49 protein-coding genes (2 of these 49 only partly in view) are annotated in these 57,671 nt (G+C 60.1%); 25 read left to right on the top strand and 24 right to left on the bottom strand.

Features of this window, described 5'->3' with window-relative positions; all coding sequences use genetic code 11:
• Positions 1 to 840: the 3' portion of a sigma-54-dependent transcriptional regulator gene (locus tag AC0JZ8_RS23535; RefSeq protein WP_471893723.1), read on the top strand. It extends 528 nt beyond the left edge of the window; the window shows 840 of its 1,368 coding nt (coding positions 529-1,368); the start codon falls outside the window, past its left edge; the stop codon is at positions 838 to 840.
• 36 nt (positions 841 to 876) lie between these two features.
• On the opposite strand, the gene AC0JZ8_RS23530 is transcribed toward AC0JZ8_RS23535, so the two are convergent.
• Both AC0JZ8_RS23530 and alr read right to left on the bottom strand, forming a co-directional pair.
• Positions 877 to 2,133, bottom strand: coding sequence for a D-amino acid dehydrogenase (locus tag AC0JZ8_RS23530; protein ID WP_062576517.1), 1,257 nt, complete (start codon positions 2,131 to 2,133; stop codon positions 877 to 879).
• 9 nt (positions 2,134 to 2,142) lie between these two features.
• Positions 2,143 to 3,297, bottom strand: a complete 1,155-nt coding sequence (alr, locus tag AC0JZ8_RS23525) for an alanine racemase (RefSeq protein ID WP_471893722.1) — start codon at positions 3,295 to 3,297, stop codon at positions 2,143 to 2,145.
• A 124-nt stretch (positions 3,298 to 3,421) separates the two neighbouring features.
• On the opposite strand from alr, the gene AC0JZ8_RS23520 reads away from it, so the two are divergent.
• The 8 genes from AC0JZ8_RS23520 (at position 3,422) to AC0JZ8_RS23485 (ending at position 16,461) form a co-directional block, all read left to right on the top strand.
• Positions 3,422 to 3,886, top strand: a complete 465-nt coding sequence (locus AC0JZ8_RS23520) for an Lrp/AsnC family transcriptional regulator (protein WP_471893721.1) — start codon at positions 3,422 to 3,424, stop codon at positions 3,884 to 3,886.
• A 179-nt stretch (positions 3,887 to 4,065) separates the two neighbouring features.
• Entirely contained in the window at positions 4,066 to 5,502 is a 1,437-nt protein-coding gene (locus AC0JZ8_RS23515) for an NADH:flavin oxidoreductase (protein ID WP_471893720.1), read from the top strand.
• Complete coding sequence (locus AC0JZ8_RS23510; protein WP_471893719.1) at positions 5,499 to 7,022, top strand: c-type cytochrome; 1,524 nt, start codon at positions 5,499 to 5,501, stop codon at positions 7,020 to 7,022. Before AC0JZ8_RS23515 ends, AC0JZ8_RS23510 begins: the two co-directional genes overlap by 4 nt.
• Positions 7,019 to 7,450: a hypothetical protein gene (locus tag AC0JZ8_RS23505; RefSeq protein ID WP_174197484.1), complete on the top strand. Its 432-nt coding sequence runs from the start codon at positions 7,019 to 7,021 to the stop codon at positions 7,448 to 7,450. Before AC0JZ8_RS23510 ends, AC0JZ8_RS23505 begins: the two co-directional genes overlap by 4 nt.
• Complete coding sequence (locus tag AC0JZ8_RS23500) at positions 7,447 to 8,928, top strand: c-type cytochrome (protein WP_471893718.1); 1,482 nt, start codon at positions 7,447 to 7,449, stop codon at positions 8,926 to 8,928. Before AC0JZ8_RS23505 ends, AC0JZ8_RS23500 begins: the two co-directional genes overlap by 4 nt.
• An 18-nt stretch (positions 8,929 to 8,946) precedes the next feature.
• On the top strand, positions 8,947 to 11,754 hold the full coding sequence (locus AC0JZ8_RS23495) for a c-type cytochrome (protein WP_471893717.1): 2,808 nt from the start codon (positions 8,947 to 8,949) through the stop codon (positions 11,752 to 11,754).
• A gap of 1 nt (position 11,755) precedes the next feature.
• On the top strand, positions 11,756 to 13,588 hold the full coding sequence (locus AC0JZ8_RS23490) for a GMC family oxidoreductase (protein ID WP_092664265.1): 1,833 nt from the start codon (positions 11,756 to 11,758) through the stop codon (positions 13,586 to 13,588).
• Positions 13,588 to 16,461, top strand: a complete 2,874-nt coding sequence (locus AC0JZ8_RS23485) for a hypothetical protein (RefSeq protein WP_471893716.1) — start codon at positions 13,588 to 13,590, stop codon at positions 16,459 to 16,461. Before AC0JZ8_RS23490 ends, AC0JZ8_RS23485 begins: the two co-directional genes overlap by 1 nt.
• Positions 16,462 to 16,476: 15 nt before the next feature.
• Here AC0JZ8_RS23485 and AC0JZ8_RS23480 read toward each other — a convergent pair whose 3' ends face one another.
• The gene (locus AC0JZ8_RS23480) at positions 16,477 to 16,944 is read right to left on the bottom strand and encodes an Lrp/AsnC family transcriptional regulator (protein ID WP_062458856.1); all 468 of its coding nucleotides are present in this window, start codon (positions 16,942 to 16,944) and stop codon (positions 16,477 to 16,479) included.
• Positions 16,945 to 17,144: 200 nt separating this feature from the next.
• Here AC0JZ8_RS23480 and putA point away from each other — a divergent pair, with 200 nt between their 5' ends.
• On the top strand, positions 17,145 to 20,801 hold the full coding sequence (putA, locus tag AC0JZ8_RS23475; RefSeq protein WP_471893715.1) for a trifunctional transcriptional regulator/proline dehydrogenase/L-glutamate gamma-semialdehyde dehydrogenase: 3,657 nt from the start codon (positions 17,145 to 17,147) through the stop codon (positions 20,799 to 20,801).
• A gap of 7 nt (positions 20,802 to 20,808) precedes the next feature.
• Complete coding sequence (locus AC0JZ8_RS23470; protein WP_471893714.1) at positions 20,809 to 21,882, top strand: lactonase family protein; 1,074 nt, start codon at positions 20,809 to 20,811, stop codon at positions 21,880 to 21,882.
• A gap of 3 nt (positions 21,883 to 21,885) precedes the next feature.
• On the opposite strand, the gene copD is transcribed toward AC0JZ8_RS23470, so the two are convergent.
• The 8 genes from copD to AC0JZ8_RS23430 all read right to left on the bottom strand — a co-directional run bounded on the left by copD (position 21,886) and on the right by AC0JZ8_RS23430 (position 29,274).
• Positions 21,886 to 22,770, bottom strand: a complete 885-nt coding sequence (gene copD / locus AC0JZ8_RS23465; protein WP_471893713.1) for a copper homeostasis membrane protein CopD — start codon at positions 22,768 to 22,770, stop codon at positions 21,886 to 21,888.
• A complete protein-coding gene (gene copC / locus AC0JZ8_RS23460) occupies positions 22,767 to 23,129 on the bottom strand; it encodes a copper homeostasis periplasmic binding protein CopC (protein WP_113110071.1) in 363 nt (120 codons plus the stop codon). Before copC ends, copD begins: the two co-directional genes overlap by 4 nt.
• A gap of 10 nt (positions 23,130 to 23,139) precedes the next feature.
• On the bottom strand, positions 23,140 to 24,504 hold the full coding sequence (locus AC0JZ8_RS23455) for a PepSY-associated TM helix domain-containing protein (protein WP_471893712.1): 1,365 nt from the start codon (positions 24,502 to 24,504) through the stop codon (positions 23,140 to 23,142).
• 91 nt (positions 24,505 to 24,595) lie between these two features.
• Positions 24,596 to 25,003 carry a hypothetical protein gene (locus AC0JZ8_RS23450; protein ID WP_430244592.1) on the bottom strand — a complete coding sequence of 136 codons (408 nt, stop codon included), beginning with the start codon at positions 25,001 to 25,003 and terminating at the stop codon, positions 24,596 to 24,598.
• A 94-nt stretch (positions 25,004 to 25,097) separates the two neighbouring features.
• Positions 25,098 to 26,999 carry a potassium transporter Kup gene (locus AC0JZ8_RS23445; protein WP_062458874.1) on the bottom strand — a complete coding sequence of 634 codons (1,902 nt, stop codon included), beginning with the start codon at positions 26,997 to 26,999 and terminating at the stop codon, positions 25,098 to 25,100.
• A 235-nt stretch (positions 27,000 to 27,234) separates the two neighbouring features.
• The gene (locus AC0JZ8_RS23440) at positions 27,235 to 27,951 is read right to left on the bottom strand and encodes a Bax inhibitor-1/YccA family protein (protein WP_062458877.1); all 717 of its coding nucleotides are present in this window, start codon (positions 27,949 to 27,951) and stop codon (positions 27,235 to 27,237) included.
• 17 nt (positions 27,952 to 27,968) lie between these two features.
• Positions 27,969 to 28,739 carry an anti-sigma factor family protein gene (locus AC0JZ8_RS23435; RefSeq protein ID WP_062458880.1) on the bottom strand — a complete coding sequence of 257 codons (771 nt, stop codon included), beginning with the start codon at positions 28,737 to 28,739 and terminating at the stop codon, positions 27,969 to 27,971.
• Positions 28,732 to 29,274, bottom strand: coding sequence for a sigma-70 family RNA polymerase sigma factor (locus AC0JZ8_RS23430; protein ID WP_430244585.1), 543 nt, complete (start codon positions 29,272 to 29,274; stop codon positions 28,732 to 28,734). The genes AC0JZ8_RS23435 and AC0JZ8_RS23430 overlap by 8 nt, the downstream gene beginning before the upstream one ends.
• Positions 29,275 to 29,723: 449 nt before the next feature.
• On the opposite strand from AC0JZ8_RS23430, the gene AC0JZ8_RS23425 reads away from it, so the two are divergent.
• The 8 genes from AC0JZ8_RS23425 to AC0JZ8_RS23390 all read left to right on the top strand — a co-directional run bounded on the left by AC0JZ8_RS23425 (position 29,724) and on the right by AC0JZ8_RS23390 (position 38,157).
• The gene (locus AC0JZ8_RS23425; protein ID WP_062458885.1) at positions 29,724 to 30,521 is read left to right on the top strand and encodes a DeoR/GlpR family DNA-binding transcription regulator; all 798 of its coding nucleotides are present in this window, start codon (positions 29,724 to 29,726) and stop codon (positions 30,519 to 30,521) included.
• A 100-nt stretch (positions 30,522 to 30,621) separates the two neighbouring features.
• Positions 30,622 to 32,148 (top strand): glycerol-3-phosphate dehydrogenase, encoded by a 1,527-nt coding sequence (gene glpD, locus AC0JZ8_RS23420; protein WP_471893711.1) that lies wholly within the window; start codon positions 30,622 to 30,624, stop codon positions 32,146 to 32,148.
• A gap of 40 nt (positions 32,149 to 32,188) precedes the next feature.
• Positions 32,189 to 33,262 (top strand): ABC transporter ATP-binding protein, encoded by a 1,074-nt coding sequence (locus AC0JZ8_RS23415; RefSeq protein ID WP_471893710.1) that lies wholly within the window; start codon positions 32,189 to 32,191, stop codon positions 33,260 to 33,262.
• A gap of 11 nt (positions 33,263 to 33,273) precedes the next feature.
• A complete protein-coding gene (locus AC0JZ8_RS23410) occupies positions 33,274 to 34,344 on the top strand; it encodes an ABC transporter ATP-binding protein (protein ID WP_471893709.1) in 1,071 nt (356 codons plus the stop codon).
• Positions 34,345 to 34,349: 5 nt separating this feature from the next.
• Positions 34,350 to 35,216: a carbohydrate ABC transporter permease gene (locus AC0JZ8_RS23405; protein ID WP_471893708.1), complete on the top strand. Its 867-nt coding sequence runs from the start codon at positions 34,350 to 34,352 to the stop codon at positions 35,214 to 35,216.
• A 14-nt stretch (positions 35,217 to 35,230) separates the two neighbouring features.
• Positions 35,231 to 36,058: a carbohydrate ABC transporter permease gene (locus tag AC0JZ8_RS23400; RefSeq protein WP_062576484.1), complete on the top strand. Its 828-nt coding sequence runs from the start codon at positions 35,231 to 35,233 to the stop codon at positions 36,056 to 36,058.
• A gap of 13 nt (positions 36,059 to 36,071) precedes the next feature.
• Positions 36,072 to 36,353 (top strand): DUF2160 domain-containing protein, encoded by a 282-nt coding sequence (locus tag AC0JZ8_RS23395; RefSeq protein WP_062458904.1) that lies wholly within the window; start codon positions 36,072 to 36,074, stop codon positions 36,351 to 36,353.
• Between the two features lie 73 nt (positions 36,354 to 36,426).
• Positions 36,427 to 38,157: an ABC transporter substrate-binding protein gene (locus AC0JZ8_RS23390; protein WP_471893707.1), complete on the top strand. Its 1,731-nt coding sequence runs from the start codon at positions 36,427 to 36,429 to the stop codon at positions 38,155 to 38,157.
• A 134-nt stretch (positions 38,158 to 38,291) separates the two neighbouring features.
• On the opposite strand, the gene AC0JZ8_RS23385 is transcribed toward AC0JZ8_RS23390, so the two are convergent.
• A complete protein-coding gene (locus tag AC0JZ8_RS23385; RefSeq protein ID WP_062576480.1) occupies positions 38,292 to 38,681 on the bottom strand; it encodes a DoxX family protein in 390 nt (129 codons plus the stop codon).
• Positions 38,682 to 39,047: 366 nt separating this feature from the next.
• Complete coding sequence (locus AC0JZ8_RS23380) at positions 39,048 to 39,221, bottom strand: hypothetical protein (protein WP_165699857.1); 174 nt, start codon at positions 39,219 to 39,221, stop codon at positions 39,048 to 39,050.
• 203 nt (positions 39,222 to 39,424) lie between these two features.
• Between AC0JZ8_RS23380 and gnd the strand changes: the two genes are divergently transcribed.
• Positions 39,425 to 40,411 (top strand): phosphogluconate dehydrogenase (NAD(+)-dependent, decarboxylating), encoded by a 987-nt coding sequence (gene gnd / locus AC0JZ8_RS23375; RefSeq protein WP_471893706.1) that lies wholly within the window; start codon positions 39,425 to 39,427, stop codon positions 40,409 to 40,411.
• Positions 40,412 to 40,490: 79 nt separating this feature from the next.
• Here the strand turns inward: gnd and AC0JZ8_RS23370 are convergent, their stop codons facing one another.
• The 11 genes from AC0JZ8_RS23370 to AC0JZ8_RS23320 all read right to left on the bottom strand — a co-directional run bounded on the left by AC0JZ8_RS23370 (position 40,491) and on the right by AC0JZ8_RS23320 (position 52,249).
• Positions 40,491 to 42,002 carry a S10 family peptidase gene (locus tag AC0JZ8_RS23370; RefSeq protein ID WP_471893705.1) on the bottom strand — a complete coding sequence of 504 codons (1,512 nt, stop codon included), beginning with the start codon at positions 42,000 to 42,002 and terminating at the stop codon, positions 40,491 to 40,493.
• A 50-nt stretch (positions 42,003 to 42,052) separates the two neighbouring features.
• Complete coding sequence (locus AC0JZ8_RS23365; RefSeq protein WP_471893704.1) at positions 42,053 to 43,168, bottom strand: anhydro-N-acetylmuramic acid kinase; 1,116 nt, start codon at positions 43,166 to 43,168, stop codon at positions 42,053 to 42,055.
• Positions 43,169 to 43,231: 63 nt separating this feature from the next.
• Positions 43,232 to 44,509, bottom strand: coding sequence for an L-fuconate dehydratase (locus AC0JZ8_RS23360; RefSeq protein WP_471893703.1), 1,278 nt, complete (start codon positions 44,507 to 44,509; stop codon positions 43,232 to 43,234).
• 76 nt (positions 44,510 to 44,585) lie between these two features.
• Positions 44,586 to 45,317: an SDR family oxidoreductase gene (locus tag AC0JZ8_RS23355; protein ID WP_092664239.1), complete on the bottom strand. Its 732-nt coding sequence runs from the start codon at positions 45,315 to 45,317 to the stop codon at positions 44,586 to 44,588.
• A gap of 25 nt (positions 45,318 to 45,342) precedes the next feature.
• Positions 45,343 to 45,672: an L-rhamnose mutarotase gene (locus AC0JZ8_RS23350; protein ID WP_113110060.1), complete on the bottom strand. Its 330-nt coding sequence runs from the start codon at positions 45,670 to 45,672 to the stop codon at positions 45,343 to 45,345.
• A gap of 10 nt (positions 45,673 to 45,682) precedes the next feature.
• Positions 45,683 to 46,693, bottom strand: coding sequence for a zinc-binding alcohol dehydrogenase family protein (locus tag AC0JZ8_RS23345; RefSeq protein ID WP_471893702.1), 1,011 nt, complete (start codon positions 46,691 to 46,693; stop codon positions 45,683 to 45,685).
• 1 nt (position 46,694) lies between these two features.
• Positions 46,695 to 47,516 (bottom strand): amidohydrolase family protein, encoded by an 822-nt coding sequence (locus tag AC0JZ8_RS23340; RefSeq protein WP_471893701.1) that lies wholly within the window; start codon positions 47,514 to 47,516, stop codon positions 46,695 to 46,697.
• 3 nt (positions 47,517 to 47,519) lie between these two features.
• A complete protein-coding gene (locus AC0JZ8_RS23335) occupies positions 47,520 to 48,533 on the bottom strand; it encodes an aldo/keto reductase (RefSeq protein ID WP_471893700.1) in 1,014 nt (337 codons plus the stop codon).
• A gap of 74 nt (positions 48,534 to 48,607) precedes the next feature.
• Complete coding sequence (locus AC0JZ8_RS23330) at positions 48,608 to 49,549, bottom strand: ABC transporter substrate-binding protein (RefSeq protein WP_062458933.1); 942 nt, start codon at positions 49,547 to 49,549, stop codon at positions 48,608 to 48,610.
• 86 nt (positions 49,550 to 49,635) lie between these two features.
• The gene (locus AC0JZ8_RS23325) at positions 49,636 to 50,664 is read right to left on the bottom strand and encodes an ABC transporter permease (protein WP_062458936.1); all 1,029 of its coding nucleotides are present in this window, start codon (positions 50,662 to 50,664) and stop codon (positions 49,636 to 49,638) included.
• The gene (locus AC0JZ8_RS23320) at positions 50,657 to 52,249 is read right to left on the bottom strand and encodes a sugar ABC transporter ATP-binding protein (RefSeq protein WP_471893699.1); all 1,593 of its coding nucleotides are present in this window, start codon (positions 52,247 to 52,249) and stop codon (positions 50,657 to 50,659) included. The genes AC0JZ8_RS23325 and AC0JZ8_RS23320 overlap by 8 nt, the downstream gene beginning before the upstream one ends.
• Before the next feature lie 220 nt (positions 52,250 to 52,469).
• On the opposite strand from AC0JZ8_RS23320, the gene AC0JZ8_RS23315 reads away from it, so the two are divergent.
• The 5 genes from AC0JZ8_RS23315 to rutB all read left to right on the top strand — a co-directional run.
• Positions 52,470 to 53,156: a FadR/GntR family transcriptional regulator gene (locus AC0JZ8_RS23315; RefSeq protein ID WP_471893698.1), complete on the top strand. Its 687-nt coding sequence runs from the start codon at positions 52,470 to 52,472 to the stop codon at positions 53,154 to 53,156.
• Between the two features lie 55 nt (positions 53,157 to 53,211).
• Positions 53,212 to 54,744, top strand: coding sequence for a UxaA family hydrolase (locus AC0JZ8_RS23310; RefSeq protein WP_062458946.1), 1,533 nt, complete (start codon positions 53,212 to 53,214; stop codon positions 54,742 to 54,744).
• 76 nt (positions 54,745 to 54,820) lie between these two features.
• Positions 54,821 to 55,639 (top strand): bifunctional allantoicase/(S)-ureidoglycine aminohydrolase, encoded by an 819-nt coding sequence (locus AC0JZ8_RS23305; RefSeq protein ID WP_471893697.1) that lies wholly within the window; start codon positions 54,821 to 54,823, stop codon positions 55,637 to 55,639.
• 211 nt (positions 55,640 to 55,850) lie between these two features.
• A complete protein-coding gene (rutA, locus tag AC0JZ8_RS23300) occupies positions 55,851 to 56,942 on the top strand; it encodes a pyrimidine utilization protein A (RefSeq protein WP_062458952.1) in 1,092 nt (363 codons plus the stop codon).
• Positions 56,939 to 57,671: the 5' portion of a pyrimidine utilization protein B gene (rutB, locus tag AC0JZ8_RS23295; protein WP_184655227.1), read on the top strand. It continues 2 nt past the right edge of the window; 733 of the gene's 735 nt are visible here — the first part of the coding sequence; its start codon is at positions 56,939 to 56,941; only part of the stop codon is in view: it crosses the right edge, with 1 base visible at position 57,671. The genes rutA and rutB overlap by 4 nt, the downstream gene beginning before the upstream one ends.

Genomic DNA, 57,671 nt, shown 5'->3' with positions numbered 1-57,671 from the left:
GGCGAGACCGGAAGCGGCAAGGAAATCGTTGCTGGTCTTCTGCATGGATGGAGCCGCCGTGCGGCCGGGAACTTCGTGGCGCTGAATTGCGGAGCCTTGCCGCAACAGGTGATCGAAAGCGAGCTGTTCGGTCACGAACCGGGCGCCTTCACCGGCGCGCAGAAAAAGCGCATCGGTCGCATCGAGCACTCGAGCGGCGGCACGCTTTTTCTCGATGAGATCGAGAGCATGCCGATGTCTGCGCAGGTGCAGATGCTGCGCGTGCTGGAGATGCGCGAGGTGATGCCGCTCGGGACGAATGAAGTGCGGCCCGTGGATCTGCGGATCATCGCCGCGTCCAAGGTGGATCTGGGCGATCAGGCTCAGCGCGAGACGTTTCGGGAAGACCTCTATTTCCGGTTGAACGTCGTCACGATCGCCATTCCGCCTCTGCGGGAGCGGCGGGACGATATTCCCCTGTTGTTCAGCTATTTCGCAGATCGTGCCGCAACCCGCTTCGATCGGGAAGCACCCTCGATCACGCCAACAATCGGCCAGTACCTGCGCGACCATCACTGGCCCGGCAACGTCCGTGAGTTGTCGCATTTTGCCGAGCGTGCGGTTCTGGGGCTTGATCCGACAAGCTCTCCCGCTCGGCAATCAGCCCATCCGGAAACGGGTTCGCTGCCCCAGCGGCTGGAGCGATACGAAGCCGAGATCATTCGTGAAACGCTGAAGGCGTGTGATGGCGATGTGCAGCAGACGATTGCAGCGCTCGGCATTCCCCGCAAGACCTTCTACGACAAGCTGCAGCGCCACGGCATCGTCAGAAGCGAATTCGCGGACAAGCGCCTTTCCTGAACTTGTTCGCGGCTCAGCGTTTGCGGGCGACGCCGATCAGCGGCGCGCGTATCGCGCATAGGCAAGGTCGGTTGCATCGATGTCGGGCGTTTTGCCGCTGACGAGATCGCTGATCACCCGCGCCGAGCCGCAGCTCATCGTCCAGCCCAGCGTTCCGTGCCCGGTATTGAGGTAGAGACCACTGATCTTGGTTGCTCCGATCACCGGCGTTCCATCGGGTGTCATCGGACGAAGGCCCGACCAGAACGACGCCTTGGTGATATCTCCGCCGGGGAAAAGGTCGGTCACGGAATGTTCGAGCGTGCGCCTGCGCGGCGCACCGAGATCGTTCGTATAGCCGGAAATTTCGGCCATGCCGCCCACCCGGATGCGGTCGCCCAGCCGCGTGATGGCGATCTTGTAGGTCTCATCCATGATCGTTGATTCCGGCGCGCGGCTGGCATCCTTGATCGGGATGGTCAGCGAATATCCCTTGACCGGATAGACCGGCAGATCGATGCCGTGGTCTTTCACGACCAGCGGCGAATAGCTGCCGAGCGCGACCACGACCGCATCGCTTCGAAGCGTTTCGCGGTCCGTCACGACACCCCTGACTTTGCCACCTTCGACATCCAGCCGTTTAATGGTCGTACCATAAGCAAACCGGACGCCGAGCGCTTCGGCCTTGGCGGCGAGAAGATTGGTGAACTTGAAGCAGTCGCCGGTCTCGTCCTTGGGTGTCAGAAGTCCGCCGACGATCTTTTCGCGCACATGGGCGAGCGCCGGTTCTACCCGGATACAGCCTTCGGGATCGAGCACTTCATAGGGAATGCCATCGGCCGCGAGCGCCTTGACGTCCTTTGCGGAGGCGTCGAGCTGCTGCTGCGTGCGAAACAGCTGCAGCGTTCCCTGCATGCGCGCGTCGTAATCGATCCCGGTTTCATCCCGGACATCTGCAAGGCAGATCCGGCTGTAATCGGAAAGTCGCAGCATTCGGCTTTTGTTGATCGCGTAGCGCTCCGAGGTGCAGTTCGACAACATCTTGAACATCCACGACAGCATGGCGCGATCAAGCTTCGGGCGCAGGATCAGCGGCGCGTGCTCCATGAAGATCCATTTGAGCGCCTTCCGGGGAATGCCCGGCGCTGCCCAGGGAGAGCAGTAACCGAACGAGACTTCGCCGGCATTGGCGAAACTTGTTTCGAGCGCAGGGCCTGTCTGGCGATCGACAACGACGACCTCGTGGCCGGCCTTGGCCAGTTGATAGGCGGTGGTCGTGCCGATGACGCCGGCGCCGAGTACGATGACTTTCATGGCATTCCCCTAGACGTCTTGCAGCTGAACTTGGCGGTATAGTCTTTGGTAACGGTGCCCTAGGCCCGTGAGTATCTCATAGGATATCGTTCCGGCGGCCTCGGCAATCGCTTCCAGCGTCTGGTGTTCCCCGACCACCTCGACGAGACTGCCGAGTGTCAAAGTATCCTTTGGCAGCGCGCTGACATCGATGATGATGCTGTCCATGGAAACCCGCCCGACGATCGGCAGTCGTACGCCAGCGTGATACACCGCACCCGTGCCGCTGAGGGCACGGGGCAGGCCGTCCGCATATCCAGCGGCGATCGTTGCCAGATGCGTCTCTCGGTCAGCAATATGCGATCCGCCATAGCCGATCCGGGTTCCGGTCGGCACGGTACGTGTTTGGACCACGGCGACATCGAGTTTGACGACCGGCTCCATCGGGTTTGGAGAGCCGGGGGTCGGGTTGCCGCCGTAAAGCGCAATGCCGGGCCGCGCCAGCGTATGGTGGAAATCGCCACCTAGGAAGATGCCACCGGAATTGGCGAGGCAAACCGGAATTCCCGGAAACAGACCAAAAAGTCTTTCAAATTCCGCCAGCTGCTCGCCGTTCATAAGGTCTGCGCCTTCGTCGGCGCATGCGAGATGGCTCATGACGAACTGGAATTCCAAGCCGGCATGCTCGTTCATTTCCCGGGACAGGATGCTGCATTCTTCCGGCGACAAACCGAGACGGGACATGCCGCTGTCGACCTGCAGAACTGCGGGGAGCGATCGGCCAACCTGACGGGCGAGCTGAGACCAGCGGCGCAACTGAGGCAAGGAGTTGAGGACAGGGATGATGCCGTCGGCAGCGCAGCGCTCTTCGTTTCCGGGCTGCAGTCCGTTCAGGACATAGAGACGTGCATCGGCAGGGAGAGTATCCTTGATACTGATGGCCTCGACGAACTGGGCCACGAAAAAGTCCCGGCATCCGGCATCGCCGAGCGTTCTTGATACGACCGTTGCCCCAAGTCCATAGGCATCAGCCTTCACGACCGCTGCGCAGCGTGCCGGTCGAAGCATGTCGACGAGCGTTTCGAAATTGCGCCGGAGGGCACCCAGATCGATTGTCAGGTATCCCGATGCACCCTCGGCAAAGAACTGTACTTCGGCGTCACCAAACGAGGACGAAATATCCATGATGCTGCCCTCCCTATGAGAGCAGATTATTTGAATATTCGGTGAGTTTGGTGCTATTTGATGACAGGATGTGCGACAAATATCGATATTCTGGTGAATTCTGTCGTGTTTTGAAAGAATATGCATGGAAACGATAGATGCGATCGACCGCAACCTTCTCCGGCTCCTTCGTCTGAACGGGCGGATCAGCAACGCGGCACTGGCCGCGGAAGTCGGGTTGTCTGCCTCCGCGTGTCTCAGGCGCGTCAAGCTCCTGGAAGAAGCCGGCGTCATCCGCGGGTATACGGCGCTGATCGACAATGGCCAGATCGAGAGCGCCATCGCCGTGATTATTAACATCACGCTGGAGCGGCAGACCGAGGATTACCTCAACCGGTTCGAAGCTGCTGTGAGGAAACATCCGGAAATTCAGGAATGCTTCCTGATGACCGGCGGCTCGGATTATATCTTGAGGGTGGAAGTTGCGAACGCCGGCGCGTTCGAGCGCATCCACAAGGAAATCCTGTCGGCACTTCCCGGGGTTTTGCGGATCCATTCCAGCTTTTCCATCCGAAACGTGCTTGCCTCACGTTCGAAAAACCGTCGTTAGAAGATCGCTCCCGACAGTTCACCTTCGCGAATTGAGGCCGGTTTCGAGGTTGCATATTACCGTTGCAAGCTCGATAAAATTGCAATAACGTGATCGTCAGTCACAAGCATTTTACGCATAGCATCCAAAAATTCTGACCTTTGAATTTGGCGTCCTCTTAACTCAGCGGGCGAACGATGATGCATGACGATCAGCAGTACACTCACGAAGACAATTCCAGACAGATCTTCCAGGAGCTGAAATTCCGCTCTTTGACGGTGAAAAACCGTCTTTTCCGATCGAATGTCTCGGGGCAGTTCGACGATTACAACGGTCACGGCGGATCTGCGCGTCTGAATTGGGAGGAGAAATTCGCCCGCGGCGGGGTCGGCTGTATCATCTCGTCTTTCACGCCGGTTTCCGTGCGTGGGAGAATCCTCGTGCGCTACGCGATGATCGATGATGATGACAAGATCCCGTTCTGGAGGGCGATCGGCGACCGGGTGCACGCCCACGACTGTCGGTTCTTGATGCAGCTCAGTCATTCGGGCCGCCAGCAGGACATGGGCGGTGCTGAAAACCTCTACAAAAGGGGACTGAGCTCAACGAACAAAAGCGATTACTTTCACGGCCTGCTCGCCGAAGCGATGAGCAGGGAGGATATTCGCACTGTCGTCGAGCAGTTTGCCCAGGGCGCGCGCCGGGCCAAAGAGGCCGGTCTCGACGGTGTCGAGCTGCATGGCGCCAACGGCTATCTCATCACGCAGTTTCTCAGCAGCGGCATCAATGACCGCACCGACGAATACGGCGGCGACTGGGAGGGGCGGGCGCGGTTCGTGCTGGAGATCGTTCGCGCCATTCGCCGCGAGGTCGGTCAGGACTTTCACCTGCAGATGAAGATCAACGGGGTCGATCACAACGACTGGCTCTATCCCTGGATCAAGAAGGGCAATACGCTCGACGAGACGGTCAAGATCTGTACCCTCCTGCTGGATGGCGGCAAGGGTGTCGATGCCTTCCATATTTCCAGCGGGTCGACCTTTCCGCACCCCCGCAACCCGCCGGGTGATCTGCCCCTGAACGACCTGCGGCGCTGGTATGACGGCATGCTTTCGCAAGGCACAAGGGCGCGTTTCAACTATTCGATCTTTTCGAATCCGGTCCTGGGACCTGCATTTGTGGCCTGGTGGCGTTTCCGGCGGGGGAAAGTCATCGAAGGCATCAACCTCGATTATGCCCGCGCTGTCACGGAAGCGGTCCGGGGCATCGATCAAAGCGTCAAGGTTCTCTGTACGGGCGGTTTTCAGCATGCCGATGTGATCGGCGAGGCGATCCGCAGCGGCGCCTGCGATGGCGTCAGCATGGCAAGACCGTTGATTGCCAACAATGATTTGCCGAAGATCCTCAAGACCCAGAATGGCCCGAACAAAGGCCGCGAGTGCACCTATTGCAACAAGTGTCTTCTCAATGATCTGGAGAACCCTCTCGGCTGCTACGAGGTAAAACGGTATCCCGGGTCAACGTTTGAGGCCCGGCATCAGAACATGATCGACGAGGTGATGTCGGTGTTTACGCCGCCGGCCTTTCCGGGAAGCGTTGTGGCGACACCACCTCAGGCGGTGGAGGCGGAGCCATGAGTGATCTCAACGATCCGCTGACCCCGGTCGAGATCGTCCTCGGGCGCAAGCGGAAAATCGTCGTGGTGATCGCAGTGCTTGTGCTCGCAGCGATCGTCTACTGGCTCGTTTTCGTCAACCAGTATGTCGTCGCGTTCCGAAACCAGGAAGATCATTTCCTCTACGGCTCGATTGGCAGCGAGGCATCGACCGGGCCACCCTATTGGGTCTTCAAGGCGCTGCCGGTGATGTATGCTGACAAGCTTGGGCCGGCCGGATGGGGTCATTTCGGCATGCTTTACGAGGAGCCGGGCGACGACCTGCCGATCGGCGTCTCCAGGCGTATCGTGTCCGGAGTCGATCGCGTCTGGCTGAACTGCTCGGTTTGTCATGTCGGAACCTACACGCTTCCGAACCAGACGGAGCGGCATCTGGTCTACGGTGCACCTTCAAACAATTTGCGGCTTCAGGAATTCATTCTCTTCTTCATCGACCTCGGGTCGGATCCCGGGTTTACCGCCGACCGGCTGATCGCCGCGATCAACAGTCCAGAAGTCGGCGGTCATCTCAATGCGTTCGAGCGGGTGGTGTATCGCTATGTCATCTTTCCGCGCCTCCAGGCGGCATTCGCAGATCTCGGCAAACGGCTGACATTTGTTGCGCGGCAGGAGAAATGGGGGCCCGGGCGGGTCGATACATTCAACCCCTACAAAAGCCTGCAGTTCAACTTTCCGATGGACGCTGCATCGATCAGTGATGCAGCGCTGAACGGAAGCTCCGATTATCCGTCGATCTGGCAGCAACGGCCGCGGGAGGGAATGAACCTTCACTGGGACGGCAATAACAATTCGGTTGCCGAGCGCAACCTGAGCGCAGCACTCGGCGCAGGTGTGACACCGGTAACGGTGGATCGATCGTCGATCCGCCGCATCGAACAATGGATGTGGGATCTTCCCGCGCCACAGTTTCCGGCAAAGGTAGATGTCGACGCTGCCGAGCGCGGCAGGGAGGTGTTCTCGGATACCTGCGCCGGTTGCCATGGCATGAAGACAGGCGGAACCTATTCCTACAATACCGATCATTTCAAGCGGCTCGGACGGACGGTCGCGCTGGCCGATATCGGGACGGATCGCGGCCGCTGGGCCTCCTACACACCGGATTTTGCGGCCGCACAGAACCAGCTCTATGCGGGCTATCCGTGGCGTTTCAAGCGGTTCCACAAGACCAACGGCTATGCGAACCATCCCCTCGACGGGATCTGGGCCCGCTCACCCTATCTGCACAATGGGTCAATACCGACGCTGCGCGATCTGCTCGAACCCTCGTCGCAGCGGCCGGCGCGGTGGTATCGCGGCAGTGAGGTGCTCGACCTGGCACGGGTCGGATATCAATCCGACGATGCGGCACCGGGCGATCAGCTGTTTCTCTATGACACCTCAAAAACCGGTAATTCCAACCGCGGACACGAGGGCAAAGCTTACGGCACGGAGCTTTCCGGAGCCGATAAGGATGCCCTCGTCGAATACATGAAGACGCTATGATCAGGACCCGCTCGCTCAGCACCTGGAAGGCCCGTCACGCCATCGTCGTATGGATCGGCGTGATCCTGAACCTGTGTTTCGTGCTGCCGCTGATCTTCTGCCCGGAATGGCTGCTTTCCCTGTTCGGCATCGTCGTCAACCAGGTGATCTGGGCGCAGTTCGCGGGCCTCCTGCTAGGTATTCTCTCCGTTTTCTATATTCCCGCGTCGATCGATATCGACCGCTACCGGCTATTTGCCTGGCTGCAGGTCTTTCCATCGCGCACAGCCGGCGTCGTGTTCTTCCTGCTTGCCGTGACGGTGTTCGACCAGCCGATCGGCTATATCACCGGTGTCCTTCTCGATGGTTCGGTGGCGATCCCGACGCTGATCTGCCTCCTCAACATCAGCCGCCTTGAACAGGAACTCGCCGACGGGGGCCGCCCATGAGCGCGCGCAAAACCCGGCTGTTCTGGAAAGGGCTTCTGGCGCTGCTGGTCGTCGTCGTGGCGGGTGCGCTTTCCGTTTATCTTCTTCTTTTCCGCCCGGTTGCCGCCCCTCGTACGGAGGATCTCGCCCGGCTTTTCAATCACGGCTCGATCGGCAATGAAGAGGTTCAGGGCCTGCCCTACTGGATCTGGCGCGTGCTGCCGCAGCTCTTTCCGGAGCATGTGCCGAACGGCAAGGATGGCTATGGTGCCTTCGGCATGTACTGGCGTGCCGGAGACAAGGTGCCAATCGGCTTTTCGGTGACGACACTGGGTGTCATCGATCGCGTCTCGCCCAACTGTGCCTTCTGCCACCAGGGCAGCTACCGGCTTAAACCCGATGAGCCTCGCGTGCTGGTCTCGGCCGGTGCCGGAACGCGCGTTGATCCGCAGGCCTATATCCGCTTCCTGATCAAGGTCGGTGCCGATGCCCGCTTCACCGCGGACCGGGTGATGCGGGAAATCACCACGATCTACGACATGCCGCTTTATGAGAGGTTGCTCTACCGTTTCGTTCTGATCCCGGCAACGCGCAAGGCATTTCAGGATCAGGCGCGGCGGTTCGCTTGGCAGGACACTCGACCCGACTGGGGCCCGGGCCGCATCGATCCTTTCAACCCCGTCAAATTCCAGAACCTCGAGCTCCCGGACGACGGCACGATCGGCAATTCCGACATGATGCCGCTGTGGAACCTGGACGAGCTTGCCCCGACGAACATTCGCACCTTCTCGCTTCATTGGGACGGGTTGCAGACGGATGTGCGCGAAACCGCGGTATCGGGCGCCATCGGCGATGGCATGAGTTCCAAAACCTTTCTGCGGACCCAGGAAAACCTCGACCGGATGATCGCCTTCACCTCGGTGCAGCGGCCGCCGCCTTCGCCGTTCAAGAGTAGTCGTGAGACGGACGATCCCCTCCGGGTTGACGCCTCCGCCGTCGATGCGGGGCAGGGGATCTACCAGGCGCAGTGTGCCGTTTGCCATGACACGAACGGTGCGCGCTACCGATCTCCGATCCCGATTGTCGAACTCGGAACGGATCGGCATCGCATCGACATGTGGAGCCCCGCGGCGAAGTCCCGATATGCCGATTACGAGACTGGCTACCGGTGGGGGTTCACGCATTTTCAGAAGGCGGAAGGCTACGTGGCCGTCGATATGGCGGGCCTGTGGTTGCGCGGGCCATATCTCCACAATGGCAGCGTTCCGACGCTTGCCGATCTCCTCAAATCTCCGGAACAGAGGCCGAAGCAGTTTTATCGCGGCTCCGATCTCGTGGACACGGTGAACGGGGGTTTCGTCAGCGCCGAGCAACCGGAAACGGGCGGGTTTCTCTATGACACGAGCCTGCCGGGCAACGGCAATGGCGGCCATCTCTGGGGCACGGACCTGCCGCAGGCCGAAAAGGACAATTTGCTCGCCTATCTGAAGACACTTTGAAACCGGGGAGGGGGACGCATGCACGGTTGGACCAAGAAAGCGAAGCGTTTCCTCTTCTGGCTGGTCACGACCGCTGCCGCTTTGGTGGTGATCGTTCTGTTCGTGGCCGGCTTCGTCGTCTGGTCGCTCATCCAGCCGCCATCCGATCAGTTCGGCAAGGTCGAGGACGAGGCCAAGTTTGCGCGGCGCGACGTTTCCAGTCTGCCAGCCGCAACCGAGCCCTATTTCGCCGAGATGGACAAGGGTCTCCTCAAGGGGATTGAGGGAGGGGAGTACCCGCAGGAAATCCGCCAGATTGCAGGCGCGACGGGGCTTGACCCCGAGGCGATCCGACAGGCGGCAATCCGCGGTCAGAATGCCTGGATTGTCTGGACCGGCGGCAATGATCGCTTCTGGGATTTTGCCGCGCGCAACACGATCGGAGCATTTGATCTTCTGAAGACGGTTTCCTCGCATCCGAGCCAGGCCTATGGCCGCGACAATCGCTTTCGGTATCTCGGGCTCGTCAATGAGCCGGGCTTCGATGAGGCGACGGGACCGGACCCGAAACACTTCGGATTGTGGCTCGACCAGCGCCGGACTGACACGCCTCCCGATCCGTTCGGCGGCAATCCGGACGCGGACAGGCGATACCCAGGCGTGGAAGTGGGTGCGCGGGGTAAACCGGTTGAGTTTGAAGCCCGGGAGGTGACCCTGCCGGTCGGCTCCTATTACGGGGAACCGACCGGCGTCATGGGGCTGCGCCTGTTTCCCAACCCGGATTTCGACTTGAAGGCCTCGAAAAAGTGGGACCCCGACCGCTACTATAACGACCCTTCCTACTACAACGACAACGATCTGGTGCGTCCGTACCGCGTCGGCATGTCCTGCGCGTTCTGCCATGTCGGACCGAACCCGATCACGCCGCCGGCGGATGTGGAAAGGCCGCAGTTTTCGCAGATCACCTCGAACCCGGGAGCGCAGTACTTCTGGGTGGACCGGATCTTCTTCTGGAACACGCAACCGCGCGGCGAGGACGATAAGCCGACCTCCAACGAAGGCAATTTCCTTTTCCAGCTGTTCCACACCAATCCGCCGGGGTCGCTGGATACCTCGCTCGTTTCGAGCGATTACATCAACAACCCTCGCACGATGAATGCGGTCTATGAGACAGTAGCGCGCCTTGGAGTTGCATCCGGTACGGGCTGGGAAAATTTGACCGGCGACGAGCTGGCGAACAAGCAGTTTCAGGATTACTCGCAGACCGCGGCACTGCATGCCTTCTTCAACAAGCGGGACGGCAAGTCTGCTTCGATGCGGGTGCTGAAGGATGGGTCTGACTCCGTCGGCACGCTTGGGGCGCTCAACCGTGTTTACTTGAACATCGGGCTGTTCAGCGAAGAGTGGCTTCTGCACTTCCGCCCCTTCCTGGGTGGCCAGAAGATATCGCCAATCCGCGTTCCGGATGCGCAGAAGAACTCCGTCTATTGGCAGGCGACCGAGACGATGACGGCCGACATGGCGATCTTTTTTCTCGTCACCGGTCGCTCCGATCTCCTCAAGGACGCGCCGGGCGGAAAGGAGCTGCTGGCCGCGCTGGATCAGCAGCAGGTAGCCCGTGGTCGTGATGTCTTCGCTGAAAACTGCGCGGCGTGCCATTCGAGCAAACAACCCAAGGCTCCGGCCGAATTCGGCGTTGGCGAGGGGATCTGCGAGGGCGGCGGCGCGGGGCCGCAGTACCGTGAATGCTGGGACCGCTACTGGGCATGGGCACAATCGGCGCAGTTCAAACAATTGATGCGTGCGCAGGCCGAGAAACCGGACTTTCTCGTCGACAACTATCTGTCAAATGAACGAAGGGTGCCGATCGATCTGGTGCGCACCAATGCGTGCAGTGCCATCGCCACCAATGGCCTGGCCGGCGATATCTGGGATAACTTCACCTCGTCGACGTACAAAACCCTGCCTGCACCGAAGGAAGTGACGGTGCACCATCCGGTTTCGGGTGCAGCAACGCCGATGCAATCACCTGGTAACGGACGCGGCTATTTGCGACCGCCTTCGCTGATCAGCCTCTGGTCGACGGCGCCCTATCTCCTCAACAATTCCGTCGGGCACGAGATCCCCTATTCCTATCCGCGTTATGGCAAGGATACGGAAAGCGGGCCTGTTGGGACGTCTGGTACGCAGGCAAACTCCGGCAACGGAAACTACCCACGATCTCCCAGCGCCTGCCCGGCTGCGGATCCCAAAGACCCCTACATGCCCTGTATCGAAAACCGGCTTTCGGCCTTCGACACGTCGATCCGGCAGATGCTTTCACCGGAAACGCGGCGGATGGACAAAGCGACCGAAGAGGCCGTGCCAGGCTATATCTATCGTACCAGCGCCCCTTCCTGCCTGATCATCCCAAAAGGCTTCGTGCCGGATCAGATCCGCCCCTTTAGCGGCTTGCTCAGCCGCATTGCGCCCTGGGCGTTCAAGGATGACGGATCGATTGCACTCGGGCCCTTCCCGTCGGGATTTCCGGTCAATGCGCTGGTCAATACCAAGCTTTTGCCGGATCATGACGAAGATGCCTGGCCCGTTTACAAGCGGCTGATCACCAATGGTCCCGGCCTGGTTTCGGCCTTCGCAGAGCTGGGCGGGCAATGCTCCGCGCAGGAACTCGCCGACCCGGCGGTGCGGAGCCATTCCGAGACGGTCGTGCGCGAGACCGGCCTGATCGATCGGCTCGTGACCCTCAGCAAGTGCCCCGATTACGTCGTCAATGCGGGACATGCCTTCGGCTCGGATCTGTCGCAGGCGGACAAGGACGCATTGATTTCATTTCTGAAGCAGCTTTGACATGGCAGGGAGCGAAGCGACCCACGACTACATCGTGATTGGCGCCGGTGCGGGTGGGGCGGTCGTGGCTGCGCGGCTTGTGGAGGCGGGGTGCACCGTTCTGGTGATCGAAGCTGGTGGTGATCCGCTCGCCGAACGGCCTTACAGCGATGCGGTTGCAGATGACGACCCCGATATGCCTCTGGCCGATGCTTATAAAGTGCCGGCGTTCCATGCTTTCGCGTCCGAACACGAGGGTTTGGCGCGTGATTACTATGTCAGGCATTATGAGGATACGGCCGTGCAGAAACGCGACTGGCGGTACTGCGATGAAAAGGGCGGAATTCTCTATCCCCGTGCACAGGGGCTGGGTGGCTGCAGTGCCCATCATGCGATGATCATCGTCAAACCGAATGCCTGCGACTGGAACCATATCCGCGACCTCACAGGCGACGAGAGCTGGCGGGCTGCGCATATGCAGACCTATTTCGAACGGATCGAACGCTGCCGCTACCGCATCTTTTTCTGGCGCTGGCTTTCCTTCCTCACTGGTCTCAATCCGACCGGACACGGCTGGTGGGGCTGGATGCAAACGGAACTGGTTTTTCCGCTGAGACCAATCCGCGACCGCCTGCTGTTGAGCTCGCTTCTGCGCTGTGTGCGCGCGGCAGCTGATGCCTTCGGTCATTCCGGGACGCAATGGGAGACGGCGGAAACCGATCCGAATGCGCACCGGGTCTGGAACCCCTTCGCAAGCGGCATCCGCATCGCGCCCCTTTCCACCCGCAGGCATGTGCGGCATGGGCCGCGCGAACGGTTGCTCGACGTCAAGGCGAGGTATCCCGACAGGCTCGATATCCGGCTGAGAACAGCGGTGGCGCGTATTGCGATTGAGGATAGGCGCGCCGTGGGCGTCCACGCGATCGATGCGAACGGCAACGAACTCTTCGTTGAGGCGCGGCGAGAGGTCATCCTCGCAGCCGGCGCTTTCGCATCGCCGAAGATCCTGATGCTGTCGGGAATTGGCGATGCCGCTCATCTCGCTCGTTACGAGATCGCCGTCGTCGAAGATCTGCCGGGCGTTGGCCGCAATCTGCAGGACCGATATGAGATCGGCGTCGTCAGCCGCATGAACAAGCCCTGGGCGACGCTTAAAAACGCAGCCTATTCGATCCGTGACGCGGAATACCGCAAGTGGCGGCGCTTTCGTCTTGGCAACTACACAAGCAACGGCCTGTTGTTTTCCATGGCGCTCAAATCGCGCGACAGCCTGAACGAGCCTGATCTCCACTGCTTTTCGCTGCTGGGTGATTTCCGCGGCTACTACAAAGGCTATTCGCAGCGGATCAGAAAGAAAGACTATCTGAGCTGGGTCGTGCTGAAGGCCTATACGGAAAACCGAGCCGGTACGGTGAGGCTGCGATCTTCGGACTGGAGGACAGACCCGGACATCCAGTTCCATTCGTTTGCCGAAGGCAGCGGCGATTACCGTCGCGATCTCGATGCGATGGTAAAGGGCGTCCGTTTCGTGCGCAAAGTGGCCGAAGGGATGGACGACCTCGTTGCCGAAGAGGAAGAGCCCGGCCGCTGGCGCGACAGCGACGAAGCACTGCGCAACTACGTGGCCGAAAACGCATGGGGTCACCACGCCTGCGGGACCTGCGCCATCGGGCCGCGTGACAGCGGCGGCGTGACGGACAGCCGGTTCAAGGTGCATGGCGTCGATGGGTTGCGGATCGTGGATGCGTCGGTCTTTCCCCGCATTCCCGGCTATTTCCTCGCCTGCGCGGTCTACATGATCGCCGAGAAGGCGGCCGACGTTTTGCTTTCGCCACCACAGGGGGAGATGGCGTGATGACGCAGGTTCAAGCACGCGGCCGGTCTCTCGTTCGGCAAGCCTATCCTTGGCTGAACGACAGGGTTGCGGATTTCGTTCGCGGCTGGCGACGTCTGGATGCGTGGGCCAACCGGCCGCTTCCGACGAGGCGACGCGCCTACTGGAAACTGCTCGCCCCGGACCGTTATCCCTGGTACGCGCCGGCGCTGTTTCTGGTGCTGACCGTGATGCTGGCACTTGGCCCCACCATGGAAACCGATTGGCCGAACCTCATTCTGCTGGTGATCGGACTTGTGCTTTTTCTAGGTCTCAACGCTCTTGCCGAGCGTCGCCAAGTCGCCAACAACTATCTGCTGACCGGGCAACTGACATGTCTGGTTGCGATGCTGGCATTGCTGTTGTGGAGTTCTCTGCCCGAGGTCTACGGGGAGATGGTCGCCGCACCCCGACTGCACGTGGGCGTGGCCGTCGTTCTTGCGATGACCGTCGCGCTTGCTGCTGCATTCGGTTTTGCCGCAGCGCTATTCAGGTCGACAGCCGATGGAGGATTGGCCGATGCCCTGCCAGAGGTGGAGCTGTTTCTTCCCAAGGATCGCTACAGTTTCGTGGGGGGCGGGGCGAAAGCTGCCTTCTTTTCCGCCTTGGCAATCGCTCCGGTTCGCTATCCGGTAGAACTCCTTCTGCCCGGGTCGCTGCTGACCCTGTTCGTACCCGACCATCTTCTTGCCCCAACTTTCCTTTTCGTCGGCGGGATCATGTGGATCTTGCTTTTCCTCGGCATTCTCTTCGAGCGGCTGATGGAAATCCTGAAGACGCTGGGCCGGATGTTTTTCATCGGTCCGCAGCGCGTGATTTCCATTCTCGTCATTGCCGTCGCCGGGGCACGGCTCGCGGAAATACATTTCATCACGTACCTCTTCAATGGCGGCAGCACGGGTTATGGCAACCCGGTCCTGATGCTTTACATCCTGCTTTCTTATGCGTGCGCTTGGTATTACGGTTTCTGGACCGACCAGTTTGTGGCCCGCAGGCTCATGCGCATGCTCACACTCAAGCCCGACTGGCGCACCGCCATATCGGTCGGTTATCCCTACCACGGTGATCCGACACTCAGCCGCGTCGAAAGCGAAGGTCGCACAATCAGTTTGCATGGCGCCGGCCGCTTGAAGCTGCGGGGTCACTACGAAGACGGGTATGCCGGCGGCGGCACGGCTCTTCAGTTCATGACGCCCGCGGAGCTGATCGGTCAATTCCGGCGCCAGATAGAGCTTCGCTCACGCGACATGATAAAGGCAGACGATCTGCTGGCGAGCCTGCGCAATTTCGAGCGGGCGGCGGTGATCTATCCGGTCATCGTCGGAACGTTGGCCTTTGGCCTGATTGTCGGGCCGATTGTCCTGACGTTCTATTACGCGGTGCAACCGCCGGAGCTCACAGTCCATGCCGAGGGTGGGGGCGGTCGCGATGCTCTCGCGTTTATGAAGAACCAGGATTATGAAAATGGCGACTGCTCACCTCTGAAAGCGGGCATGCCTCGCATCGCCATCGCGGCTTCCGGAGGTGGTACACGCGCTGCAATCTATACCGCCTCGTTGCTGAGGGGCTTGGCGGAGGCGGGACATGTCTGCGACGTGGTGATGGCGAGCGGCGTTTCCGGCGGGAGCGCTGCGCTTGCGTATTTTGGCTTGCACGAGGCGGAACTACGCTCCCGCGGTGGCGTCGGCTTCATGGCTTGGGAGCGCTATTCGCGGGAAATGGCGCATCCTTATATTGAAGATGTCATCAATCGCGCCAGCGACCTGCGGATCACATTCGGTCGCTTTCACTGGAGACGTTTTACATGCGGCGAGCCGGCGGTGCCGGATGGTTCTGTGAGCGGCGTTGCACCAGCCCGCTCCAAACTCGGCCATATCCTGGCGGAATCCTTCGTCTGCCGAATGGGGGCGGGAAAGATGGGCGACGTCTCGTTTGGATTGATGCTGAATTCGTCGATCGTCGGATCCTATCCTGATCCTGGAAATCCGTGCCGCCGAGGCGACGGGTATTCGCTGCCGGAACAGGCCAGCCGGTGCCAGGGGTTGCTGGATGGCGCGGGCGCGGGCGGGCGGCTTGTGCTGACCAACATCGGATCGACCCAGACGATGCAGGCAAATACGTCGCCCGGGATGGAAATCGTCACCATCGACGAACCTGACGTCTCCGTGTCACGGGCCGCAGCATTGAGCGCCAATTTCCCCCCTGTGTTTCCGGATGCCGCCGTGGATATCATGCCGAGCAGCGGCAAGGCCAAACGTTATTGGGTGACGGACGGCGGGACGGTCGAGAATCGCGGTACAGTGACCATGTATCGTGCCTTGCGCGATGCGGCGAGACGAGAACCCAAATCTTGCGGGTGCGGCAATTCGCCAAGGTTCGCCCCGCTCCACGTCATCGTCGCGGATGTTTCCGCTCTCGCGGGGCCCTATAGCGAAAGTTTCGGTTTCGACTCTGTGCTTGGAGCCGGTGGACAGCTCGGGCTCGGCATGGAAGCGGAACTGCGCGCCGACCTCAAAACGCTCTACGAAACGACCCACTGCAGCAAGATCTACTTTCATGACATCGTGATACCGCCGGTTTTTTCGAGCAATGGAGGCATCGGAACGCACTGGCTGCTGCCGGGCTCGATGACGTTTCGCGATCCCAACCATTCGGGCGAACAGGTTACGCTCCATGCCGAGGACGTCGAAAAACTCGTGTTGTCTCTGCACAGCAGCCGGGCCTTCACCTATCAGGACAACGCGGGCGTCAAGAGGGTCTTGGGTTGGGCGCAGGATGGTCCCGGTAACCGGCATCGTGCCAATTGGGTCAGGCTGCTCGACATGTTGAACGGAAAGCTGCCGCCTCAACTCTGACCAGTGGTCTTGGACCTACCGCTCCTTCACCGCCTCCATGGCAACGGAGGTGGACGTGCTTGCCACGAACGGCAGGCTGGAGATTTTCTCGCCCAGCACTTCGCGATAGCGGCGGATGTTGGGTGTGCGGATCTTCAGAAGATAATCGAAGCGCCCCGCGATCATATGGCACTCCTCGACTTCAGGGATTCGCCACACTGCCGCGTTAAACGCGTTGAGTGCCGTTTCGCGCGTATCGGACAGTTTCACCTCTGCGAAAGCCACATGGTCGAGGCCGAGTTTCTTCGGGTTGAGAACGGCGCGGAAGCCGAGAATGAAGCCATCCTGCATCAGCCTTTTCAGGCGCGCATTCACCGGAGTCTTGGACAAGCCGACTTTGTCGGCAAGATCCGTCACCGAGACCCGGCCATCGCCGACAAGGACATCCATGATCTTCCGGTCGAAGTGGTCGATATCCCCAGGTGTATCGCTCTTCCTCTCCATTTTCTCTGTCCTCCTCCCGAAACGTGGTGAATTTCTCCAAATTCTACCCATTTTCAGAGAAGCTATATAGAGCAGATTCGATTATTTTTCTCGCATCGCGGGATCGTCGCTGATCCGCTAGATTGGCTTGATATTCGGGAGGCGGAACAATGGCATCTGCGATGGAACACAACACATTCTTGCCTGGCTCTTTGGAGACCATGCCCTTTGAAGATTTCGCCCCGCCGATCCGGCCGCAGTCCGATTTGCGCAAGGCCATCACAGCGGCCTATCGCAGACCTGAAATCGACAGTGTGCTGCCGCTTCTCGAGCAGGCAACACTGCCCGCCGACCTCGCTGACAAAGTCCGTTCGACAGCGCGCGATCTGATTGTCGCGCTGCGCCGCAAGGCCAAGGGGTCGGGCGTCGAAGCGCTTGTGCAGGAATACTCGCTTTCCAGCCAGGAAGGCATTGCCCTGATGTGCCTGGCTGAGGCGCTGCTGCGCATTCCGGATATGGCGACGCGTGATGCGCTGATCCGCGACAAGATTTCCGGCGGAAATTGGAAGTCGCATGTGGGCGAGGGCCGTTCGCTCTTCGTCAACGCGGCGACCTGGGGACTTGTCGTGACCGGCAAACTGACCTCGACCGTCAGCGATCGCAGCCTTTCAGCGGCCTTGACGCGTCTGATCGCCCGCTGTGGCGAACCGGTCATCCGCCGCGGCGTCGATATGGCGATGAGGATGATGGGCGAGCAGTTCGTCACCGGTGAGACGATCGAGGAAGCACTGCGCCGCTCGCGGACCATGGAGCAGAAGGGCTTTTGCTATTCCTACGACATGCTTGGCGAGGCAGCGACGACAGGGGAAGACGCGGAGCGCTATTACAAGGACTACGAGAAGGCGATCCATGCGATCGGCAAGGCCTCTGCCGGACGCGGGATCTACAACGGCCCTGGCATTTCCATCAAGCTCTCGGCACTTCATCCGCGCTATACCCGCGCCCAGGCTGGCCGCGTCATGGAAGAACTTCTGCCGCGCGTGAAGGCGCTGGCCGCCATCGCCAAGTCCTACAATATTGGTCTGAACATCGATGCGGAGGAGGCCGATCGCCTCGAACTGTCGCTCGATCTTCTGGAGGACCTCTGCTTCGACCCTGCTCTTTCCGGCTGGGACGGCATCGGCTTCGTGGTGCAGGCCTATGGCAAGCGATGCCCGTTCGTGCTTGATTTCATCATCGACCTCGCATGCCGTTCCAACCGCCGCATCATGCTGCGTCTGGTCAAGGGCGCCTATTGGGATGCGGAAATCAAGAAGGCGCAGATCGAAGGCCTCGAAGACTTCCCGGTCTTTACCCGCAAGGTGCACACGGATGTCTCCTACATCGCCTGCGCCCGGAAACTGCTCGACGCACGCGACGCCGTCTTTCCGCAATTTGCATCACACAACGCCCAGACGCTTGCCACGATCTATCAGCTGGCCGGACCCGAATTCAAGGTTGGCGATTACGAGTTCCAGTGCCTGCACGGCATGGGCGAGCCGCTCTATGAAGAGGTCGTCGGTCAGTCAAAGCTCGACCGGCCAGCCCGCATCTATGCCCCGGTCGGGACGCACGAAACGCTTCTAGCCTATCTCGTCCGCCGTCTCCTGGAAAACGGCGCGAATTCGTCCTTCGTGAACCGGATCGGCGATGATCAGGTTTCGATCGACGATCTGATTGCCGATCCGGCTGCCGTCGTTCGCGCCACGCCCGTTCCCGGGGCCAAACACGATCAGATCTCGCTGCCCGCCGACCTGTTCGGCAAGGACCGTCAGAACTCCCTAGGGTTCGATCTCGCCAACGAAACGACGCTCGCCTCGCTTGCGGCAGTTTTCCAGGACGGCGCCCGGGCTCCCTTCACGGCGGCACCGGAGCTTGCTGATGGAACTTCATCAGGAGAAACGAGGCCGGTGCTCAATCCGGCTGACCATCAGGATGTGGTCGGCTCAGTCACCGAAGCAGGCGTGGAGGATGCGCAAAAGGCAGCGGCTCTCGCAGAGGAGGCTTTTGCCGAGTGGCAGTCCGTTGCGCCGCAGGAACGGGCGGCCTGCCTCGAAAGGGCTGCCGATGCCATGCAGGAAAGCATGCCTTCCCTTCTCGGCCTGATCATGCGCGAGGCCGGAAAATCCCTGCCGAACGCGATTGCCGAAGTGCGCGAGGCGATCGATTTTCTGCGCTATTATGCGGAACAGGCCAAGCGCACGCTGGGGCCGGGGCATAAGGCGCTCGGGCCGGTGGTCTGCATCAGCCCGTGGAACTTCCCGCTGGCAATCTTCACCGGTCAGATCGCGGCCGCTCTCGTCGCTGGCAACAGCGTGCTGGCAAAGCCTGCCGAAGAAACGCCGTTGATCGCAGCGGCAGGCGTGAAACTTCTCTATCAGGCCGGCGTACCACGCGGCGCGCTTCAGCTTTTGCCGGGTGATGGAAAGATCGGCGCAGCACTCGTGGCCGCCCCCGAAACACAAGGCGTGATGTTTACCGGTTCAACCGACGTCGCTCGCCTGATCCAGGCCGAGCTTGCCGGCCGGCTGTCGAACGCCGGAAAGCCGATCCCGCTGATTGCCGAAACGGGCGGCCAGAACGCAATGATCGTCGATTCCTCGGCTCTGGCCGAACAGGTGGTCGGCGATGTCATCGCGTCCGCCTTCGACAGCGCCGGTCAGCGTTGCTCGGCCCTGCGTGTCCTGTGCCTGCAGAAAGACATAGCGGACCGCGTGCTGACCATGCTCCGCGGCGCCCTTGCCGAACTCACGGTCGGGCGCACCGACCAGCTGAAGATCGATATCGGGCCGGTCATCACAGCCGAAGCGAAGGGTGTTATCGACAGCCACATCGATGCGATGCGCGCCAAGGGCCGGCGCATTGAGCAGGTCGCTATCCCCGCTGCAACGGCCGCCGGAACCTTCGTCGCGCCGACGATCATCGAACTGAACAGCCTCTCGGACCTCGAGAGGGAAGTGTTCGGACCTGTCCTTCACGTCATCCGCTATCGTCGTGAGGATCTCGACAGGCTGATCGACGATATCAACGCCACCGGCTACGGACTGACATTCGGCCTCCACACGCGTCTCGACGAGACGATCGCGCATGTGACGAGCCGTGTGCGGGCGGGCAATATCTACGTCAACCGCAACGTCATCGGCGCTGTCGTCGGCGTGCAGCCGTTCGGCGGGCGCGGCCTCTCGGGCACGGGGCCCAAGGCCGGCGGTCCGCTCTATCTCGGTCGCCTCCTGCAGCAGCCGCCGGTTCCGCCGCGCCACAGTTCCGTTCATGTCGATCCGGCGATCTCGTTGCTGGCCGAATGGCTGCGCGCCAAGGGCAAAACCGAGGACGCCGAAGCGATCCGCGAACTGGGTGGCGAATCCGCTCTCGGCATGTCGCAGGAACTTCCCGGCCCCGTCGGTGAGCGCAACACCTATAGTCTGCATCCGCGCGGTCGCATCCTGCTCGTACCGCAGACAGAGGCGGGTCTCGTTTCCCAACTGGGTGCCGCGCTCGCAACCGGCAACAGCGTCACCATCGACACGGACTCCGGCCTTCAGAGTAAGTTCTCCGATCTGCCGGCCGAAATCGCTGCCCGGATCATCTGGTCTTCCGATTGGGCAAACCATGGACCCTATGCCGGTGCCTTGGTGGAAGGCGACGGCAATAGCCTGATCTCCGTCTCGCGCCGTATTGCCAGCCTTCCCGGCCCGCTGGTGCTGACGCAGGCGGCTTCCTCAGCTGACATCGCCGGCATGGATGAGCCCTATTGCCTGAACTGGCTGCTTGAAGAAGTGTCGGTCTCCGTGAATACGGCGGCCGCTGGCGGCAACGCGAGCCTGATGGCGATAGGGTGAGGACAGCATGGACGATCTTCAGACGGCGCGCGTCATCATAGGCAGCTACACGGAATCGATGCCGCATGTGGAGGGCAAGGGAAAAGGCGTCAGCCTGCTTTCCCTTGATTTCCAGACGGGCCGGTTCGAAGAGGTCGCGGCGTTCGAAGCGATCCGCAACCCCACCTATCTGGCGCTCGGGCAGGATGGAAATGTCCTCTATGCCGTCGAGGAACTCGACGACGAGGCGCAGGCGGGCGTGGTTGTCCTGCAGATCGATGTGGACGGCGGTCTAAACTTGGCGAAGCGCATCTCGGCGAGAGGTTCAGCGCCGTGTCATGTTTCGCTCGACAGTTCAGGGAAACGGCTGTTCGTTGCCAATTACGGCAGCGGAAGTGCGGTCGCTTACGGTCTTGATCATCAGGGTCTTCCCGATGACGACGACGTCATGGTGATCAAGCGGACAGGATCCGGCCCCGTCACCGACAGGCAGGAAGGCCCGCATGTGCACCAGGTTTTGGTCATGCCTGGCGATCGGCATGTTCTCGTTTGCGATCTCGGGACCGACGAGATCGCCAGATATGCATTCGGCGATCAGGGAATAGGCTCAGAGCCGGATGTCGTGCTGCACGTGTCCGGCGGTTCGCTTCCACGCCATATCGTCTGCTCGCAGGATGGCCGCCGGCTCTACGTCGCGCATGAGGCCGCCTGCACCGTCGGTGCCTATGCCATCGAGGGAGACAATTTCACGCTCCTGTCAGAAACCAGCACAGTGCCGGCCGATTTTGCCGGCACGTCGTCCTGCGCGGCGATCAAAATTCATCCGAATGGCAGGTTTCTTTATGTCTCCAACCGCGGCCATGACACGATCGTCGCCTGTGAAATTCTGGCCGATGGCGGGTTGAGAACCCTCGGCTGGTATCCCACCATGGGTAGAACCCCGCGGGATTTCGCCATCGATCCCACCGGTCGCTGTCTCATCGTCGCCAACCAGGACAGCCACTCGCTGGTCTGCTTTGAGATCAATGGGGAACACGGGACGCTGACGACCATCGGCGAGCCGTTCGAGATCGGCAGTCCCGTCTGCGTCCTGTTCGCCTGACGTCTAGACCGGCTGCAAACGACCGAAATAGGCGACGAGGGCGAGCACTCCGAGGCTAAGCCCGATTTCCGTGACCGTCGCGCAGACGAGGCTTCGATACATCAGCGAGCTGCGGTCGAGCAGCCGCACGAAGACGTAACGGTTGACGATCGCCAGCGCGACCATGGTTGCAACGATCAAGATCTTGGCCGAAAGCAGCAGCTGATAGGGCAAGGACCAGTTAAGCGGCAGGCCGCCGACGATGAGCCATGTGCTGAACAGCCCTGTTACGATCACAAGTGCCACGGCAACATGACCCGCCCGGGAAAAGCCGATCAAAGCGGTCGTGGCATCGTGTCGAGTCGACTGGTCCCTGAGCGCGGGGAGAAGCAGAGCGACCGGTAACAGCGCCCCGAACCAGAACCCGCCCGAGAGAAGGTGCAGCAGATCGTTCGCCCGGTGCAGCAGGCGCAACGGTCCATCGTGGATAGCGGCGTGTCCGGAGATCGGAAGGCTGGCGAGAGCGACCACAGCCGCCAGCGCCGTCGGCAGGATTTTCGAGCGCGAGGAGGGCGTAAGGGCCGCGAACAACAGGCCTGCAGCAATCGCCTGCACTATCCAGACGGTGCCGATACTGGTCTGGGTTATGACCGTCCACAGTATACCGAGATCCGCCGCATCCTGCCAGCCGTCGCCGAGAAGGGCGGCGCTGAGCGGCAGAGATGCAACCGTCGCACCCGCTATCACAAGCACCGACAGGCCGCGGATCGGTGTGAGCTTCGCCCACACCGATTGCCGTAGACCGTCCGGCACAAAACCGGCGATATAGGTTGCGGCGCCCCAGAGGAACAGGGCGCCTGCGTAGAAGCCGAAACGGCAGACTACAATGAGGGTCTCAGCCGTTGTCACGGCTTCACGGTGAACGTGTAAGTGCCGTTGGTCTTGTGGCCATCGACCGAAAGCACATTCCATCTGACCGTATATGTGCCGGGCTTGAGCGGCCCGGTGACCGGCGCAGTCAGCGTCTTGTCAGCGTCTTTCAGCACGCCTTTGCCGATCTCGATCTCCTTGCCGTCGGGGCCGAGAAGGTGAAGCTTGCTGAACGGCAGGTTCAGGGCTTCGGAAAATGCCAGGTCCAGTTCTTCCGGCGATGCAACGGATGCCTTGTCGGTTGGGGTCGTCGATTTGACGCTGGCATGGGCAGCAGCCTGGCCAGCGGCGGCAACAAAAGCCGCGAGTGCAAGCGAAGCGATAAGTGTGTTACGCATGTGTTTTCCTTTAAGCGAAGGCGCGTTTGAGCGGCGGAACGAAGCGGACGACGATCTGGTCGAAGGCGATCATCGCGACGATCGCAATCCCGCTCATCGGAAACGCGATGGCAAAAACCAGCGTGATCAGCCACAGACCGAAATAGACGGAACGGCTCGGCGGCATCGGCGGGACGCCAAGGCGGCCGGATGGACGGCGTTTCCACCACATGACGACAGCGGTGACGCAGGTAAAGACGATTGCAAGGCAGGTGGCGAGCATCAGCATCTGGTTAAACCGACCCCATTCCTGGCCCATATGAACATTGACACCCCACGCGACAGCCTTTCCAGGCGCCGGATAGAGCGGATAACCCATGTCGACCAGCGGTGTTCCGGAATACTGATCAATATGGATCGTCCTTTCCTTCGAAAGGTCGTCAGGAAAGATGGAGGCGGTATAGACGCCCGTTTCCGTGCGGGGGATCGCCGTATCGAAACCCGGGGCTATGCCCAGATCCTTCGCGATCGCGACGGCCTTTCCGAGCCCTATCGGTTCGCCGCTGATCGTACCCGACATCGGCACCGGCGCCTTTTCGACGCTCCAGCCGCTATTGGGCGCGACATCGCCCGTCACCTTCTTCGACACCGGCACGTTGTCCCAAAGCTCTGCCGGATAGCCGAGGCCCTTGTCGGTGAGCCAGGCCTGGACATTGCTGCCCCAGGTGTTCGACCAGAACATGCCTGTGGCGGCGAGAAAGAAGATCAGCAACCCTCCGAAAGCGCCGGTGACCGCGTGCATGTCGCGCCAGAACACCCGCCGCGAAGGATTTCCGCGCACCGTCACCACACCGCCGGTCTGTCGCCGCGGCCACCAGAGATAGATCCCGGTCGCGACCAGAACCATGGCAAAGCCGCCGGCGATCTCTGTCAGGATGTTGGGAAATGTACCGAAATAGGCGAGGCTGTGGATGCTTCTGACCACCTGATTGAACTCTTCGGCGGACGCGACCGTATCCAGCACGTCGCCATCGTAGGGATTGACGAAGACGAGCGTGGAGCCGGCTTTGGACGACACGGTGACTATGGCGCTCCGTGTTGCCGAAGCAGGGTCCTTGTAAGAGCGCGCCACCGAACCCGGGACGGCGGATGCGGCGACTTCGACGATCCGGTCCGGCGAAAGCGGCGAACCGGCGGCTTCCACCTGGTAGCGATATGCAAAAAACGTATCGTTGATTTCGTCCTTGAACAGGTAGAGCCCACCGGTGATGGCTAGGTTGAGCATGAAGGGAATGGCGAGAAGACCCGCAAAGAAATGCCAGCGCCATAGGGCGCGGTAAAGCGAAACGCTCGAGGCGTCGCTTTCCGCGGGTGAGGCGGAAGTTAAGATGGTCATTCGGTATCATCCTGATGGCAGGCGGGGCTGTGCCGATCTGCAACATTGAACAAGCCGCGGGCAAAAGCCGCAGCGGAGGCTCAAATGATCATCAGGCGAAGGGGGGTGCTCGGGGACCGGTATTCGGCGGATATAACTGGCGGGTGATCTCGCCCACCGGGAACGGATACCTGGCCAGTTCTTGGGCGAGGAATACCCGTTCTGCGTGGATCGGCGCGGGTGGCACCATGGCCGCGGCGCTGATGCGGCAGGCTTCGCAGTCGGTCTTGGCGCCTTGGCTATGGTGGTGTTGTCCGTCGCGGTCAGGCCGATCGCTGTTTGACGTGACGCAGAGCGTCGGCAGCGTGCCGTCCGGCAGCACATACTCGGCATAGTCAGCCGGATCGAAACCGGTGGCTGCAAGGGCATGCGGCTGATGCGAGAGGCCGAGAACAACAAGCGCGATGGCGCATAGAATGCGCACCGCCCATTGTTCCGATTTACCGACCAGCCTTCCCATCGCGTCCTCGTGCACGGGGTTCGATCTTTCGATAGCACATCCCGGCGCAAGTACAATGCGGCATACTGTACGCGTGATGACGAACGGGATCAGGTCAGATCGCTACCTGCTCTCCCAGCTCGACGACACGGTTGGGTGGTAGCTTGAAATAGGCGGATGGGTCGATCGCGAAATCGGCCAGCGCCATGTAGATCTGCTCCTGCCAGGCCGGCAACCCGGTATTGGGTGTGCTGACCAGGTTGCGCCGTCCCAGATAGAACGAGGTCTGCATGATCTCGAACTTGAAGCCCGCCTTCCGACAGAGCGTCAGCGCTCTGGTGACATTTGGCTCGTCCATGTAGCCGAAGGTGATGTCGAGGCGGATAAAACGCTTGGAGATGCGTTTCATTTCCACCCGCTCGCGATCGGGAACGTAGGGTTTGTCCTGCGTCCAGATTGTCAGGATGACGTTTTGCTCGTGCAGGACATGATTGTGCTTGATGTTGTGCAGCAGGACTGCCGGCGTCCGGTTGGGAACGCTGGTGAGGAAGATCGCAGTGCCGGGAACCACGACCGGCGAATGATCGGATTCCTTTTCGATCATCGGAATGAAGACTTCCAGCGGGATGTCGTTCCTGGCGGTCTTGTCCTTGATGTATTTCGAACCCTTCGTCCACGTCCACATCAGGATCATGATGAAGAAGGCAAGCGCCACGGGCACCCAGCCACCGTCGTGGATTTTGAGAAGGTTTGCGGCAAGGAAGACCGCTTCGATCAAGAGCAGCGGCAGCAGAAGTGCGCCGGCGATGAGGGCCGAGTATCCGCGCACCGCCCGCAAGAACTGGAACGACATCAGCGTTGTCACGACCATCGCGCCCGTGACCGAGATACCGTAGGCGGTTGCCAGCGATTCCGAATCGCCGAATGAGAAGATCAGCACCAGGACGCCGATGAACAGAATCATGTTCACGGCCGGAACATAGATCTGCCCGGTATTGGTTTCCGAGGTGAACTTGATCATCAGCCGCGGCAGGAAGCCGAGATGCACGGCCTGCCGGGCAAGCGAAAACGCGCCCGTAATGACAGCCTGGCTGGCGATGACGGTTGCCATCGTCGCCAGAATGACCATCGGCAGCAGCGCCCAGTCCGGATAGAGCAGATAGAACGGGTTCTCGATGGCGGCCGGGTTGCTCAGGACCAACGCGCCCTGCCCAAGGTAATTCAATGCCAGCGCGGGAAATACGAGGATGAACCAGGCGACACTGATTGGCTTGCGACCGAAATGGCCGAGATCGGCGTAAAGGGCTTCCGCGCCCGTCACGGTCAGAAATACCGCGCCGAGCACGATCAGACCCGCCCAGCCGGCGTGGGTGATAAACCAGAGCGCATTGATGGGGTTGAGGGCCTCGAGGATGGTCCAATCGTCGCCGATATGGATCATGCCACCCCATGCCATCGCCAGAAACCAGACGACCGTGATCGGGCCGAAGAATTTGGCAACTGCTTCCGTCCCCTTGGACTGGATCGCAAACAGGCCGACCATGATCGCGGCTGAGAGCGGCAAGACATAGTCGGAGAAGGCGGGCGTCACAAGCTTCATACCTTCGAGCGCTGACATGACCGACAGTGCGGGTGTGATCATCGCATCGCCGATGAACAAAGCCGAACCGATCAGGCCTGCGAAGAACAGGACAGGCATGTAGCCGCCTGTCTTCTTCATCAACAGGGCAAGCAGCGACAGCGTGCCGCCTTCGCCGTCATTATCGGCGCGAAGCAGGAACAGGACGTATTTGAACGTGACGATGATCGTCAGGGTCCAGACCATCAGCGAGATGAGACCGATGACGTGTTCGGGCTGGACGCCATTCTCTGAAAATGGTCGCAGCGCCTCCCTGAACGCGTAGAGCGGACTGGTGCCAATATCACCGTAGACGACGCCGATCGAGCCCAAGAGCAGGACAAGAAATTTCCGGTGGCCTGCGGCTTTGTCGGCCGAACCGGCGGTCGAGGATGTCATGCGGACTCCAGTCTGAGGGTTTTCCAACCGAACAAGCTTGAACGGTTTACTGCCGGAATAGACGCGTAAACACGTGTTGAACGAATTCGATCCACGCATTCCTATTTCATCTGAAGTCGCAGGTCGATATCCTTCAGCAGGCCGTCATTCGCGTGGTCACAGAAAAGCAGGGCGGAGTGATCCGCCCTGCTGGTCAAGGTCCGAAAGGTGTCTCGGAACCGGTTGTTCTTGTCGTCTATTCTTCGCGCTGGCCGGTGAAATTGAGCAGCAGCTGGAAGATGTTGACGAAGTTCAGGTAGAGGGACAGCGCGCCCATCACGGCCATTTTCTGCTGGCTTTCCTGATCGTAGTTTTCTGCATACTGCTGCTTGATGTTCTGGGTATCCCAAGCGGTCAGGCCGACGAACACGACGATACCGATCACCGACACGGCAAACTGCAGGGCGCTGGAGCCGAGGAAGATGTTGACGATCGAAGCGATCATCACACCGATCAGACCCATGATCATGAACGAGCCGAACTTGGCGAGGTCACGCTTGGTGACGTAGCCGTAAAGGCTGGTCGCGCCGAACATGGTGGCGGCGATAAAGAAGGTGCGGGCGATGCTTGCGCCGGTAAATACAAGGAATACCGAAGCAAGGGACAGACCCATGACGGCGCAGAACGCCCAGAAGGTCATCTGCGCAGAGGCGGCCGACATGGACTGGATCTTGAACGAGAAGAAGAACACGAAGGCGAGCGGCGCCAGCATCACCACCCACTTCAGCGGGCTGGAGAAGATCGGCACGTAAAGCGCCGGCGTGGTGCCGACGATGAAGGCGACGATACCGGTGATGACGAGGCCAAGCCCCATGTAATTGTAGATGCGCAGCATGTGCTGGCGAAGGCCTTCATCGAAGACTGCGCCGGATTGTGCTGTCGTGGCGCCCCAGCGCCGGTCGTTTTCATACATTCGGAATCTCCTGTTGATCAGTAAAGGGAATTCTTGAGAAGCTCGGCCTCGTCTGCGAGACCGATATCGGTCGTGCTCGACACCACGGCGTAAGCCACGTCGCCGATCTGCCACCAGGCCGCTTCGGCCTTCGGCATATTCATGTCCTTGATAGGCTCGACCGCGAAATGGCCAGGTCGCACGGCATAGAGAGATACCCTGATGCCATCAGCGGTGCGCATACTTGCCTCGACGCTCGGGCCGTAATCCGAGGGAAAGATCTGCACGTCGGTCACCTGCCAGCCCTTTGGCAATTCGGGCATGACGATTGCCGTTGCGGCGCGGATGTCCTCCCGGTCGTAGGTCCTTGCTTCCGGCTGGGATGGCATTTTTTCGCGAACGAGCGACGTCTCGTGCGCCCGCACCGCGTTTTCGATCAGTGCCGGCGGCTGGACCGAAGCATTGACTTCGCTTGGACCAAACGGACCGATCGAGGAATTGGCAAACCATCCTGCCGAAACAAGCATGGCAATCGCCGCGACGCGTCTGAGAGCGGTAAAAGTACGCCGGCTTTCAAGGCTCGCGGAAAGTCGTCTCGCCGCCTCGCGGGTCTCCGTCCTGCCATGCACGGCGTCATCGGTGAGAGCGAGCTTCAGCGTCGTCCGCATTCCGAGATCTGCCATGACGCGTGCGGCGTCTTCCGGGTGGCTGGACAGGTAGTTCTCGACACGCAGGCGTCCCGCCGCGTCGAGCTGGTTGTCCACGTAGGCGTCGAGGTCATTCAGGACGACCGTTCCGGTCTCATTCATCTTTGCCTCCTACGATTTTCAGGTGGCCGCTACGCCCTTTGTCATCTTCCATGCTGCGCAGCCGAGCACGGGCCCTCGATATCCGCGACATCAGCGTGCCGACTGGAATACCCAACGTGTCGGCGGCTTCCTGATAGGACAGGTCTTCCACCGCAACGAGGTGCAGCGCTTCGCGCTGATCCTCCGGCAAGGTCATGAAAGCCTCGCGAACCTGCTGCAGGCGAACCGAATGTTCCTGCGCTGCCGGATAGGACGGCTCGGTTGCGGTCGAGCCATCATCGGCAAACAGGTCGTCGCGGCGACGACGGGCAAGGGCGCTGCGGCGACCGTCCAGATGCGTGTTGTGGACAATCGAGAGCAGCCAGTTCCGCAAATTTCCACCCGAGTGGAAGGTTGAACGCTTCTCATACGCTTTGACCAGCGCGTCATGCACCAGGTCTTCGGCGTCGACAGAGTTGCGCGCAAGCGAGCGTGCGTAGCGTCTCAACGCGGCAAGCTGTGCGATCACGTCGAATGAGCGTTTGTTCGGGTCCATACCTGCTTATACGAACGCCGGCCGGATTTTATTCCATTAGTCAGAAATTATTTTCGTGATTTTTTGCCCTTCAAAGACGCAGGGCAAACCCTCGTTTTGACGGCCAAGGTAGGTATGCGTCCGGTGCATGTCTGCCCTGACAATTCCTGCCTAGAAAATGAGCGGGTTTAGCGTATCTTCGATCTTGTCGAAACGATTTACCTCCTCCCAAATCGTCAGACACGCAGAACCCTCCCTCCTCCTCCCAGAGGTTTCTGCAGCAGAGCACCGGCACTCCTCCTCCCAGCCGTTGCTCTCGTCTTTTGAAGAGCCTGCCGCACTTCCTCCCGCGGCGGGCTCTTTTCGTTTTCACCCTATGGCAACGTCCTCAGGCGACCTCCTTCGTAAAGGCTGTTGCCTGCGCGCGGCTTTTGTCTCAAAGTGAAAGAAAACGAAAGCACGGGGACGAGATGCATCTGACGGACAGGCAGGCAAGGATCGTCGAGGTGGCGAGGATGACCGGGCGGGTCCTGGTCGAGGATCTGGCCACTCAGTTCTCCGTCACGCCGCAGACGATCCGCAAGGACTTGAATGATCTCTGTGAGGCGGACGTCCTCAACCGCATCCATGGTGGAGCCACGTTTCCGCGCAGCATCGAGAACATGCGCTATGAAGCGCGCCGCCAGATCGCTGCCGTCGAGAAGCAGGCGATCGGCGAGGCCGCGGCAGCCCTCATTCCGGACGGAGCGTCCCTGTTCATCAATATCGGGACCACGACGGAGGCTGTGGGTGAAGCGCTGGCAGCCCACAAGGACCTTATGGTCATTACAAATAATATCAACGTTGCCAACAGGTTGAGAGTAGTCGACGATATCGAGGTCGTCATTGCCGGGGGTGTCGTTCGCCAGTCTGATGGCGGCATCGTCGGCGAGGCGGCCGTCGACTTTATCCGGCAGTTCAAGGTTGACTATGCGGTCATCGGTGCATCGGCCATCGACCACGACGGCGCTCTGCTCGACTACGATTTTCGCGAAGTGAAAGTGGCACAGGCGATTATCGCCAACGCGCGGCATGTGATCCTTGTGGCCGACTCGACAAAATTCGAACGAACGGCGCCGGTTCGTATCGCCCAGATCTCCCAGGTTCATACGTTCATCACCGACGCCTGCCAGTCCGAACTGATCCGTGATCTTTGCCATCAGACGAATGTTGCGCTGATCGAAACAGCCACCGCGGATGCTGCAACGCACGCGTCTTCTTTCGTTTGACATTCGAGATATTTTCACTCTAATGGGGTTAGCTTTCGATTTGCCGCTGCCGGCATGTCGAGCCGGGCTCTGTGAGGGGACAGGGCTTAGCGAGGGGATAATGAGTCAGGCAATTCACGACGTCTTTGTGATCGGTGGAGGGATCAACGGTTGCGGTATCGCGCGCGATGCTGTGGGTCGCGGCTATTCGGTCGCCTTGGCAGAAATGAACGATTTTGCCTCAGGCACGTCGTCAGGCGCCACCAAGCTTATCCATGGCGGGCTGCGCTATCTCGAACACTATGAATTTCGGCTGGTGCGCGAGTCTCTCATGGAGCGCGAAGTGCTCTGGGCAATGGCACCGCATATCATCTGGCCGATGCGCTTCGTTCTCCCCTATCACAAGGGTGGCGTCCGACCCGCCTGGCTGATCCGGCTGGGGTTGTTTCTCTACGATCACCTGGGTGGCCGCAAGCTCCTGCCGCCGACGGCAACGCTTGATATGCGCAAAAATCCGGCCGGAAAGCCTTTGAAATCGCTGTTTACGAAGGCCTTCGAATACTCCGATGGCTGGGTTGACGACGCGCGGATGGTGGTGCTGAACGCCCGTGACGCTGCCGACAAGGGTGCCCTGATCCTTCCGCGCACGAAAGTCGTTTCGGCGCGGCGCGAAGAGGGCATTTGGACGATTGTTACCCGAAGCACGGTCACCGGCTCCAGTCAGACCCACAAGTCTCGTATGCTGGTCAATGCCGCCGGCCCGTGGGTGGACCAGGTGATCCGCTCCGCCTTCGGCGAAAACGAAGCGCACCATGTCCGGCTGGTTCAGGGCAGCCATATCGTCGTCAAGAAGAAGTTCGACGACCCTCGCGCCTATTTCTTCCAGAACCCGGACAACCGGATCATTTTTGCTATCCCTTACGAAGAGGATTTCACGCTGATCGGCACGACCGATCGCGACTTCAAGGAGGATCCGAAGGACGTTCGGATCTCCGAAGAGGAAACCAACTATCTCTGCAAGGCGGCGAGCGAGTATTTCAAGGAGCCGGTGCGCAAGGAAGATATCGTCTGGACCTATTCGGCCGTGCGGCCGCTGTTCGACGACGGCGCCTCGAAAGCGCAGGAGGCAACCCGCGACTATGTACTGAAGCTGGATACGGTCGGCCTCGGGGAGGGCGGAGCGCCGCTTCTCAATGTGTTCGGTGGCAAGCTCACCACTTATCGACGGCTTTCGGAACATGCGGTCGAAAAGATCGGCGAAGCCATCGGCGTCAAAGGCAAGCCCTGGACCGCTGACAGCCACCTCCCGGGTGGCGATTTCCCTGCCCGCGGCTACGAAAGCGAAGTCGCTGGGCTGAAGGCGCGATATCCCTTCCTGACCGATCGCCATGCGCGTAGGCTGGTCCGGCGTTACGGTACGAGGGCCGCGACTTTGCTCGGCAACGCTGCTCGAGCAGAGGATCTTGGGCATAATTTCGGCGGCGAACTCTATGAGGTGGAGGTTCGCTATCTTGCCGATCAGGAATGGGCGTTAAGCGCCGAGGACGTCCTTTGGAGGAGAACAAAGGACGGGCTACGGCTCGACGCTGACGAGAAGAGGGTTTTGGAGGAGTACATGGCCGCAATACCGGAAAGGATCGCCGGATAAGCGGCATGTGTTCCCGCTGTGAGGAGGCAGGGGAACAAGCATGTTGGAATTGCGAAAAGCTGCGAAAATGGTGGCGGGCGAATATCATATTCACCCGAGCGACCTTACGCTCGAGCGTGGCAGTCTGAATGTGCTGCTCGGCCCGACGCTTTCGGGCAAGACATCGCTGATGCGGCTGATGGCTGGATTGGACCGGCCGACGGAGGGTGCTGTCTATTTCGATGGAATAGACGTGACCGGCATGCCGGTACAAAAGCGCAATATCGCGATGGTGTACCAGCAGTTCATCAACTATCCGCTCCTGACCGTCTATGAAAACATTGCCTCGCCGATGCGCATTTCCGGCAAGGACAAGGCGACCGTCGACCGCGAGGTGCGCACGGCTGCGGAACTCTTGCGGTTGACGCCCTATCTCGACCGTACGCCGCTGCATCTGTCCGGCGGCCAGCAGCAGCGCACCGCTCTTGCCCGCGCGTTGGTCAAGAACGCGAGCCTCGTGCTGATGGACGAGCCACTCGCCAACCTCGATTACAAGCTGCGTGAAGAACTGCGGGAAGAGCTTCCCAAGATCTTTGCCCAGTCCGGCGCAATCTTTGTCTATGCGACGACCGAACCTTCGGAAGCGCTGATGCTGGGCGGCAATACGGCAACCCTTTCCGAGGGCCGCATCACCCAGTTCGGGCCGACGATCGACATTTATAGAAGGCCGGCGGATCTGACGACCGCGAAGACCTTTGCCGATCCGCCGCTGAATTTCATCGAGGTGGTCAAGTCGGGTGGCGAGCTCCGCCACCGCGAAGGCGACGTTCTTCCCTTGCCTGCGCATCTCGGAACCATACCGGACGGTCCCCTGACGGTTGCGTTTCATCCACATCATCTGGGCTTCACGCAGCAGACCGAGAATTCGGCCCGCCTTGCCGCCCGCACGCAGATCTCGGAAATCACCGGTTCGGAAAGCTTCGTGCATCTTGAATATGACGGCGTGAAATGGGTGATGCTGGCGCCCGGCATTCACAACATTGATCTAGATACCGGCATCGAAGTCTTTCTCGATACCCGACATCTGATGGCGTTCGGCAGCGATGGCCGGGCAATCGCTGCGGCTGCGGCTTAGGGGGAAATATCATGGCACGCATCACCCTCGACCATATCCGCCACGCCTACGGCGCCAACCCTGTCGCCGACAGCGACTATGCGCTTCGCGAAGTTCATCACGAATGGAACGACGGTGGCGCCTACGCGCTGCTTGGCCCCTCCGGCTGCGGCAAGACCACGTTGCTCAACATCATCTCCGGTCTGCTGCAGCCGTCGCACGGACGCATCCTGTTTGATGGAAACGACGTGACGGAAGTCTCGACACAGGGTCGCAACATCGCGCAGGTGTTCCAGTTCCCGGTTATCTACGACACGATGACGGTCTACGACAATCTGGCCTTCCCGCTGCGCAACCGCAAAGTACCAGAGGCCGAGGTCGACAAGCGCGTTCGCGACATGCTGGGGATCATCGATCTTGCCGATTGGGCAGATCGCAAGGCGCGGGGCCTGACCGCCGACCAGAAGCAGAAGATCTCGCTTGGCCGTGGCCTGGTGCGCAACGACGTCAACGCCATCCTGTTCGATGAACCGCTGACCGTGATCGATCCCCATATGAAATGGGTGCTGCGCTCGCAGTTGAAGCGGATCCACAAGCAGTTTGGCTTTACCATGGTCTATGTCACCCACGACCAGACCGAAGCCCTGACCTTCGCAGACAAGGTCGTCGTGATGTACGAGGGCGAGATCGTGCAGATCGGCACCCCTGCGGAATTGTTCGAGAAGCCCAGCCATACATTCGTCGGCTATTTCATCGGCTCGCCCGGCATGAACGTCCTGCCGGCGCAGCTGAATGAGCGGTCTGTCGTGGTCGGCAGTCAGCGGATGGACCTCAATGTGCCGCCGAAGACGAAGCTGGGCGACCGGATCGAACTCGGTATCCGTCCGGAGTTCATCCATCTCGGTCGAGAAGGCATGCCGGTGAAGATCAGCCGGATCGAGGATATCGGCCGACGGCGCATCGTCCGCGCCGAATTCGAGGGAAAGCCGCTTGCGATCGTCGCCGACGAGAATACGGAAATTCCGGCGGAAGCCCGCGTGAGCTTTGATCCTGCAGGTATCAATATCTACGCCAATTCCTGGCGCGTCGTCGGGGAGGCGTGAACGGCATGGAAAAGACCTATAACAATAAGGCCTGGTTCTTCGTTCTACCGGTTCTGGTTCTGGTCCTGTTTTCAGCGGCGATCCCGCTGATGACGGTCGTGAACTATTCGGTGCAGGACACGTTCGGCAATAACGAGTTCTTCTGGGCCGGCACGGACTGGTTTACCGAAATCCTGAACTCCGATCGGTTCTGGGAGGCGCTGCAGCGCAACCTGCTGTTCTCGGTCATCATTCTCGCACTGGAAATTCCGCTCGGCATCTTCATCGCGCTGAACATGCCGAAAAAGGGGCTCGGCGTTCCGGTCTGCCTCGTGTTGATGGCGCTGCCGCTGTTGATCCCGTGGAACGTGGTCGGCACCATCTGGCAGGTCTTCGGTCGTGTCGACATCGGCCTTCTCGGACGCACGCTCGCAATCCTCGGCATCGACTACAACTATGTTCGCGATCCGCTCGATGCCTGGGTCACCGTCATCGTGATGGATGTCTGGCACTGGACGAGCCTTGTCGTGCTCCTCTGCTATGCCGGTCTCGTGTCGATCCCGGATGCCTACTATCAGGCTGCGAAAATCGATGGCGCGTCGCGCTGGTCGGTGTTCCGATTTATCCAGCTTCCGAAGATGAAGCGGGTGCTGCTGATCGCCGTGCTCCTGCGCTTCATGGATAGTTTCATGATTTATACCGAACCCTTCGTCGTCACCGGCGGCGGGCCCGGCAACTCGACAACCTTCCTGTCGATCGATCTCGTCAAGATGGCGGTCGGGCAGTTCGACCTCGGGCCGGCCGCGGCGATGTCGATCATCTACTTCCTCATCATCCTGCTGATGTCGTGGATCTTCTACACGGTCATGACCAGCAGCGACAAAGACGCGTGAGGAGGACCGTTACGATGGCTCAAGTCAACACATTCAAGCCGGCGCGCAGCTACTCCTGGCTCGTCTCGACAATCTACATCATCTTCCTGCTGCTGCCGATCTACTGGCTGGTCAATATGAGCTTCAAGGAGAATGCCGAGATCACCGGTACCTTCTCCCTCTTCCCGCATAACCCGACGCTTCGGAATTACACGGTGATCTTCACCGATCCATCCTGGTACAACGGCTATATCAACTCGATTATCTATGTGGGTCTGAACACGCTGATCTCGGTGGCGGCGGCACTTCCTGCGGCCTACGCCTTCTCCCGCTACCGGTTTCTCGGCGACAAGCACCTGTTCTTCTGGCTGCTGACCAACCGGATGGCGCCACCGGCGGTCTTTGCGCTGCCATTCTTCCAGCTCTATTCCGCCTTCGGACTGATCGACACGCATATCGCCGTGGCACTCGCCCACTGCCTGTTCAACGTCCCGCTGGCCGTCTGGATTCTCGAAGGCTTCATGTCCGGCGTGCCAAAGGAAATCGACGAAACCGCTTATATCGACGGCTATTCCTTCCCGCGCTTTTTCGTGAAGATCTTCATGCCGTTGATCGCGTCCGGCATCGGCGTTGCAGCCTTCTTCTGCTTCATGTTCTCGTGGGTCGAGCTGCTGCTTGCCCGCACGCTGACGACGACTGCCGCCAAGCCGATTTCGGCCATCATGACCCGCACCGTTTCGGCGTCCGGCATGGACTGGGGCGTTCTGGCAGCCGCCGGCGTGCTGACGATCGTGCCGGGCGCGCTCGTGATCTACTTTGTCCGCAACTACATCGCCAAGGGCTTTGCCCTGGGTCGGGTCTAGAGGGAGAACGCACATGAGTTTTTCATGGATGGCCTGGACGCTGCCGACGACGCTTTTCTTCGTGACCATCTTCGCCTTGATTGCAGCGATGGGCATCTGGGAGTACTTTTCCCCGGGCGGAGCGCCAAGGGTTGGGATCCTGCGCTTCGAGACAACGCGGGGGGACCGGCTCTTCATTTCGCTGCTTGGTGCAGCATTCATCAATCTCGCATGGTTGGGGCTGATCGGCCCCAATCTGTGGTGGGCTCTTGCCCTCGCTGTGGTCTACGCCGTCGGCGTTTTCCGCTTCGTCTGAAGGCAAGTTTGATACGGCGCGCGGGAGGACTGGCGCCGAAACGAAATCGCAATCGCAACTCTGGGAGGACATTATGCGACGGCATCTTTTGACAACGACAGCAGGCATATTGCTGGCATTGGCAGGCACGGCTCACGCCGGCATGAACGAGGCGAAGCAGTTCCTTGACAAGGAAATCAAGGACCTTTCTTCCCTCTCGCGCGCCGAGCAGGAAAAGGAGCTGCAATGGTTCGTCGATGCGGCGAAGCCCTTCTCCGGTCTCGACATCAAGGTCGTTTCCGAAACGCTGACCACGCATGAATACGAATCGAAAGTGCTGGCGCCAGCCTTCACGGCGATCACCGGCATCAAGATCACCCACGACCTGATCGGCGAAGGCGATGTCGTCGAGAAGCTGCAGACGCAGATGCAGTCGGGCGAGAACATCTATGACGCCTATGTCAACGATAGCGACCTGATCGGCACGCATTGGCGTTACCAGCAGGCCCGTTCCCTGACGGACTTCATGGCGAAGGAAGGTAAGGACGTTACCAATCCCGGCCTCGATCTCGACGACTTCATCGGCCTGAAGTTCACCACCGCGCCCGACAAGAAGCTCTACCAGCTTCCGGACCAGCAGTTCGCCAACCTTTACTGGTTCAGGTACGACTGGTTCAACGACGCCAAGAACAAGACTGATTTTAAGGCCAAATACGGCTACGACCTCGGTGTTCCCGTCAACTGGTCCGCTTACGAAGACATCGCGGAATTCTTCACCGGCCGTGATATCGGCGGAAAGAAGGTCTTCGGTCACATGGACTACGGCAAGAAGGACCCGTCGCTCGGCTGGCGCTTCACCGATGCGTGGCTTTCGATGGCTGGCAACGGCGACAAGGGTCTACCGAACGGTCTGCCGGTCGACGAATGGGGTATCAAGGTCAACGAAAAGTCACAGCCGGTCGGCTCCTGCGTCGCGCGCGGCGGTGACACCAATGGTCCTGCCTCCGTCTATTCGATCCAGAAATATCTCGACTGGATGAAGGCCTATGCACCTCCGGCTGCCCAGGGCATGAACTTCTCCGAGTCCGGCCCGGTCCCTGCAGGCGGCGAGATTGCCCAGCAGATGTTCATGTACACGGCCTTCACCGCCGACATGGTGAAGCCAGGCCTGCCTGTCATGAACGAGGACGGCACGCCGAAATGGCGTTTCGCGCCAAGCCCCCACGGCGTTTACTGGAAAGACGGCATGAAGCTTGGCTATCAGGACGTCGGTTCCTGGACGCTGATGAAGTCCACGCCCGATGACCGCGCAAAGGCGGCCTGGCTCTACGCCCAGTTCGTCACGTCCAAAACCGTCGACCTGAAGAAGAGCCATGTGGGCCTGACGCTGATCCGCGAAAGCTCGATCCGCCATCAGAGCTTTACCGATCGCGCACCGAAACTCGGCGGCCTGATCGAGTTCTACCGCTCGCCGGCGCGCGTCCAGTGGTCGCCGACCGGCACCAACGTTCCTGATTATCCGAAGCTCGCTCAGCTTTGGTGGCAGGCAATCGGGGATGCCGCTTCGGGTGCCAAGACACCGCAGCTGGCTATGGACTCGCTTTGCGCCGAGCAGGAAAAGGTGCTCCAGCGTCTGGAACGCGCTGGCGTCCAGAAGGACATGGGTCCCAAGCTCGCCGAAGAGCATGACCTGGCCTACTGGAACAAGGATGCGGTGGCCAAGGGCAATCTGGCTCCGCAGCTGAAGATCGAGAACGAAAAGGAAAAGCCGATCACCGTCAACTACGACGACCTGGTGAAGAGCTGGGCTGACGCGAAGAAGTGATCTGACCGATCAAGGCTCCCGAAGGGGAAGCGGCGGCAAGAGACGACCGCGCCGAACATCATCGGCGCGGTCGTTTCGCGTTCGTCACTGTTGCGGGCACACGGCAGAGCCTCCCAACCTGCCTTGATCCGGTCCTATGCCTTGTTCAGCTTGGCATCGACACTGATCGGTCCGGCTCCGGACGTGACGAAATACAGGAACACGAAGCAGAGCACGGCAGCGGCCATTCCGCCGTTTTCGGGCGGGAAAATGCTTTTGGGAAAGTGGCTGATGAAGTAAGCCGCGGCCATTAGTCCGGACAGGAGGAATGCCGCTATCCGTGTCTGGAAACCGACCAGGAAGAGGAAGCCGCAGACAAGCTCAAAGAGACCCGCGATCCAGGGCAACGAGCCCGTGGGCGGCATGAAGGTACCGGCGTGGAAATGAAAGATTTTTGCCATGCCGAAGGAGAAGATGACAAGGCCGACGGCAATACGCAGGATGCTGAGAAGAACAGGCTGGTAAGCCTGGATTTTGTTGACCATTGGGAAGCTCCGTTAAATGTCGATGCTCTTCTGACATCGACCAAACGAAGGTCAACTGCACGTCTTCGTGAAACAGTTATGGAATGCGCGAGACCTCTAGAGCGCCGAAGCGTCTTCTCAAATGGTGACCGCGTTGACGATCATCAAAACGGGGACACAGCCCAAGGCAATTGCCCCAATCCAGGCCATCAGTATCTTTATGAAATACCGCTGCTGCATAAAGATCTCGTTGTATTCGTGAAGCATTAAGCACCCCTACGCCGTTGAAGGGAATGAACCACCTCTTCAGAAGCGAGTCGAGTGCAGCCTTGCAACAGACTGAATCAGACGTATACGCGGACCACGTCCTCCAACGATAAAGTCAATTCACTGCAGGTTGAGAGGCAGTTGAATCCCCTTGGGAACATGCGGCTTGCGAAGATTGGCAATCTCGATCCGTCCATAGATCTCCTTGCGTTCCTTGTCATGACGTTCCCTGAGCGCCTTCGACTGAGCCACGAGGGCAAGAGCACGGGCGACGACCTCTTCAGTTCTCTGCATGGCGTTCTCCTCAATGTTCTTCCTTTGTTCTCATTTTCGCTGAAGGTTGTCAACAGTCTTTTCTTCCCGTGCCTAGGCTGGCGGTTTCGGCGCATCTGCTGTGCATGTCTGCAGGTGTCAATTTCTGAACGAACTGATATGCCTCATCTCAGTCGGGCCTGATGGTTCGGACCCACAACATGGTTTTTCGGAAGGGAAACGGAATGCAGATCGGAATGATAGGCCTCGGCCGTATGGGCGCCAATATGGTGCGACGGCTCCTGCGTGATGGCCATGAGTGTGTGGTATTCGATGTCAGTCAGGCCAATGTCGAGGCTCTGGAGCGGGAAGGGGCCGTGGGCGCCACCTCGCTGGAAGATATGGTCGCAAAGCTCGCGAAACCGGCCACCGTTTGGCTGATGTTGCCTGCAGCGATCACCGACCAGACGATCGAGAAGCTCTCGGGTGTCATGGCGGCCGGCGACGTTTTGATCGACGGCGGAAACTCCAACTACCAGGACGATATCGATCGCGCCGGGCGTCTTTCGGGCATCGGCCTCGACTATATCGATGTCGGCACGAGCGGTGGCGTCTGGGGTCTGGAACGCGGCTATTGCCTGATGATCGGCGGACCGGATGAAGCGGTGAAGCGCCTCGATCCGATCTTCCTGTCGCTGTCCCCGGGAGCCGGCAAGGAGGCACAGCGGACCTCGGAACTTGGCTATATCCATTGCGGCCCGGCAGGATCAGGTCACTTCGTGAAGATGGTCCACAACGGCATCGAATACGGCATGATGGCGGCCTATGCCGAAGGCCTCAACCTGATGAAGAATGCCAATGCGGGCAAGGCTGCACGCAGCGCCGATGCGGAAACAAGCCCGCTCGCCAATCCGCACTACTACCATTACGATCTCGATGTGGCTGAAATCACCGAAGTCTGGCGTCACGGCAGCGTCGTTTCGTCGTGGTTGCTTGATCTTCTCGCCGGGTCTCTGGAAAAGGATCCGATGCTCGACGGCTTCGGCGGGCATGTCTCCGATTCCGGCGAGGGACGATGGATGATGAAAGCTGGTATCGATACCGGCGTTCCGCTTCCGGTCCTGTCGTCTGCTCTCTTCCAGCGCTTCTCGTCACGGGGGCAGGAACAGTATTCGAACCAGGTTCTCTCTGCTCTTAGGGCCGCTTTCGGCGGTCATTCCGAAAAGAAGTAGTTTGGGTTATTCCGATACGAAATCCGGCACCCCTGGGGTGCCGGACTCTTTTTAAAAGCTCGATAGACCGGGCTAGTCCCTATTCTACCGTCTTGGCCGAGTAGAACGCTTTCGCATCGGTGAGGAATGCCGCCCGCGACGACGGGTTGGTGTAGAACATGTGGCCGCCGCTATAGGTCTTCAGTTTCGCCCTGTCTGCTGCAAGCTCTGTCGGCAGGTGATTGATCACGTAGCGGCTCACACCATAGGGTGTCAGCGCATCGCTATGACCATGCACGACCAGCAGGCGGAAGGACGGGATGACCGAGAGGAGATCGCGGATATCCGTCGAAGCGCTGGCGAGCGCGCGAGCATCACCGCCACGGCTGCCGTTCCATTCCCAGCGACGGTTCACATCCTCGTTCAAAAGCGAGTAGGTCATGTCGCTTGAAAACTTCAGCTCGCCTTTTGCATAGGACGTGAACGCTGCGCTGTAGGCGCGGGTGTAACCCTCCAGAATGGGATCGTCGTTGCGCCCGTACGCGTCCTCGGGATAGGCGTCCGGCACGGCGTAGGATGCATCATAGGGGCTGACGACCCGGCCCGGTCCACCCATCTGCTTCCCGTAGACATCGCCGACGAGGCCTCGCGTTCTGGCAACGACCTCTTTCGGAATGCCCGTGAGACCAGCAATCTTTCCATAGAATGCGTCAGCCTCTTCTCCCGTCGGCGCAGCGCCCGCCACGGTCGGAAGATAGTCGCGCAACGCAAAGCGTTCGGCTTCGGCGAGCTTTTCAGGCGTGAAGCTTTTGGTCCGCTCCATCTCGGCTGCCGCAAGCGAGGGCAGTTGCAGTGCGGCGCTCAGCGGATCGTCGGAATTTGCGAGGAACCGGCCTTCGATAAACGGCGAGAGCATGATGATGCCGGAGGGGATGATGCCCTGGCTATTCTTCATCGCGATCGCGACTTTCGCCGCGCGGAACCCGCCATAGCTTTCGCCGACCAGATATTTTGGTGCATTCAGCCGGTCGTTCTTCTGGACGTAGAGCGAGATCACCTTGGCAAGGCTGTTGGCATCCTGACTTACGCCGTAGAAATTCTTGGCGACATCGTCGCTGGCGGCGCGGCTCCACCCGGTGCCAACCGGATCGATCATGACAAGATCGGTAAATGCCAGCCAGCTTTGCGGATTGTCCCTGATCTGCGGCGTAGTGCCGTCGTTGCCGTTCTTGCCGAATTCGATGATCCGCGGGCCCAGCAGGCCGAGATGCAGATAGGCCGACGCTGCGCCCGGGCCGCCGTTGAAGGCGAAGGTGAGCGGACGACCCGGCGTCCGATCCTTGGCGACATAGGCCGTGTAGAAGATCTTGGCCGTTCGATTGCCGTCCTGGTCGAACAGGTCAAGCGTCCCGGCGGTCGCTGTATAGGGCAGATCTGCGCTGCCCTCGGTTTTCAGAACATGCTCGGTCGTGCTGTCAGAGGGGATGAGCGAGAATATGCCGGGGGGCTGTTGCGCCCCAACCGGGGCGGAAAGCGCAAGAAGCACCAGGATGGATGCAAGGATCCGGTAAAGACGCAAAGCTGTTTCCTCCGTGACGGCTATATCAGTCATGTAGGGCGGCATGACCCATCCGGGAAACTCAATTCCGCTTGAGGCTCAAGTCAGCCCGCCAGTCGTCCGCCCTGCAGAGGCCGTGGCGCACCTGTCGTCGTCGGAAAACTGATCGGCAGACCGCGCAGCACGCGTACGGCGAGGAATGCGAACAGTTCCGCCTCGACGGCATCGCCCCGCCAGCCGAATTCGTCGGCGGACACGGCCTCGACGCCGGCGCGCTGTTCGAGCATCGCCATGATCGTCGGGTTGCGACGCCCGCCTCCGGCCACGATCAGCCGTTTCGGACGTCTCGGCAATAGATCGAGCGCCTTGCCGACCGCTGACGCGGTAAAGGCTGAAAGTGTGGCCGCGCCGTCTTCCGGCGAAAGCCCGTCGGCCATAGCAGCGGTAAACGAATAGCGGTCGAGCGATTTCGGGTAGGGCGCGGTCATGTACGGATGCTGAAGCAAGCGTGCCAGACGCTCCTCATCGACCTTGCCCGAAGCACCAAGCGCGCCGTCCCTGTCCATCTCGCCAAGCCCGAGCGATTTGATGAAATCGTTGAGCGGGGCGTTGGCCGGGCCGGTATCAAAGGCGATCACCAGATCCTCGCCATCCCACCAGCTGATATTGCCGACACCGCCGAGGTTGAGAACGGCGCTATCTCCCGATCGATCGACGCCACGCAGCAGCGCCGCGTGATAGACCGCGGCAAGCGGTGCGCCCTGACCACCGGCGCGAACGTCCGCGGTTCTGAAATCATAGGCGACCTTGCAGCCCAGGATCGACGCCATCAATTCGCCATCACCGAGCTGCCGCGTGTCGCCGAGGCGTTCCCGGGTCGGTGCACGGTGGAGAACGGTCTGGCCGTGAAAGCCGACAATGTCGATATCGGCCATCGTCATGCCGGCGCTTTCAACAAGATCCTGCACTGCGCGCGATTGCGCCCGCGTCAATGCCTCCTCGGCCACGGCGAAGATCGCGGGCTCCGGTCCTTCGAATTCCCAGACGCGCGCTTGGGCGAGCGTTTCCTCGAGAAGAGACCGGATCTCGGGCGGATAGGGCGCCAACGTATAGGCGCCTGCTGTCTCCACCGTTTCGCCGTCGGTCTTCAAGAGCGCAACGTCGATATTGCCGTCGAGGACGGTCCCGGTCATCAGGCCGACGGCCCAGATTGGCTCCATTGGAGATCCCCCTCGAGTTCAAGCGACGCAATTACCCGGGAGTAACAGAGACCGCCATCGCCCTCAACGTCCGAAGCTGAATTCCTCCAGCGTCTCTGCCTTCATCTCGATCGAGAAGCCGGGCATTTTCGGCGGCATATAGGCGGCGTTCTCGATGACGCAGGGTTCGAGGAAATGCTCGTGCAGGTGATCGACATATTCGATGACGCGGCCTTCCATCGTGCCGGAAACCGCAACGTAGTCGATCATCGAGAGATGCTGGACATATTCGCAAAGGCCGACGCCGCCGGCATGCGGCCAGACCGGGAGGCCATATTTGGCGGCAATCAGCAGGACGGAGAGAACCTCGTTCAGCCCGCCCATGCGGCAGCTGTCGATCTGCACGATATCGATCGCACCCTCGGCGATGAACTGCTTGAACATGATACGGTTCTGGCACATCTCGCCAGTCGCGACCTTCACCGGCCCGATCGCCTGGCGGATCTTGCGGTGACCGGCAATGTCATCGGGGCTGGTCGGCTCCTCGATGAAGAAGGGCTTGCAGAAGGCAAGCTTGTTGACCCACTCGATCGCCTGATCGACCTCCCAGACCTGGTTGGCATCGATCATCAGGTAACGATCGGGGCCGATCACCTCGCGTGCGATCGTGAGGCGGCGAATGTCGTCTTCGAGGTCGCGTCCGACCTTCATCTTGATATGATCGAAACCGGCGTCGATCGCTTCCTGGCAAAGTCTGCGCAGTTTCTCGTCATCATAGCCAAGCCAGCCTGCCGACGTCGTGTAGCAGGGGTACCCCAGGCTTTCGAGAATGGCGATCCGTTCCGGCTTCCCTGCCTCTGCCTTTTTGAGAATGGCGAGAGCCTCGTCGCGTGTGAGAACGTCGGTCAGATAGCGATAATCGACGATATCGGCGATCTCTTCCGGCGACATGTCCGCCACGAGACGCCACACCGGCTTGCCTTCTTCCTTCGCAAGCAGGTCCCAAAACGCGTTGACGACGGCGCCGGTCGCAAGATGCATGGCTCCCTTGTCGGGACCGATCCAGCGCAACTGGCTGTCGCCGGTCAGGTGCCGCCAGAATTTCCCCGGATTGGCCTTCATCATCTGCGTGTCGGCGCCGACGACAAGGTGGCGCATCGCCTCGATCGCCATGCAGCAGATGTCGTTGCCGCGGCCGATCGTGAAGGTCAGGCCATGACCCTTAAGCGCTTGATCGTCGGTTTCGAGGATCACATAGGCGGCCGAATAATCCGGATCCGGGTTCATGGCATCGGACCCGTCGAGACTCTGCGAGGTCGGAAAGCGCAGGTCGACAACCCGCATATCGATAACTTTGGCCATAACTATTCCTTCCGCTGGTCGGCGGTTCAAGATGATCGGGTTGTGCGCCGTAAACGACGGCAGAGGATTGAAAGGCTCAGATGGTCCAGCCGCCGTCGATGGCGAAGGCCTGTCCGCTCGTATAGGTGGCCGTGGCAAGGTAGACGGCGAGATCGGCGATTTCTTCCGGCGATCCAAGACGGCCCATCGGCTGGCGGGCGATGAAGGCGGCACGGGCGGCATCATAATCGCCCTGGGCGCGCATGCGGTCCTGAAGCGACGGGCTTTCCACTGTGCCCGGGCAGATCGCATTGCAGCGGATGCCTTGCGTCACGTAGTCGGCCGCGACCGATTTGGTCAGTCCGATCACAGCCGCCTTGGTCACGCCATAGGCGAAGCGGTTCGGCACGCCCTTCACGCTGGACGCGACCGATGCCATGTTGATGATCGCGCCATCCTTGCGCTCCAGCATGCCCGGCAGCACGGCACGGATCGTGCGGATCATGGCGCGTACGTTGAGGTCGAAGGCAAAATCGAGATCGCTATCCGGCATCTCCAGCACCGAACCGGCGTGCACAACGCCGGCGCAGTTGAAGAGCACATCGACCTGACCGATATCAGAGACGCAGGCCTTGACCGCGTCCTCGTTCAGCACGTCGAGCTTTGCCGTCGTCAGATTGTCGAGCTTCGGCAACTCGGAAAGAGCCGTCTCGTTGATGTCGGTGGCATGAACCTTGGCGCCTGCCGCGATGAAGGCAAGCGCACTGGCGCGGCCGATCCCCTGACCCGCCGCGGTGATCAGAACTGTCTTGCCATTCAGATTTGCCATCGACTTCAACTCTCCTCTCTGCATGTCAGTCATGATGGAAAACCTCTTCCATCATCGCCCACCATTCGCCCTCGGCCCTCGTTTCCAAAGGCTTCTGGCAGGGAATGGTAAAGGCCCACCATTCCTGGTTCTTCTCGTCGGCCGCCATCCGCGCCATGTCTGCCGCGAAATCGGTGCCGTGATATTCCCATGTGCCGAACAGGAGGTTTTCCGGTTCGCGCAGGAAGATCGTATAGTTCCTGATGTTGCAGCGGGAAATCAAGTCGAGGATTTCCGGCCATACCGCCGCGTGCAGTTCCCGATACTTTGCAAGCATCTCCGGCTGCACGCCGATCATCATTCCCATGCGCTGCATGACTTACTCCTCAGGCGACTTCAATGAGCGCCTTGACCACCGCCTGCGCGGGGTCCGTCAATTTGGAAAACCGGTCCGGCACATCCGAAAGGTGCATGCGGTGCGAAATCAAGGCATCCGGTACCTGGCCGGCGCGCATCGCGTCCATCACCCGCTCGAAGTCCGCAATCGTCGCGTTGCGGCTGCCGAGGAGCGTGGTTTCGCGCTTGTGAAACTCTGGATCCGAAAAGCCGATCGTGCTGGAGACGATCGACACCAGGACATAGGTGCCGCCATGTCCGACAAAGGAGAAGCCGCGCTCCATCGCCTTCGGGTTGCCGGTCGCGTCGAACACTGCGTCAAAGAAGTCGCCGTTGGTGATGGCGGAAAGCTGGTCGGTGTCGTCAGCGGAAAGCGCGACCGTGGACGTAATGCCCAACTGGCTCTTGGCGAAATCAAGCCTGTCCGCACGACCGTCGATGACAGTTACCTCGGCGCCTTCAAGCTGCGCAAAAATCGCGACCGATAGGCCGATCGGGCCGGCGCCGACGACCAGAACCTTTTGTCCCTTTTCGACCCGTGCGCGGGCGACCGCATGCGCGCCGATCGCCAGAAACTCCACCATGGCGGCCTGATCAAGCGTCAATCCGTCTGCCTTCACGGCAAACTGCTCGGGAATGCTCAGATATTCCGTCATGCCGCCATCGCGATGGACGCCGAGCACGCCGATATTGCGGCAGCAGTTCGTCTTGCCCTTCAGGCAGGCATTGCAGTGGCCACAGGAAATGTAGGGGATGATCGAGACGATATCGCCGACCTGAAGCGAGCTTCCCTCGGGCGCTTCCTCGACGGTTGCCGCCAGTTCATGGCCCATGACGCGCGGATAGGAAAGATAGGGCTGGTTGCCGGTGAAGATATGCAGGTCGGTGCCGCAGACGCCGATACGCCGCACCTTCAGAAGCACCTCGCCTTCGCCACGTGCGGGCTTGTCTCGCTCGATCGCCGAAAGTTTGCCCGGTTCATCGCATATGATAGTCAGCATCCTAGATCTCTTTCAGTCGATAGAAACGTTTGGCATTGCCGCCGAAGACGGACGAATGGTGCTCTTGCGGGACGATATCCAGGCATTGCCGGAGCCACGCACCGTATTCCCCGGCAAGCCTCAGGACCGGCCAGTCGCTGCCCCAGATGACGCGATCCGGTCCGAACAGGTCGAAGATCGTTTCCGCATAGGGGCGCACGGATTGCGGCTTCTGGTCTCCCGCTTCGGTCAGAAGGCCCGATAGCTTGCAATGCACATTCGGCAGGGCCGCCAGCGCTTTCATGCGGGCGTACCAGTCGATAAACCGTCCCTCCGCGATCGGCGGCTTGGCGCCGTGATCGATGACGATCGGGAGTTCCTGATGGCGCCGCGCGAAGTTGCAAAGCGGTGCCAGATGCCTCGGAAGCACAAGGGCGTCGAAGACCAGATCATGTTCGATCACCGTAGCGATACCGATATCGAGCGCGGGATCATCGATCCACCGGTCATCAGCCAAGTCCTGCAGCATCGGGCGGAAACCCTTCAGCTTGCGGTGGCTTGCCAGCTGTCCAATATTTTCCTGCACATCCGATGCTTTCAAATCCGTCCAGCCGACCACGCCCAGGATGAAAGGGTGGTTGTCGGCGAGATCCAGCATGAACTGCGTATCGGCCTGCGTCTCCATCGTCTGCACCAGCACGGTGCCATCGACGCCGGCCTCTTCCAGCAACGGCCGCAGATCGTCCGGCAGGAAATCCCTGTGAATGGCAGCGAGCTCGGGCCCCGGCCATTGGTCTGTCCGGTCGGCGATCCGCCAGAAATGCTGGTGGGCATCAATGCGCATCGATCAGGCTCCGATGCCGGGAAGTGGTGTGCCTTCAGCCAGAAGCCCGCTTTCCCTCAGACGCGACCAGAAGGAGGCAGGGATTTCCTCGGCAAACCAGTCGACATTCGAGGTGATCTGTTCGGCATTGCGGGCGCCGGAGACGATCGTCGCGACAGCCGGATGCGCCAGCGGAAACTGGAGTGCGGCCGCCTGCAACGTCACGCCTTCTTCCTCGCAGACGGCACGCAACTGCTCGACGCGCGCAAGGATCTCAGCCGGCGCTTCGGTATAGTTGAACTTCTTGTTGCCGGCGAGCAGCCCCGAATTGAACGGTCCTGCGGCAACGATCGCAACACCTTGCTTCGCGCATTCATTCATAAATGCGAGGCTGTCCTGTTCAAGCAGCGTGTAGCGACCGGCGAGCATCGTGCAATCGATGTCGAAAACCTTCATCGCGTCGGCGACGACTTCCCATTCGTTGACGCCGAGGCCGACAGCCTTGGTCGACCCTTCGTCCCGCAACTTGCCCAGCGCACTGAAGCCGCCGCCATCGGTCAGTTGCTGCCAGTAATGGTCGTGGCGGTCGCCATGCGTCATGCGACCAATATCGTGAATATAGAGTATGTCGGGCTTCAGGATTCCAAGGCGCTGCTGGCTCGCCTCGAAGGACCGCAGAATGCCGTCATAGCTGTAGTCGTAGACAGGACGGAAGGGGAGGGGTTCGGCGTAGCCGTCCTCTTCCGGTCCAACCGTCTCATCCGGCGTCATGACGCGGCCAACCTTGGTGCTCAGAACATAGTCTGCGCGGGGAAGATCGGTCAGCATCGTGCCAAGGCGGCGTTCGGAGCGGGTAAAGCCGTAGAAGGGAGCGGTGTCGAAATAGCGGATACCGGCATCCCACGCGGCACTGAAAGCGCCGGCGGATTCCGCATAGGGCGTGACGCGATAAAGGTTGCCCATCTGGGCGCAGCCGAGGCCGATCAGCGTCACATCCAAATCGACACGCGGGAATTTGCGGGTATCACTGGCGTTCATCGGGCAACCTTCATTTTATCACTGCAGAGAAAGACGATACGCGCCATTCGCGACGCGTATCGAGGCGGGGAGGCTTAGTAGAGAACGTTCTTGGCTTCCGGCTTGTCGATGTTGTCCTTGGTGACGACGACGACACCCGTATCGACAAACTTCTCGACCTTTTCCTTTTTCAGGAGCTTGGAGATCGTCTTGACGCCGAGATCGCCCATCTGGAACGAGCCCTGGACTGCGATCGCCTGAAGCGTGCCGTCCTTGACGAATTCCTGCAGATCCTGGTTACCGTCGAAGCCGATCGCGACGAGCTTGCCGGATTTGCCGGACTGCTTGATGGCGCGGCCCATGCCGATTGCCGTCGGCTCATTGGCGCCGAAGATGCCCTTAAGGTCGGAATTTGCGGCCAGAACGTCCGTGGTTTGGTTCAACGCCGTCGCCATCTGCGACTGCGAGTAGAACGGGCCGACGATCTGGAGCTTCGAGTTTGCCTTGATATAGTCAGTGAAGCCACCGACGCGGCCGATCTCGGAGCCGGCACCTGCCACATAGGACATGACGGCGATCTTGCCTTCAGTGCCGACCTTGCCGATCAGCGCCTTGGCAGCCAGTTCGCCGGCGGTCTTGTTGTCGGTCGCGAGGAACGACTGGTAATACTGTTCCGACCCCTTGCTCAGCATCGAGTCCACGATCACGACCGGAATACGGGCTTCCCAGGCCTTTTTCACGGCGGGGATCAGCGCGTCCGGATCGGACGGCGCAAGCACAATTCCGGCGACGCCGCGGTTGACGGCGTTTTCGACCATGTTGACCTGGTCAGCGATGGCGGATTCCGATGCCGGACCCTGGAAGGTCATCGTATTGCCGGCGCCGACTTCCTTCATGGCGGCATCTGCGCCCTTCTGGACGTTCTGCCAGAAGGTCGAGTTGACGGTCTTGACGATGACGGCGATCTCGGCTGCCTGTGCAGAGGCCGCACCCAAGATCATCGCCGAGGCAAGCAACGCGGTTGCTAGTTTCTTCATGTTCAATCCTCCTCAAACGGACGGCGTTTTCGCCGCCCCGGGGAACTCCCACCCCCATTGTCGCGGAAAAGGGTCCGCACCCTTCTTCACCGGCGGTTGCGCAGTTGATCGATCCAGACGGTGATCAGGATGACGAGGCCGATGATGATCTGTTGTGTGAAGGCGGAAACGCCGTTCATGTTAAGCCCGTTGCGCAGGATGCCGATGACGAAGGCGCCGATTGCCGTTCCGGAAATCGTGCCGACACCGCCGATCAGCGAGGTGCCGCCGATAACGGCGCTGGCGATGGCATCGAGTTCGTACATGACGCCTTCGTTCGGCTGGGCCGTCACGAGGCGGGACATCAGCACGCAACCGGTCAGGCCAGCGAGCGTGCCTGACAATATGTAGGTGAAATTGGTGACGCGGGCGACGTTGACACCGGACAGCCGGGCTGCATCCGCATTCGAACCAACCGCATAGATATGGCGGCCGAGCACGGAGCGGTTCAGCATGAAGGACACGGCAATCGCGATCACGATCATCAGGATGACCGGATAGGGGATGCCCGGGAAGACCACCGTCGGGAAGCCGTCGTCGCCGATGGTGACGACGCGAAACAGCGAGCCGTTGCCGAGCACGCCGAAGGATTCGCCAAGGCCGGAAACAGCGCGGGCACCGGTAATCTGAAGTGCCACGCCGCGGGCGATCAGCATCATGCCGAGCGTTGCGATAAAAGGCGGCAGTTTCATCTGGGTCACCAGAATTCCGTTGATCAGGCCGCACAGGCTACCAACGAGAATGCCGACGAACATGCCGAGCGGAACCGGCAGACCGAGCTCTTTCACGCAGAGAGCCGCGACGACGCCCGCAAGCGCGAGCACGGAGCCGACGGACAAATCGATGCCGCCGGTAATGATCACGCAGGTGGCGCCGATGCCGAGAAGGGCGATCGAAGTGACCTGCAAGGCGATCGTCATCGCATTGTTGACGGTAAAGAAGGCATTGCTGCTGAAGGAAAACACCAGCACCAGAACGAACAGGCTGCCGAGTGCGGCAAACTTCTGGATGATGTCCTTTTGCCGGTCGCTCAGCGAAACGCTGCGCGACTTCGAGGGTTCGGTAATATCAGCCATGCTTACTCCTTGCGCCAGCGTCCGCACCTGATGTCCGGCTGTATCCGGAGGCGTAGCGCATAATTTCTTCCTGGTTGGTCTTTGCCGTTTCCAGCACGCCGGTGATCCGGCCATGATGAAAGACCGCAACCCGGTCCGTCATGCCCATGATTTCGGGCAGTTCCGAACTGATCAGCACAACGCCGATGCCGTTTGCCGCCAGTTCGTCCATGATCCTGTAGATCGCGAGCTTGGCGCCCACGTCGATGCCGCGGGTTGGCTCATCGAAGAACAGGACCTTCGACTTGCGGAAAAGCCATTTGCCGATGATGATCTTCTGTTGGTTTCCGCCCGAAAGCAGCCGCACCTGCTGCCGGATCGACGGCGTGCGGATATTGAGAAGGTCGACATACTCGTTGGCGGCCTTGTCTTGCGCCTTGAAATCGATCAGCCCCATGCGATCGGAGAGCGCTTCCATGTTGGCAAGCGTCATGTTCGCATCAACAGGCATCTTGATCGCCAGTCCCTGCGCCTTGCGGTCTTCCGAGAGGTAGGCGATGCCCGCATCGATCGCGTCCCGCGGAGAGGAAATCGAAAGTGTCTGGCCATGCAGGGTGATCGTGCCGGCGTCGATGGCATCGGCGCCGAAAATTGCCCGCGCGACTTCCGTGCGCCCGGCACCCATCAGGCCTGCAAAGCCCAAAATTTCGCCGCGGCGAAGCGTAAACGAAATGTCTCTGAAGACACCGGTGCGATTGAGACCTTGCACCCCGAGAATAACGTCGTCACTTGGCGTCGAGGTTCTCTCGGGAAACTTTTCCTCGAGCGAGCGGCCGACCATTTTGGCGACGATGTCATCGACGGTTGTCGCGGCAAAATCGTCTGTCGCAATGTAACGACCGTCACGCAGGACGGTGACGCGATCGACGATCTCGGCCATCTCGTCGAGCCGGTGCGAAATGTAGACGACCCCGACGCCGGATGCCTTGAGATCACGGATGACCTTGAACAGAAGCCGCGTTTCCTGCTCAGTCAGAGACGAGGTCGGCTCGTCCATGATCAGCACTTCGGCGTCCAGCGACAATGCCTTGGCGATTTCCACCATCTGGCACTGAGCCACGGAAAGCCCACGAACGGAGACATCGGGGCTGATATCGACGCCGAGCCGGTCGAGGCAGCGCTTGGCATCTGCCCGAAGCTTCTTGCGATCGACCAGAAAGCCCCGGCGAGGCTCGCGGGCCAGATAGATGTTTTCGGCGACGGTCAGATGCGGAACGAGATTGAGTTCCTGGTGGATGATGGCGATGCCAGCGGATTCGGACTGCCGCGTCGACGAGAAATTCCGCTCTTCGCCCTTGTAGGTGATGGTTCCGGATGTGGGCTGATAAACGCCGCTGATGATCTTCATCAGCGTCGATTTGCCCGCGCCGTTTTCGCCGCACACGGCATGCACTTCGCCGCGGCGAAGGTCGAAGCTGACATCGGCCAGAGCTTTGACGCCCGGAAATTCCTTTGAGATGTTGTCGAGCCGCAGAAGTGCGTCAGCTGCTGGCACGCCAACGGCCGGGCGCAAACGCGCCTCGAGTACCGAATGATCGGTCTGCATCCTCCACATCCTCCTCTTGTCGCAAGCTTGCGACTGCCGGTCAGCTCCACCCATCCGGTCTGGCCAATATTGCTAAGCGGCCTTACCAAAATGGTCAAGCCAGTTTTGCAGTTGTGCTTGAAATTTGCTTTTACTTCCATAGAAGCCGCCTGCCAGCCCCGTCATTGGCCTTGCCAGTTCCACAGTGAACTAATATGGTAAGGCCAGTTTTGGAGCGCACATGAACGGAATACGAATCCCGGAACGCAGGCTTTACCAACAGATCGCGGATCAAATCCGTGCCCTGGTTCAGAACGGGCAGTTTCGTTTCGGCCAGCGCCTGCCGGCGGAACGGGATCTAGCGCAGCAGCTTGGCGTGTCGCGACCTTCGCTAAGGGAAGCGCTGATCGCGCTCGAGCTTGATGGCACCGTCGAGATCCGCATGGGGTCGGGCGTCTATGTCGTCCCGGCTGCCGAGCGGCGACCGGCCTGGTCCGGATCGATGGGAGAAAGCCCTGCCGAACTGATGCAGGCGCGTGCGACAATCGAGGGAGCCGCCATCGTTCTTGCTTGCGCGCGCATCACGAGCGACGGGCTCGCCTCGCTTCGTCAGACGCTTGAGGCAATGGCGATAGAGATCGAGGAGGGCCGCAAGCCGGTCGACCAGGATCGCCAGTTTCACCTGACGATCGCCACACAATCTGGAAACAGCGTCATCGGCCGCATCGTCGGCGACCTGTTCGACGAGCGGCACAGCCCTCTTTCCGCCCAGCTTCGGGAGCATTTCGAAACACCGGAAACATGGAGTTGCGCCCTCGCGGAGCATGAGGAAATCCTGACCGCGCTGGAGGCGCGTGACGGGCTGCTCGCCCAGGCAATGATGCGCATGCATCTGGAGGAATCGAAACGCCGCTGGCTTGACCACTAGCAGCGGAAAACCAAAACCAACCCCGATTTTGATACCTCCAGGGAGGAGGTCCATTATGAATGACATGACATCCCCGGTCATCGTGCTCAATACTGCCGATGACGTTGCCGTTGCCCGCCGGTCGATCCAGCAGGGTTCGCCCGTTGGTATCGAGGCCTTGATGGCGCGCGATCTGATCGGCCGTGGCCACAAGGTTGCGCTCAGGGCGATTGCGGCCGGCCAGGAAGTCAAGAAATATGGCCAGGTGATCGGTCTTGCGACGCAGGACATCGCGCCCGGCAATCACGTGCACCTGCACAATCTGGCCATGCTCCCATCCACCCATGAGCACCAGTTCTGCGTCGATGGTGGCGACCGCGCCCTTTTGCCGCTCGAGCAGCGCCGGACATTCATGGGTTTCGATCGCGGCCTCGGCGGCGCCGGAACGCGCAACTACATCGGCATCATTTCTTCGGTGAACTGTTCCGCCACCGTCTCCCGTTACATTGCGGACTATTTCAACCGCATGGGTGGGTTGGACGGGTTCGGCAATATCGACGGCGTCGTGGCGCTGACGCATAGCAGCGGCTGCGCGATCAACAACAAGTCGGAAGGCTATCGCCTGCTGATCCGCACCATCCAGGGCTATGCCCGTCATCCCAATTTCGGTGGGATCCTGATGATCGGCCTCGGCTGCGAGACTAACCAGATCGCACCGATCCTCGAACATTACCGTATGGAAGAGGGCGAGCGGCTGCGGACGATGACGATTCAGCAGCATGGCGGGACCAAGAAGACGATCGACGCCGCGATCGCCATCATCAAGGAAATGCTGCCCATGGTGAATTCCGCCGTGCGCACCGAGCAGCCCTTGTCGAAGCTGAAGCTTGCTCTCGAATGCGGCGGCTCGGATGGCTATTCGGGTATCTCTGCAAACCCGGCACTCGGCCATGCTTCGGATTTGATCGTCCGCAATGGCGGCACGACCGTTCTTGCCGAAACGCCTGAGATCTACGGTGCAGAACATCTGCTGACGCGTCGCGCGTCGACACCTGAGGTCGCGCAGAAGCTTCTGTCGCGCATCGATTGGTGGCGCGACTATACGGCGCGCAACGGTGACGAGCTGAACAACAATCCCTCCTACGGCAACAAGCTTGGCGGTCTCACGACCATTCTCGAGAAGTCACTCGGTGCTGTCGCCAAGGGTGGCTCCATGCCGCTGAAGGCGGTCTACGAGTTTGCCGAGACGGTGACAGAGCAGGGCTTCGTCTTCATGGACACGCCCGGCTATGATCCGGTCGCCGTGACCGGCCAGGTCGCCGGCGGCTGCAACGTCATCTGCTTCACGACAGGACGCGGCTCGGTTTCCGGCTTCAAGCCGGCCCCTTGCGTCAAGATCGCCACCAATTCCGAAATGTACGAGCACATGAAGGAAGACATGGACATCAACTGCGGAGGGATCGTCACCGGCGACGAGACGATCGAGCAGTCCGGCGAACGGATTTTCGAGCATGTGATCGCGGTCGCCTCCGGCGAAAAGACCGTGAGCGAGATCTACGATTATGGCGACAACGAATTCGTGCCATGGCAGGTCGGCGCCGTCACCTGACGGAAAACGGATATTGCCCGTCGTGAAAACCGTGCTTACACCTGAGCGATAAGCCAAGCATGGGGAATCGCAGCGCATGACGACTAGCCGTTATTTTTCGAATGTGGGTGGCCTGCCGCCCCAAACGGACCTTCTCAGCAGCAAGGCGGTGTTCACAACCGCCTATGCGGTCATTCCGCGTACTGTCATGAGCGACATCGTCACCAGCACGCTGCCGCATTGGGAGAATGCGCGCGCCTGGATCATTTCCCGGCCGCTCTCCGGTTTCGCAGAAACCTTTGCGCAATACATCATGGAAGTCGCGCCGCAGGGCGGTAGCGCTCGTCCCGAGCCCGACCCGCGCGCCTCGGCCGCCATCTTCGTCGTGGATGGCGAGATGACGATCGAGATGGATGGCCAGCAAAACCAGTTGCGGACCGGATCGTTTGCCTATTTGCCCGCAGGCTCGAAATGGCAGATCTGGAACCGCAGTGGCGCTCCGGTGCGGTTCCACTGGGTTCGCAAGGCGTTCCAGGTGGTCGATGGTCTGGACCTGCCACCGGCGATCTTTACCCATGAGGACGACTGCGTGCTCGACCCCATGCCCGATACGGACGGCAAATGGGCGACGACCCGCTTCATCGATCCCTCAGACATCCGCTATGACATGCACCTCAACATCGTCACCTTCGAGCCGGGTGCGGTGATCCCGTTCATGGAAACCCACATCATGGAACACGGGCTCTATGTTCTCGAAGGCAAGGCCGTCTACCGCCTGAACCAGGATTGGGTCGAGGTGGAAGCCGGCGACTATATGTGGCTGCGCTCCTACTGCCCGCAGGCCTGCTATGCCGGTGGTCCCGGTCGCTTCCGCTACCTGCTCTACAAAGACGTCAACCGGCATCCCGCACTGTAACGGGACCTGCCGAAGCCGTTGCTGCACACGGCTTCGGCAGATCTCCCACCGAAAAATTTATCAAATGGTCAAAAATTTATCAGCCGATAAAATATCTTCGAGGCGCCGTCTGGCAAGTCATTGAAACTTATGAGAGGCTACAACTGGCACGTAGCTTGCGTCCGTTCTGTTTATCGCATTGCCTGGAAATCCAGCATGGAAGGATCGGAATATGGAAGTCGGAGTCTTCATCCCAATCGGCAACAACGGTTGGCTGCTTTCGGAAAACGCACCGCAGTACAAGCCGTCGTTCGAGCTGAACAAGGAAATCACGCTCAAGGCCGAAAAATACGGGTTTGATTTCGCGCTGTCGATGATCAAGCTGCGCGGCTTCGGCGGCAAGACGGAATTCTGGGACTACAATCTGGAATCCTTCACGCTGATGGCGGGCCTTGCCGCCGTCACTTCCAAGATCAAGCTGTTCGGCACCGCCGCAACACTGATCATGCCACCGGCAATCGTTGCGCGCATGGCAACGACGATCGACAGCATCTCCGGCGGACGCTTCGGCATCAACCTGATCACCGGCTGGCAGCGCCCCGAATACAGCCAGATGGGGCTCTGGCCCGGCGACGACTATTTCGCCGATCGCTATGCCTATCTCGGCGAATACACCACCGTTCTGAAGGAACTGCTGACCACCGGTCAGTCGGATCTCAAGGGCAAGTACTTCCAGATGGACGACTGCCGCATGAAGCCGATCCCGGAAGGGGATGTGAAGGTGATCTGCGCAGGCTCATCCAATGCCGGCATGGCCTTCTCGGCGGAATATGCCGATTACAGCTTCTGCTTCGGCGTCGGCGTCAACACGCCGAAGGCCTTTGCGCCCACCAACGAACGCCTGCTGGCCGCGACGGAGAAGACGGGTCGCGATGTGCGCTCGTTCGTGCTGACCATGGTTCTTGCCGAAGAGAAATCCGAAGACGCCTGGGCCAAGTGGGAGCACTACAAGGCCGGTGCCGATCAGGACGCGATCAAGTGGCTCGGCCTTCAGAGCGCTGTTGATACCAAGTCCGGCTCCGACACAAATGTCCGCCACATGGCAAACCCGGTTTCGGCGGTCAACATCAACATGGGAACGATCATTGGCTCCTATGCCGAGGTTGCGGCGATGCTGGACGAGATGGCCGAAGTGCCGGGCACCGGCGGTGTCATGCTGACCTTCGACGATTTTCTCGAAGGCATCGAAAAGTTCGGACAATTCGTGCAGCCGCTGATGAAAAGCCGCCAGCACATCAAGATGGAACTGGAGGCTGCGGAATGACCGGTGTCGCAGGATATCAGGCACCAGCAAGCCGTCTGGAAAGCGTGACGCTTCCCGCACGACCGGAACCGATCTCGATGAAGCCATCGGAAACCGCCGTCGTCGTCGTCGACATGCAGAACGCCTATTCGACAGAAGGCGGCTATGTCGATCTTGCCGGCTTCGACATCGCCGGCGCCAAGGGCACGATCGCCAATATCAAGAAGACGCTGGATGCCGCCCGTGAGAACGGCGTGCAGGTGATCTATTTCCAGAATGGCTGGGACAAGGACTATGTGGAAGCCGGCGGTCCCGGGTCCCCCAACTGGCACAAGTCGAATGCGCTGAAGACCATGCGGGCGCGGCCGGAACTGCAGGGCCAGCTTCTTGCCAAGGGCACCTGGGATTACGCGATCGTTGACGAGTTGCAGCCGAAGCCTGGCGACATCCTCGTGCCGAAGACCCGCTACTCGGGCTTCTTCAACACCAATATGGACAGCGTGCTGCGCGCACGCGGCATCCGCAATCTCGTCTTTGTCGGCATTGCCACCAATGTCTGCGTCGAAAGCTCGCTGAGAGACGCGTTTCACCTCGAATATTTCGGCGTGATGCTGGAGGATGCCACGCATCACCTGGGGCCGGACTTCATTCAGCAGGCGACCGTCTACAACGTGGAGAAATTCTTCGGCTGGGTAGCGACCGTCAATGATTTCTGCGGTGCCATCAGTCAGGCCGCTCCCACCGATATGT

This window comes from Velazquezella soli (genome assembly GCF_977018685.1).
This window is presented reverse-complemented; position numbering and strand designations above follow the sequence as displayed.

Excerpts from the sequence above, each read along its gene's own strand:
- AC0JZ8_RS23530 (WP_062576517.1), bottom strand. The coding sequence starts at position 2,133 with ATGAAAGTCATCGTACTCGGCGCCGGCGTCATCGGCACGACCACCGCC.
- alr (WP_471893722.1), bottom strand. The coding sequence starts at position 3,297 with ATGGATATTTCGTCCTCGTTTGGTGACGCCGAAGTACAGTTCTTTGCC.
- AC0JZ8_RS23520 (WP_471893721.1), top strand. The coding sequence starts at position 3,422 with ATGGAAACGATAGATGCGATCGACCGCAACCTTCTCCGGCTCCTTCGT.
- AC0JZ8_RS23515 (WP_471893720.1), top strand. The coding sequence starts at position 4,066 with ATGCATGACGATCAGCAGTACACTCACGAAGACAATTCCAGACAGATC.
- AC0JZ8_RS23510 (WP_471893719.1), top strand. The coding sequence starts at position 5,499 with ATGAGTGATCTCAACGATCCGCTGACCCCGGTCGAGATCGTCCTCGGG.
- AC0JZ8_RS23505 (WP_174197484.1), top strand. The coding sequence starts at position 7,019 with ATGATCAGGACCCGCTCGCTCAGCACCTGGAAGGCCCGTCACGCCATC.
- AC0JZ8_RS23500 (WP_471893718.1), top strand. The coding sequence starts at position 7,447 with ATGAGCGCGCGCAAAACCCGGCTGTTCTGGAAAGGGCTTCTGGCGCTG.
- AC0JZ8_RS23495 (WP_471893717.1), top strand. The coding sequence starts at position 8,947 with ATGCACGGTTGGACCAAGAAAGCGAAGCGTTTCCTCTTCTGGCTGGTC.
- AC0JZ8_RS23490 (WP_092664265.1), top strand. The coding sequence starts at position 11,756 with ATGGCAGGGAGCGAAGCGACCCACGACTACATCGTGATTGGCGCCGGT.
- AC0JZ8_RS23485 (WP_471893716.1), top strand. The coding sequence starts at position 13,588 with ATGACGCAGGTTCAAGCACGCGGCCGGTCTCTCGTTCGGCAAGCCTAT.
- AC0JZ8_RS23480 (WP_062458856.1), bottom strand. The coding sequence starts at position 16,944 with ATGGAGAGGAAGAGCGATACACCTGGGGATATCGACCACTTCGACCGG.
- putA (WP_471893715.1), top strand. The coding sequence starts at position 17,145 with ATGCCCTTTGAAGATTTCGCCCCGCCGATCCGGCCGCAGTCCGATTTG.
- AC0JZ8_RS23470 (WP_471893714.1), top strand. The coding sequence starts at position 20,809 with ATGGACGATCTTCAGACGGCGCGCGTCATCATAGGCAGCTACACGGAA.
- copC (WP_113110071.1), bottom strand. The coding sequence starts at position 23,129 with ATGCGTAACACACTTATCGCTTCGCTTGCACTCGCGGCTTTTGTTGCC.
- AC0JZ8_RS23455 (WP_471893712.1), bottom strand. The coding sequence starts at position 24,504 with ATGACCATCTTAACTTCCGCCTCACCCGCGGAAAGCGACGCCTCGAGC.
- AC0JZ8_RS23450 (WP_430244592.1), bottom strand. The coding sequence starts at position 25,003 with ATGGGAAGGCTGGTCGGTAAATCGGAACAATGGGCGGTGCGCATTCTA.
- AC0JZ8_RS23445 (WP_062458874.1), bottom strand. The coding sequence starts at position 26,999 with ATGACATCCTCGACCGCCGGTTCGGCCGACAAAGCCGCAGGCCACCGG.
- AC0JZ8_RS23440 (WP_062458877.1), bottom strand. The coding sequence starts at position 27,951 with ATGTATGAAAACGACCGGCGCTGGGGCGCCACGACAGCACAATCCGGC.
- AC0JZ8_RS23435 (WP_062458880.1), bottom strand. The coding sequence starts at position 28,739 with ATGAATGAGACCGGAACGGTCGTCCTGAATGACCTCGACGCCTACGTG.
- AC0JZ8_RS23430 (WP_430244585.1), bottom strand. The coding sequence starts at position 29,274 with ATGGACCCGAACAAACGCTCATTCGACGTGATCGCACAGCTTGCCGCG.
- AC0JZ8_RS23425 (WP_062458885.1), top strand. The coding sequence starts at position 29,724 with ATGCATCTGACGGACAGGCAGGCAAGGATCGTCGAGGTGGCGAGGATG.
- glpD (WP_471893711.1), top strand. The coding sequence starts at position 30,622 with ATGAGTCAGGCAATTCACGACGTCTTTGTGATCGGTGGAGGGATCAAC.
- AC0JZ8_RS23415 (WP_471893710.1), top strand. The coding sequence starts at position 32,189 with ATGTTGGAATTGCGAAAAGCTGCGAAAATGGTGGCGGGCGAATATCAT.
- AC0JZ8_RS23410 (WP_471893709.1), top strand. The coding sequence starts at position 33,274 with ATGGCACGCATCACCCTCGACCATATCCGCCACGCCTACGGCGCCAAC.
- AC0JZ8_RS23405 (WP_471893708.1), top strand. The coding sequence starts at position 34,350 with ATGGAAAAGACCTATAACAATAAGGCCTGGTTCTTCGTTCTACCGGTT.
- AC0JZ8_RS23400 (WP_062576484.1), top strand. The coding sequence starts at position 35,231 with ATGGCTCAAGTCAACACATTCAAGCCGGCGCGCAGCTACTCCTGGCTC.
- AC0JZ8_RS23395 (WP_062458904.1), top strand. The coding sequence starts at position 36,072 with ATGAGTTTTTCATGGATGGCCTGGACGCTGCCGACGACGCTTTTCTTC.
- AC0JZ8_RS23390 (WP_471893707.1), top strand. The coding sequence starts at position 36,427 with ATGCGACGGCATCTTTTGACAACGACAGCAGGCATATTGCTGGCATTG.
- AC0JZ8_RS23385 (WP_062576480.1), bottom strand. The coding sequence starts at position 38,681 with ATGGTCAACAAAATCCAGGCTTACCAGCCTGTTCTTCTCAGCATCCTG.
- AC0JZ8_RS23380 (WP_165699857.1), bottom strand. The coding sequence starts at position 39,221 with ATGCAGAGAACTGAAGAGGTCGTCGCCCGTGCTCTTGCCCTCGTGGCT.
- gnd (WP_471893706.1), top strand. The coding sequence starts at position 39,425 with ATGCAGATCGGAATGATAGGCCTCGGCCGTATGGGCGCCAATATGGTG.
- AC0JZ8_RS23370 (WP_471893705.1), bottom strand. The coding sequence starts at position 42,002 with ATGACTGATATAGCCGTCACGGAGGAAACAGCTTTGCGTCTTTACCGG.
- AC0JZ8_RS23365 (WP_471893704.1), bottom strand. The coding sequence starts at position 43,168 with ATGGAGCCAATCTGGGCCGTCGGCCTGATGACCGGGACCGTCCTCGAC.
- AC0JZ8_RS23360 (WP_471893703.1), bottom strand. The coding sequence starts at position 44,509 with ATGGCCAAAGTTATCGATATGCGGGTTGTCGACCTGCGCTTTCCGACC.
- AC0JZ8_RS23355 (WP_092664239.1), bottom strand. The coding sequence starts at position 45,317 with ATGGCAAATCTGAATGGCAAGACAGTTCTGATCACCGCGGCGGGTCAG.
- AC0JZ8_RS23350 (WP_113110060.1), bottom strand. The coding sequence starts at position 45,672 with ATGCAGCGCATGGGAATGATGATCGGCGTGCAGCCGGAGATGCTTGCA.
- AC0JZ8_RS23345 (WP_471893702.1), bottom strand. The coding sequence starts at position 46,693 with ATGCTGACTATCATATGCGATGAACCGGGCAAACTTTCGGCGATCGAG.
- AC0JZ8_RS23340 (WP_471893701.1), bottom strand. The coding sequence starts at position 47,516 with ATGCGCATTGATGCCCACCAGCATTTCTGGCGGATCGCCGACCGGACA.
- AC0JZ8_RS23335 (WP_471893700.1), bottom strand. The coding sequence starts at position 48,533 with ATGAACGCCAGTGATACCCGCAAATTCCCGCGTGTCGATTTGGATGTG.
- AC0JZ8_RS23330 (WP_062458933.1), bottom strand. The coding sequence starts at position 49,549 with ATGAAGAAACTAGCAACCGCGTTGCTTGCCTCGGCGATGATCTTGGGT.
- AC0JZ8_RS23325 (WP_062458936.1), bottom strand. The coding sequence starts at position 50,664 with ATGGCTGATATTACCGAACCCTCGAAGTCGCGCAGCGTTTCGCTGAGC.
- AC0JZ8_RS23320 (WP_471893699.1), bottom strand. The coding sequence starts at position 52,249 with ATGCAGACCGATCATTCGGTACTCGAGGCGCGTTTGCGCCCGGCCGTT.
- AC0JZ8_RS23315 (WP_471893698.1), top strand. The coding sequence starts at position 52,470 with ATGAACGGAATACGAATCCCGGAACGCAGGCTTTACCAACAGATCGCG.
- AC0JZ8_RS23310 (WP_062458946.1), top strand. The coding sequence starts at position 53,212 with ATGAATGACATGACATCCCCGGTCATCGTGCTCAATACTGCCGATGAC.
- AC0JZ8_RS23305 (WP_471893697.1), top strand. The coding sequence starts at position 54,821 with ATGACGACTAGCCGTTATTTTTCGAATGTGGGTGGCCTGCCGCCCCAA.
- rutA (WP_062458952.1), top strand. The coding sequence starts at position 55,851 with ATGGAAGTCGGAGTCTTCATCCCAATCGGCAACAACGGTTGGCTGCTT.